This is a genomic window from Streptomyces sp. NPDC028289 (genome assembly GCF_055565975.1).
Genome location: NZ_JBVHTI010000002.1, coordinates 439,184 through 496,854, shown reverse-complemented (window position 1 = coordinate 496,854; position 57,671 = coordinate 439,184). Strand labels below are relative to the sequence as shown.

Below are 57,671 nucleotides of genomic sequence, written 5' to 3'. Positions count from 1 at the left end.
TCCAGACCTCGCCCGGCATCCACCGCGTCGACGGCAACAAGAAGGGCGTGTTCACCCGCGACCGCAAGCCCAAGTCCGCCGCGTCCGCCCTGCGCCGGCGCTGGCACGGACTGGGCGGCCGCAAGCCCGGCGAGGCCACGGCCGGCTGACACCTACGGGGGGCGCGCGGCATCGCGCTTCCGTTGCTCAGCACTGGGCTGCCGCTGCGCCGCGCGACCGAGCAGGCGGCCCATGCCGCGACCCCGGCACCCGTCGGCGTAACGCCACAGCCACCACTGTTCTGCGTTCGCCGCGGCCCCTGCCCTCCCTCACCGGCGTCGCCCGAGCCGGTGTCCCGGCGGTACGGCATCGACCGTGCCGCCGGCTGCCGCCACCCCTCGTGACCATGTGACAAAGGAGTCCTCATGCCTCACGCCGACCGAGACGTCAGCGTGGTGGTGCCCCCTTTGACGGTGTCGCCGCAGGACGCCGCCGGGGCTCCCACCGAGCCGCCCGCCGAGCCCGAGATCGAGGCACCGCCGCTCCAGAAGGTCGGCAGGGACTACCTCCTCTGGCTGATGATCGCCAGTTTCGGCGCTTCCCTGGCCCTGATGGTGCCCCTCTCCTACTCGCTCGCGGTGCGGATCTCCGACCTGGCGCCCGGGCACGAGGAACAGCTCGGCTACGTCACCGGGTCCGCGCAGTTCGTCTACCTGGTCCTCAGCCCGCTGATCGGCCTCTGGAGCGACCGGACCCGTTCCCGGCTCGGCCGCCGGACCCCCTTCATGATCGGCGGCGCCCTGCTCGGCACCGTCGCGCTCGTCGGAGTGGCCCTCGCACCGTCGGTCCTCCTGCTGGGCCTGGCATGGGTCGTCGGCATGATCGGCTGGTCCACGACCGGGCAGGCCGTCCAGAACGTCCAGGCGGACCGGGTGCCCGAGGAGCAGCGCGGCCGGGTCTCGGCGCTGACCAGTGTCATGACCCAGATCGCCCCCGTGATCGGCATCGGTCTCGCGTACGGGGTGGCCTCCAGCACGTTCCTGGTGTTCCTGGTCCCGGGCGTACTGGGCGCCGCCCTGGTGGTCCTGTTCCCGGTGTTCAAGCCCGAGGGCGACTCCCGCGCGCTCGTGCGCACCGGCGGCGTGACGCTGCGGAACGTGGTCGCCAGCTACGGCTTCAACCCGCGCAAGTACCCGGATTTCGGCTGGAACTGGCTCGGCCGCTTCGTCTTCTTCATGGGCCTGTACTTCAACACCACCTTCGGCACCTTCTTCTACGCGCAGCGGCTCGACCTGCCGGTCAAGGAGGTCGCCGGGATCGTGGCGGTCATCGGGACCGTGGGCGTGATGGCCGCCGCCGGCGGTGCCATCGGGGGCGGCTTCCTCTCCGACAAGCTCGGCCGGCGCAAGCTGTTCGCCCTGATCGGCTCCGCGGTGTTCGTCGCCGGGGCGGTCACCGAGGCGTTCGCCCACTCGCTGGCCCAACTGGTCGTCGGCGCGGTGCTGATGCAGTTCGCCATCGCGTTGTTCAGCGCCGTCGACCAGGCGATCGTGTTCGCCGTCCTGCCGGACCGGGCCGAGGCCGGCCGCTATCTCGCCGTCGTCGCCTTCGCGCAGAAGGTCCCCAGCGCCGTCGCCCCGCTGATCGCCCCGCTCGTCATCACCCTCGGCGTCGGCGACGGCGGCGAGAAGAACTACACCCAGCTCTACCTGATCGGCGCGGTCCTGGCCCTGGTCGGCGGCCTCGTCGTCAAGTTCAAGATCAAGTCTGTCCGGTAGCGCCGCCCCTGGGCCGGCCTCCCGAGAGACGTCCTGTTCCACCGAGTTCGGAGAAGGCACAGCATGCACAACGCACCGTACGACCTGGGCATCGACAGCGGCGGTGACAGCTTCCCCGTGTCGGGGCCCGCGCCCCGGCTGTCGTGGAAGCCGCCATCGGACGCGGCACGCCCGGTGGCGTACGAGGTGGAGTGCACCGTCGACGGCGAGGCGCGGCCCGCTGTGACCACTGCTGTGGGCGGGCACCGGTTCCTCGCCTGGCCGTGGGCGGCGCTGGACAGCGGCCGTCGGGTGGCCTGGCGGGTCCGGGCGCTCGGCGCCGACGGCGGTTCGCCGTGGTCGCGGTGGCACACGTTCGAGAGCGGTCTGCTGGCCGCCGACTGGCGGGCGCGCTGGATCAGTCCCGCCGAGTCCGGCGACCGCGGATACGGCAGGCGGCCCGCATACGCGCTGTCGGCCCGGTTCCCGGTGCGCGCCGGGGTGCGCTCGGCACGGCTGTACGCGACGGCACTCGGGCTGTACGAGGCGTACGTCAACGGCGAGCGGGCCGGCACCGCCGAACTCACGCCCGGGGCCACCTCCTACGACCGTACGCTCCACGCCCAGGCCTACGACGTCACGGACGCCGTCGTCACGGGCGACAACCGGATCGAGATCCTGCTGTCCGACGGCTGGTACCGGGGCCAGGTGGGCGCCTTCCGCCAACCGGCCGGCTGGGGCACGGTGCCCGGCGCGCGGGCCGAACTCCACCTCGTGCACGAGGACGGCACACGGCAGGTCGTCCGCACCGACGGGACGTGGACGAGCGCGGAGTCGGCCATCACCCGGGCCGACCTCATGGACGGGCAGGCCACCGACCTCCGCGTCGGGCCCGGCACCGAACGGCCCGTCCTCGTGGACCTGGTCGAGGCACCCGCGATCACCTGGTCGCCGGCACCGCCGGTGCGGGTCGTGGAGTCGCGCCCCGCACAGTCGGTCCAGCGGATCGGGGACGGGCTCTGGATCGCCGACTTCGGTCAGAACGCCTCCGGCCGGATCACTCTGAGCGACCTCGGACCGGCCGGGACCCGTACCGTCATCGACCACGGCGAACACCTCGGCCCCGACGGCGACCTGACGACTGCTCACCTGGACGCCACCCGGCCGGGCCAGGCATCGATCCCCTTCGTCCAGCGCGACGAGGTGGTGTCCGCGGGCGGCGGTGAGACGTTCGAGCCGCGCCACACCGTGCACGGCTTCCGGTACGTCCGGGTCCGCCGCGAGGGCGCCCCGCTCGACCCGGCGAGCCTCGTCATGCGGGTAGTCCACACGGACCTGCGCCGCACCGGCACCTTCGCCTGCGGACACGAGGATCTCAACCGCCTCCACGAGATCGCCGAATGGAGCTTCCGCGGCAACGCCGTCGACGTGCCCACCGACTGTCCGACCCGTGAACGGCTCGCCTGGACCGGCGACTACCAGGTCTTCGTCCCCACCGCGACACGCCTGTACGACGTCCTGGGCTTCAGCCGCAAGTGGCTGCGCTCCGTCCGCGACGACCAGCTGCCCGACGGCCGGATCGCCAACTTCTCGCCCGACGGACGCCGTATCAAACACCACCTCGACGACCAGTTCGCCATGATGACCGGCTCGGCCGGCTGGGGCGACGCCGTCGTCGCCGTCCCGTGGGAGCTGTACGAGTCGTACGGCGACCGGGAGGTGCTGGCGGAGAACTGGGAGGCGATGGTCCGCTGGGTGGAGTGGGCGCTCATGACCGCCCGCACCGCCCGCCACGGGTCCCGGACCGAGCGCTCGGCCGAACCGCTGCCGCACGAGCGGTACTTGTGGGACGGCTCCTTCCACTGGGGTGAGTGGACCGAGCCCCGGGTGAGGGCGGCCGACGGGAGCCGTGTCGACCCGGTCAAGGACGATCCCGTCGCCTGGTTCCTGGCCGACAAGGGCGAGATCGGCACGGCCTTCCTGTACCGCTCGACGGTGACCCTGGCCCAGGTGGCACGGGTGCTGGACCGTACCGAGGACGCGGACCGCTACGCCGAGATCGCCGAGCGGGTACGTGACGCGTGGCGCACCGAGTTCCTCTCCCCCGACGGACGCACCGTCGGCGACACCCAGGCCGGTTACGTGCGCGCACTGTCGCTCGACCTCGTCCCCGGTGCACTGCGCGAGGCCGCCGCCACGCGCCTGGTCGAGCTGATCCGCGCGGCCGGCACGCATCTCGGCACCGGCTTCCTCGCGACCGGCGACCTGCTCCCCGTCCTCGCCGACACCGGACACTCCGACGTCGCCTACGAGCTGCTCCTCCAGCGCACCGCGCCGTCCTGGCTGTACATGCTCGACCGCGGCGCGACGACCATCTGGGAGGACTGGGAGGGCGTCGACGACACCGGCACCGCGCACGAATCCCTCAACCACTACAGCAAGGGCGCGGTGGTCCGCTTCCTGCACACCCACGTCCTGGGCCTGCGGCAGTCGCCGGGGTCGGTCGCCTGGGAGTCCTTCGAGGTCGCGCCCGTCCCGCACCCGTCCGTGCCGTGGGCCCGGGGCACGCACGAGTCCCCGCAGGGCACGATCGCCGTCGAGTGGCGGACGGACGGCGACGAACTCACCGTCACGGTCGACGTCCCCCCGGCCACCACCGCACGCGTCGTCTTCCCCGACGGCACCACGGTGGAACCCCTGCCCTGCGGCAGGTTCAGCGCCTCCCGCCGCGTGGGGAAGGGAGGTTGAGCCGACCGGCGCGCGTTTCCCGCGGACGGCAGCCAAGGAGGGCGTGGCGTCCGGCAGAGCCTCGCGCATCGCCGCCACCCTGGCCTACCACGATTCCCCCATGACGGGACGGTCGGGCGCAACCAGCAGGTCGATCTCTCCGACACGGGTCCACGCCCGCCGCGGCGAGTCAGCCGCCCGTGCTCTCGCCCCCGACGACGGCCCAGCGCGGGTCGATGCCGAGTTCCTCGGCGTGAGTGAGCAGCCATTTGCGGGCCGTGTCAGGGTGCGAGCCGGTAGTCCGGCACGACGACGGGCGCGCGCCCAACTCGGCGGCGAAGGCGGCTCATGAACCATCAGGGGTGAGATGGGGGGCGCTCCGGTACCGCTCGCCGGTCGGCCCCAGTCCGGCACGAGCCTACGCCCGTCGGAGCGGTCGACGATGTCAGGGGACGGTCAGGCCGCCCCCCAGGAGCGCTTGCCGGTTGGCCGTGAGGAGTTCGAAGCGGTCGGCTTCGGTGCGGTCGATCTCCGTGATGTGCCAGCGCAGATGGGTCCCGGCGCGCAACGCGGCCGGGATGTCGACGTCCCCGGTACCGATGGGCGTCTGCGCTGTGTCCAATGTGGCGGGGCCGTCCTTGACGTGGGCGGCCATGGCGCGTTCTCCGAGACGTTCCAGGACCTCGGCCGGGTCCTGGCCGGCCACGGCGGCCCAGTAGACGTCGACCTCGGCGAGGACCTCGGGGTCGAGCAGATCCCACAGCACGTCGAAGGCGTGGGCGCCGCCCGGCAGCCGGGCCCACTCGAAGTGGTGGTTGTGGTAGCCGAGCCGGATCCCCGCCCCTGCCATCTCCCGTGCCGCCTCGTTGAGACGGCCGGCGAAGGCGCGCACTCCGTCGTGGCTCTCCAGGGACCGCTCGTCAAAACCGTCGACGAGCCACGGAATCGGCACGAAGGCGGTGTCCGTGCCGAGGATGCGGCAGATCTCGACCGCGGCTGCCTGGCCGTCGCCCGAGACGGCGATGTGCACCGAGGTGACACCGAGGCCGGCCTCGTCCAGGTCCGCGCGCAACGCACGTGCGGAGGCGGCCAGTTCGTCGGGAGGCGTGTTCCACAGGCCGAGCGCGAACGGCTCGACGTGACGGAAGCCGAGCGCGGCCAGGCGCGCGAGCGTGCCGGGGCGGTCGGCCTCCAGGGCATCGATCACGCTGTACAGCTGGACGGCGAGAGTGCCGGGTCTCATTCTTCGTCCTCTGGCGGTGCGGCCTGCGGGAAGGTCATCCTCATGAAGGCCCGGACCGGGCCGACGATGTCGAGATCCTGGTCGAGCAGCCATTGCAACTGCAGGCCGTTGAGGACGGCTTGGAGCAGGGTGGCGGCGTGTTCGGGGGCGAGCGCCTCATGCAGTTCTCCGCGGTCGGCCTTGCCGCGCATGCCCCGCGCGAACTGATCGCTTCCCCAGGCGTAGCGCTGCACGAAGTAGCCGTGCGCGGGATGCTCCGGACGTGAGGCGGCCGCCGCGAGCTCGATCCACAGGCGCATCAACTCCGGGGCCTTCTGGTGGTGGCGAAGCATGTCACCGAGGTACGGCGCCAGGTGGTCCATGTCCGGGACCTTCGACTCGGCGTACCGCCGCTCCTCGGCGTCGCGTTCGGCGAGCACGGCGGTGAGCAGGTCGTCCTTGGTGCGGAAGTGGTGCAACAGCCCGGCGTGGGTGATGCCGGCCCGCTCGGCGATGTCCCGCAGCGAAGCCTTCGTGAACCCGTGTTCCGCGAAGCTCTCGCGCGCCGCCCGGACGATCTCCGCCCGTCTCGCCGGGGTCTTGGTGTACGGGCCGCGGGCCTTGGCCGGGGTCACAGTGCGCTTCCTCTTCCCGAATCCCGCATCACCATTCCAAAAACCTTCCAACTCTTAACATTTCGCGGCCTGCTCGGAGTGTGGGCGGCGGCGGCCCCGAGCGCAAGGGGCGGGACTCGGCGAGTTCCCGCCGGATAACGCTCTGGTTACGAACGCGGTCCCCACTCTTCCCGCGCTTCCCGCCGGGGCTTACCTTCCGAATGAAATTCGACCACGTGGTAACTGTTCACGTGACAGGGTGCACCGGAGGATCAACGACCGGCGCAACGGGCCCTGTTCACCACCGCATGCCGACGTCACTCAGGGCTCCGCCGCACACCCCCACGCGTGTGTCGCCCCGCTCGTGCACCCGTGCATGACCGCACCGACCTACCGACGCACCGACAAAGGCCTCGGCTCTCCAGGTTCCAGGACGAAGGAATCCACCCATGCGCATCCGCTTCTCGCCTTCCCGGCCCGGGCCACGGCCGCGACAGCGCTCCCAGGCACTGGCCGCCGTCGCCGTCGCCGCCCTGCTGGCCACGGCCACCTCGGCGTGCGACAGCAGCCCGACCTCCGCGTCGGACTCCGGCGCAGGCCAGACCCTCGCGCTGTCCATCCTCGGCACACCCAACTCGTTCGACCCCGCCCAGCTCGTCGAGGGCCAGCAGACCTACGTCTGGGACTCGATCTTCGACACGCTCCTTCTCCAGGACAACAAGGGCGAACTCCACCCCGGCGCCGCGCAGAGCTGGTCGTACTCCAAGGACGGCCGCACGCTGACTCTGAAGATCCGCCCGGGCATGAAGTTCAGTTCGGGCGACCCGGTGGACGCGAACGCGGTGAAGGCCACCCTGGAGCGGATCCGCTCGACGCCGGGGCAGAGCCAGCTGTCGTTGGCCTCCGTCGCCTCGGTCGAGGCCCCCGACGCCTCGACGGTCGTCATCAAGCTCAAGCAGCCCGACGCCTCACTGCTCGCCGCGCTGTCGACGTCGCCCGGCGTGATCGGCGACCCGAAGACGATGGCGAACAAGAGCACCGCCCTGAACCCGGTCGGCTCCGGGCCGTACGCCCTGGACCCGAAGACCACGGTCAACGGCTCGGTGTACGTCCTCAACCGGCGCGACGACTACTGGAACAAGAAGGCGTACCCCTTCAAGACGGTCAAGATCCGGGTGATCACCGACCCGACCGCGTCCGCCAACGCCCTCAAGGCGGGCGAGACCAACGCCGGCACCGCCGACGTCTCCCAACTGCCCGCGCTCAAGGCGGCCGGGTTCCAGATCACGCATGTGCAGGCGACCGCGGGCGCCTTCCTCGTCCTGGCCGATCGTGCGGGCACCAAGCTGAAGCCACTCGGCGATCTGCGCGTCCGCAAGGCCATCAACATGGCCTTCGACCGGCAGAAGATGGTCACGCAGGTGCTGCGCGGCTCCGGCAAGGCCACCGACCAGCTGTTCAACCCGAAGAGCAAGGCGTACGACGAGGCGCTCAACCAGCTGTACCCCTACGACGTCGCCGGGGCCAAGAAGCTGCTCGCCGAGGCCGGCTACCCGAACGGTTTCAAGGTCACCATGCCGAGCCTCGTCTTCACCAAGTCCTTCGAGCCGCTGTTCACCCAGGCGCTCGCCGACATCGGCATCAAGGTGACCTGGGAACCGGTGCCGGCCCAGCAGACCACCACCGCCGTCGCGTCCGGCAAGTACCCCATGTTCCTGCTCGTGGAGGGCCTCGCCTCCGACGCGGTCATGACCCGCAGCTTCTACACCCCGACCGGCTTCCGCAATGTGTTCCACACCACCGACCCGAAGCTGACCGAGCTCCTCGGAAAGGCCGCCCGGGAACTCGACCCGGCCAAGGCCGCCGGGCTCTACCGGGAGATCAACGAGTTCGGCGTCGACAACGCGTGGCTGGCGCCCGTCTTCTACCTCGGCAGCGACTGGGCCACCAAGAAGGGCATCACCTACCTGGGCGACGGCTCCTCCACGATGTCCACCGTCCGGCAGTTCGGCGTCGCCGACTCGTCGCGTTCCAGAGGGTGAGCGGCCACCCATGACGGTCTATGTGCTGCGTCGCCTGACCGCGGGCCTCGTGCTCGCGGTCCTGGTGACCATGATCACCTTCCTGCTGCTCAGCACGTCCTTCGACGACGTGGCGAGCAGTGTCCTCGGCAACGGCGCCACCCCGGGGCAGATCGCCGCCCAGAAGGCTCAGATGGGCCTCGACCGGCCCTTGGCGGTGCAGTACGGCGACTGGCTCTCGCACGCCGTCCGCGGAGATCTCGGCGCCTCGTACTTCACCAGCGAACCGGTCCGCTCCGCGATCACCGCCCGGCTCGGCGTCACCCTGTCGATCGTCGTCGTCGCGCTGCTGGCCACCTCGGTCATCAGCGTCGCCCTGGGGGTGGCCGCAGCCGCACGCGGCGGCGCCGTCGACCGGTTCGCGCAGGGCGCCGCGATGACCGGCTACCTCGTCCCGAGCCTGCTCGTCGCCATCGCGCTGGTCTATGTGTTCGCCGTCAGGCTGCACGTGTTCCCGGCCACCGGATACACGGACTTCAGCGAGAACCCGGCCCGCTGGGCGAGTTCCATCGCCATTCCCGTGGTCGCCCTGATGATGGGCGGGGTCGCCAGTCTGACCTCCCAGATCCGCGGCGCCATGATCGGCGAACTGCGCAAGGACTACGTCCGCACCCTGCGCACCCGGGGCATCCCCACCCGCTCCATCGTGCTGCGGCACGCCCTGCGCAACGCCGCCGGACCGGCCCTCACGGTCCTGTCCCTGGAGTTCATCCAGATGCTCGGCGGGGCCCTGATCATCGAGCAGATCTTCGCCCTGCCGGGCTTCGGTCAGTACGCGTTCAACGCCTCCTTGCAGGGCGACGTACCGATCATCATGGGCATCAGCCTCTTCGGTGTGCTGCTCGTCGTGGCCGTCAACCTCGTCGTCGATCTCCTCAACGGATGGCTCAACCCGAAGGCGAGGATCGTCAGTTGACCACACCCAATGCGGACACGCGGCGCCGCTCCACCCTGCGGCGACTGATCGCCGACCCCCAGGCCGTCGTCAGCGCGAGCCTCCTCGTCGTCATCGTCCTGCTCGGGCTGCTGGCCCCCGTCCTCAGCGACCACGGTGCCAACGAGGCGAACCTGGACGCGGTCAACGCCGGCGTCGGCGACCACGGCTATCTGCTCGGCGGCGACAAGAGCGGCCGCGACATCTTCGCCAGGCTCCTGTTCTCCATCGACACGAGCGTGGTCTCGGCGCTCATCGGCACGAGCATCGCCCTCGCGATCGGGATCACGTCCGGTCTGGTCGGCGGCTACTTCGGGCGGCGTGTACGCGGAGTCGCCGAGTGGCTGTTCAGCCTGATCATGACCTTCCCCGGGCTGCTCCTGCTCATCGTGCTCATGCCGGTGACCAAGGGCGACTACAAGGCCACCATGGTCATCTTCGGCGTACTGCTCTCCCCGGGCATCTACCGGCTCGTACGCAATCTCGTCCTCGGCGTGAAGAACGAGCTGTACGTGGACGCCGCCCGGGTCTCCGGACTCCCAGACCGGCGCATCCTGCGCCGGCATGTCCTCACCGTGGTGCGCGGGCCGGTGATCATCGGCACCGCGTTCCTCGCCGGCTCGTCCATCGCCGTCCAGTCGGGTCTCGCCTTCCTCGGCGTCGGCTCGAACACGGTGCCCAGCTTCGGCGCGATGATCTCCGAGGGGTTCGGCAACCTCTACGAGGAGCCGCTGCAGTTCCTGTGGCCGAGCCTCGGCCTCGGGATCATGACCGCCTCGCTCGTGCTCCTCGGGAACGCGCTGCGGGACGCCCTGGAGGGCGGCCGCCCGAAGCCGGCCCGGATCGTCACCGCCACCGCGTACCGGCCGCCGGCCACCGAGAGCGCCGTCTCCGGACTGCTCACCGTCGACGACCTGGCGATCGCCTACCCGACACCGGCCGGCGACCTGAAGGAGGTCGTCAGCGGCGTCACCCTGAGCGTGACGGCCGGGGAGACCCTCGGTCTGGTCGGCGAGTCCGGCTCCGGCAAGACCCAGACCGCGTTCGCCGCACTCGGCGTGCTGCCCGCGGAGGCGGTCGTCACCCGCGGCTCGATCCGCCTCGACGGCCGCGAACTGCTCGGCCTGAGCGAACGCGAACTGCGGGCGGTACGGGGAACGTCCATCGCCTACGTCCCCCAGGAACCGATGTCCAACCTGGACCCGTCCTGCACGGTCGGCGCCCAGCTCGTCGAGGGCGTGCGCGCGGCGACGCCCATGGCGAGGAGCGAGGCCCGCGACCGGGTCCTGGCACTCCTCGCCCGGGTCGGCATCCCCGACCCCGGACGCACGTTCCGCTCCTATCCGCACCAGATCTCCGGCGGCATGGCACAGCGTGTCCTCATCGCGGGCGCCGTCGCCAGCCGACCGCTGCTGCTCATCGCCGACGAACCGACCACCGCCCTCGACGTCACCGTTCAGGCGGAGATCCTCGACCTGCTGCGCGACCTGCGCAGGGAACTGAACATGGCCGTACTGCTCGTGACGCACAACTTCGGTGTGGTCGCCGACATCTGCGACCGCGTGGCAGTGATGCGGGCTGGGACGGTCGTCGAGACCGGCACGACGGAAGAACTGTTCGGCGCACCGCAGCACCCCTACACGCGCACGCTCCTCGACTCGATCCTCGACGAGACCACGCTTCGCACCGACCCGCCGGCCACCCCGGCGGGCGCGCTCGAAACGGAGAAGCGATGACCACACTGCTGGAGGTGAGCGATCTGCGCGTCACCTACCCCGGGCGGGGCTTCAGAGCCCGCTCCCACGAGGTCCTCCACGGCGTGTCGCTCACCGTGGGGCAGAGCGAGACCCTCGGTGTCGTCGGCGAGTCGGGCTCCGGGAAGACGACCATCGGCCGGGCCGTGCTCGGCCTGATCGCGCCCAGCGGCGGCACGGTCCGCTTCCGGGGCAACGACATCACCCGCGCCGGGCGCGCGGAGCGCCGTGCCCTGGCCCGGGACATCCAGGTCGTCTTCCAGGACCCGTACTCCTCCCTCAACCCGGCCCTCACCATCGGTGACATCCTCGGTGAACCGCTGATCGTGCAGGGCACCGAGACGAGTGAGGCCCGGCGCCGGGTGGCGGAGCTGCTCGACCAGGTGGGGCTGCCGAAGGACGCGTCGCAGCGACTGCCGCGGGAGTTCAGCGGCGGCCAGCGGCAGCGCGTGGCGATAGCCCGCGCCCTCGCACCCGCCCCCCGGCTCATCGTCTGTGACGAACCCGTCTCCGCACTCGACCTCACCACCCAGGCCCGCGTCCTCGACCTGCTCGTCGACATCCAGCGCCGCACCGACGTCGCGTACCTGTTCATCTCGCACGATCTGGCGGTCATCCGGCACGTCAGTCACCGCGTGAGCGTGATCCACCACGGCGACATCGTCGAGACCGGGACGGCGGCCCAGGTCACCACGGCCCCCGAACACCCCTACACAGAAAGGCTCTTGCTCGCGGCGCCGGTCGCGGACCCGGCCGAACAGCGTCGGCGGCGCGAGGCGCGACAACGCCTGTGACCTGTTCGCCGTACCGCATCAGTCGAACACGTCAGAACCCGTTGGCAGGAAGCCGCCTTGGGCCACGGCGCTTTCAGCAGGATTGTGTCGCGGGCCGCAAGGCGGCCTGATGCCGAGTCGTTCCGCGAGTTCGCGGGCGCTGACGCCGTACGTCTCCCGGATGCGTACGCCGTCGGGGCCGACGTCGAAGACGCCGTGGTCGGTGTAGACGCGGCTGACGCAGCCGATGCCGGTGAGCGGGTAGGTGCAGTGCGGCACGAGTTTCGGTTCGCCGGAGCGGGTGAAGAGCGTCATCATCACGTAGACGTCCTTGGCGCCGACGGCGAGGTCCATGGCGCCCCCGACGGCGGGGATGTCCTCGGGCTTGCCGGTGGTCCAGTTGGCGAGGTCGCCGTCGAAGGCGACCTGGTAGGCCCCCAGGACGCAGACATCGAGGTGTCCACCGCGCATCATGGCGAAGGAGTCGGCGTGGTGGAAGTACGCCGCTCCCGGCAGCCCGGTCACCGGGATCTTCCCGGCGTTGGTCAGGTCGGGGTCGACCGCGTCGCCCTCGGCCTTCGGACCCATGCATCCGCCACGAGGTCGGCGAGACCTCGACGCTGGTCACACTCGTGGCCGGCGGCCTCGGCGTCGCAGTCGTGCCCGAGCCCGTGACCGCGTTGGCGCTCGACGGCGTCGCCTACCTACCGCTCGCAGGCGCCGACGCCCGCGTGGAGCTGGCCGTCGCCCACCGCGCGGACCGCTCCGAGCCGCACCTGGCGCGCACCGTGGGGATCATCCAGGCGATGTTCTGAGACGGTCAGCGACGCCGGGCAAGGCCCCTCGGCCGCCGCGACCACCCTGCCCACGAGTCCTGCTCGCGCCGTGACGTGGGCTGTCTGCTCAGAGCCCGCGGCGCGGGTGCGAAGGCTGGGGCAGGTCGTCCCGCCGGACGGCGTCGAGCCAAGGAGTGAACAGGGTTGGCCCTTTCTTGTCCGAGGTCGTGGAAGCGGGCGGCCGTTGCCGCTGGACACTGCGCGGGAGTGCTTTGCACTCCGAGGTGCTGTCGGGTTCTGCGCACTTCTGCCGAACAGGATGCCTCGTCGCCGGATTCGGTCGGTACCCGCACTCCCTCACCAGCAGCCGCAGCGCTGAGAGGCCGGTGGGTCCCGGCCCGGCCGCGAGGAGCCCCCGCCGGACGCTCCGTCCCGGCCGTCGGACGGTGCGGCCCGGCGGCACTCAGGCCGTGGTTCCGGATCCCTCCACGTCGCCGTGGCCGCCGGTGATCCCCGCCAGCCGGAGCAGCAGTTCCTTGACCTCGGTGGCAGCGAACTCCTCGCGTGCCCGGGCAGTGGTCCGACACCGGCTGCGCCTGCCAGCGCTGGAACCTCACCCAGACCGCGCTGCCGAACCTGTCGACCGGCCAGTACCGGCTGGTCAACAAGAACAGCAGGAAGCTCATGGAGATCCCGGGCGCCTCCACCACCGTGGGCAAGCAGGCCGGCCAGTGGGTGAACACCGCCAACAACTGCCAGCTGTGGACGTTCACGTCGGCCGGCAGTGGGGCGTGGACCGTGAAGAACGTCAACAGCGGTCTGTTCCTCGACTCGAACGGCTCGACCTCGTCCGGTGCGGCCATCGTCCAGAAGTCGTCCGCCGGCGTCGCCTCCCAGCAGTGGACGCTGACGGACGCCGGCAACGGCTACTTCAAGCTGGTCAACTCCGGCAGCGGACTGGTCGCGGACGTCGCCTCGGCCTCCACCGCCAACGGCGCGCTGATCGTCCAGTCGACGGACACCGGCGCGAACGACGAACTCTGGCAGATCGTCCGGGTCAACTGACCCGTACCGGGGCCCGGTTCACGGCCGGGCCTCGGCCCCCCTCACGACCGTACAGAAACAACATCACCTTCATTCGAAATCTCGAACAACAATCGGGATATCGAATCGAACGCCGGTCACGCCACCGATCCCCGGGTCGTGGGCCGGGTCGCCGCCTGGAGCCGGGCCGCCGCCGGCCGGCACGCCGCCCGTACGCTGCGGCTGGCCCGCTTCGGCGACAACATGCGCGACGTCGCCGTCACCGAGGGCGACAAGGTCGAGGCGCAACTACGTTTCGGCTACTCGGTCAACACCTACGGCGTGAACGACCTCGTCGCGGTCGTCGACGAGGTCGAGGACAAGGCGGCCGCCGAACTCGCCGCCACATACCTGGAGTCGTACGACGTCGTCCCCGCCCTGCGCCCGGACGGCATCCTCCACGGTTCGCTGATGTACGCGGCCCGCCTGGAACTGGGCCTGCGTGCCTTCCTCACCGAGGGCGGCTTCACCGCCTTCACCACCAACTTCGAGGACCTCGGCGGCCTCCGCCAGCTGCCCGGCCTGGCCGTCCAGCGCCTGATGGCCGACGGGTACGGCTTCGGCGGCGAGGGCGACTGGAAGACCTCCGCCCTGCTGCGCACGATGAAGGTCATGGGCCAGGGGCAGCCCGGGGGCACGTCCTTCATGGAGGACTACACCTACCACCTCGGCCCCGGCGAGCCCCGCATTCTCGGTGCTCACATGCTGGAAGTCTGCCCCTCCATCGCGGCCGACCGCCCCAGCTGCGAGATCCACCCGCTGTCCATAGGCGACCGCGAGGACCCGGTCCGGCTGGTGTTCGACGCCGCTCCCGGGCCCGCCATCGTCGTCGGCCTGTCCGACCTCGGCGACCGCTTCCGCCTCACCGCGAACGCCGTCGACGTCGTCGCACCGAGCCAGCCCCTGCGCCGACTGCCCGTCGCCCGCGCCGTATGGACTCCGCGCCCGTCGTTCGCGGAGTCCGCGGAGAGCTGGTTGCTGGCCGGCGCCCCGCACCACACCGTGCTCAGCACCGCCGTCGACCGGGAGACGCTGAGCGACTTCGCCGCCATGACCGGGGTGGAACTGCTGACGGTCGACGAGAACACCTCCGTCGACCAGCTGGCCAAGGAGATCCGCTGGAACGCGGCCTACCACCGGCTGGCTCAGGCCCTCTGAAACCGTCCGTAAGGGAAAGCACCATGACCACAACCGTCCGGGCCGGCCTTCACCAAGAGGTCCTGGAGGCCAATCTCGCCATCCCGCAGGTCGGACTCGCCACCCTGACCTGGGGAAACGTCAGCGGAGCAGACCGCGAGGCGGGGATCTTCGTCATCAAGCCGTCAGGAGTGCCGTACGAAAGGCTCACGATCGACGACCTGGTGACGGTACGCCTGTCCGACGGCGCGGTGGTGGCGGGCGACCTGCGCCCCTCCACCGACACCGAGACCCACCGCTGCCTCTACCTGGCCTTCCCCTCCGTCGGCGGGGTGACCCACACCCACTCCACCCACGCCGTCGCCTTCGCCCAGGCCCGCCGGGACGTCCCCGTCCTCGGCACCACCCACGCGGACACCTTCAAGGGGCCGATCCCCGTCACCCGCGACCTCACCCCGGCGGAGTGCGCGAAGGACTACGAGTACAACACCGGCCACGTCATCGTCGACCTGCTCGGCGGCGAAGACCGGAAGGCCGTCGAGGTGCCCGCCGCGCTCGTCGCCGGACACGGCCCGTTCACCTGGGGCACGACCGCCCGCAAGTCCCTGGAGCACGCGATCATCTGCGAGGCCGTCGCCGACATCGCCCTCCACACCCTGTCCCTGTCCCCGACCACTCCGCCCCCACCCCACCTGCTCGCCCGCCACTACACCCGCAAACACGGCCCCGACGCCTACTACGGCAATCCGGACACAGCCGCCGTCACCCGCTGACCGGAGGCGGCCACCGCCGCCCCAGAGGACCCGGCCGCCCCCTCCGACCAGAGGCGGCCACCACACCGCCTTTCCCTCTCCAGCCTTCACTCAGGAGACCCAATGACGCGTCTTCGGTTCAGACGAGCCTTCCTGGCGGCCCTGTTCACCGCGATCGTCGCTCTGCTGGTGTCCGTCCTCGCCCAGCCCGCGGGCGCGGCGGGCGGCGCGACCTTCACCAACCCGCTCAAGTCCAGGGCCGGGGCCGACCCCTGGCTCCAGTACTACGACGGCAACTTCTATCTGATCACCACCTCGTTCACGAACGAGATGTTCATGCGCGAGTCCCCGACCCTCGCCGGACTGAACACGGCCCCGAACGTGCTGATCTGGCACGACGACACCGCGGGCCGCAACGCCAACATCTGGGCGCCGGAGATCCACCTCTACAACGGTCACTGGTACCTGTACTACTCCGCCGCCCAGTCCGGCGCCGCCTGCTGCGACACCCAGCGCACCGACGTCCTGGAGAGCGCCGGCACCGACCCCCTGGGCCCCTACACCTTCAAGAACCAGCTCAGCGGCTCCAACCTGACGCCCGGCGGCTGGCTGATCGACGCCAGCGTCCTGGAGTACAACAGCAACCTCTACCTGGTCGGCAGCGGCTTCGTGGGCGGCAGCGCGCAGAGCCTGGTCATCGCCCCGATGTCCAACCCGTACACGCTGTCCAGCTCAACCTTCACGGTCATCTCCAGCCCGACCTACGACTGGGAGAAGGTGGGCAGCCCGGTCAACGAGGGACCCGAGCCGCTTCACCACAACGGCCGCACCTTCCTGACCTACTCGGCCAGCAGCTGCCAGACCGCCGACTACAAGCTGGGCCAGCTGGAACTGACCGGCACGGACCCGCTGGACCCGGCCTCCTGGACGAAATCGGCGACGCCCGTGTTCCAGCGCAACGACGCGAACGGCGTCTACGCGCCCGGCCACAACGGCTTCTTCACCTCGCCCGACGGCACCCAGAACTGGATCGTCTACCACGCCAACAGCGCGGCCAACGGCGGCTGCGGGAACAACCGCACCACCCGCGCCCAGCAGTTCACCTGGAACGCCGACGGCACCCCGGACTTCGGCACCCCGGTCGCCCTCGGCACGTCGCTCGCCGAACCGTCCGGCGAGACCGGGACCACCCCGGCCGCGTACACCCTCGTCAACAAGCACAGCGGCAAGTGCCTGAACGTCTCTCAGTCCGGCACCGCCGACGGCGCCGACGTCAACCAGTGGACGTGCAACGGGGGCGCCAACCAGGAGTGGACCTTCTCCGACCCGGGCAACGAGACCAACCGCGTGACCAACGTGAACAGCGGCAAGGTCCTCGACGTCAGCAGCTGCGGCACCGCCGACGGCACCAACATCCAGCAGTGGAGCTGGCTGAACAACAACTGCCAGAAGTGGAAGCTGGTGTACACCCAGACCGGCTACGTCCGTCTCGTGAACGCCAACAGCGGCAAGGTCGCCGACGTGGCCAACTGCGGCACCGCCGACGGAACCGACGTCCGCCAGTGGACCTGGCTGACCAACGACTGCCAGCTCTGGCAGCTCAAGCCGGTCTCCTGACGGCAGCTTTTCCCGGTGGCCCGGCGGCTTCCGGAGAAACGGAAGCCGCCGGGTCACCGGTTCGGGCGTGCCGTTGCCGAGCAGGACAACCCGGACGAGCTGATCGCCGGCTTCGACAAGGTGCACGCCCCGGCCGACCGGCCAGCCGTCGCCGCCAAACGCGCCAAGCTCACCGGCAGCGCCTCGAATACCGGGGCCGCTGCATGAGTGCGGGGCTGCACGGGCCCGAGTACGCCATCGACGCACTGCTGTGCGCCGGGCATTCCCGCGTCCTGACCGAGAAGGTGTGTTGACGGCCTCAGCGACAAAGCCATCGCCGCCCGCCTTACCCGCGAGGCGTCCCCTGCCCCTCTGCCCACGACCCGGGCCGTAACCCCCACCGCGCTAAGACCGCGTGGCTGCAGGGCGCCGTGCGGGCCATCCTCATCAACCCCCGCTACACCGGCTACGAGGTCTGGAACAAGCAACGCAAGGAAGAACGCCTCCTCGACATCGACGACGTCGCCCTCGGCCACACAACCCGCATGACCCACAACCCCGCCGAGGAGTGAATCCGCTCCAACGAACCCGCCCCCGAAGCGATCATCAGCCCCAACCGGTTCGACACCGTCCAAACCCTCCGCAGACAGCGTGCCCGCAACCGCGCACGGCAGGAACGAGCCGGAAAACAAGGTTGCCGGTGGGCACCGCCCTGGACGGCGTTGTGTGACCTGTGGGGTGTCTCAGCCCCAAGGTGTCTCAGGCGGCGCAGCTCCCATAGACGAGACGTGACGGGTGTCGCGGCCACGTGCCGCAGCGGCCGCTCAGAGGTGGCCGTCCAGGAACTTCCGTACCTCGGCGGTGGTCATGGGCCCCGTGCCGTGCGCCACCGCCTCTCCCTCCTTCAGCAGGACGTAGGACGGGGCTCCGGTGATCCCGTATCGCTCGGTTGCGGCCGGACAACGCGTGATGTCGGCGCGGACGGCCGTCAGGCGGCCCGTGTAGTCGTCGGCGATGCCGTCCACGACGAGGTCCATCACCCGGCAGGGCTCGATTGCCTTGGGCCATGTCCCGGTGAAGTATGCGAGGACCGGAACTCCGCTCATCCCGAGGATGAAATCGAACTCCGCGTCCTCACGGGGTCGGTGAACCCGCTTCGTCATGGATACTCCTGACCTCACGTTCCGTCATTCCATCCCCATCATCCCTCGCGCGGTGTGCCAGGCCGGCACGGTCGGTCGTCCGGTTGACCTGCCGGAAGGGAGGCACGGGGCCGTCGCAGAACCACGGTGGTCCCCGGCGGGAGCGGCCCGGCCCCCGCCCCTGGTGACCCGGCCTGGCCGCCCCGCCGGTCACCCAGCTGCAGCCCGCCGCGCGCCCGTGGGTCGGCTCGTGCCAGGACAGCACCCTCCACGACGACATGAAAGCCGTCTTCCAGGGCGTAGCGGCCCAGCTCATCGACCAGATGCTCGACGAGCGGGCCGGAGCGCATCGTCCACCGGATCCAGTCGAGCCGTATCTGTCACCGCGCTTCTCAGAGACCCCCCCGACGGGCTTCCCGAGGCCTTGTCCGGTCTTCACGTCAACCCCCGGTCTCAGCTGGCTGATACCGATCTTCCCGCGCCGCATGGGCCGGCTGATGGCACCGAGAACGAGGCACGATTCCTGGACCGCTCGCGGATGCGGTCGTGGACGGTCGAAGTACGCGTCAGCTGACCCGGAGACCGACCGCCAGCGTCAGTTCAAGGACCCGGTGTGGCGATGCGAGATCCGGAAACAGCTCCCGCAGCTGCGACATCCGGTACCGGACTGTCTGGGGATGGACGAACAACGCCGCCGCCGCCTCGTCCCGTCTGCCCTGGTGCAGCAGCCATGCCCGCAACGTATCCTCCAGCCGCCGTGCGGTCGCGACGGGCAGGGTCCGCAACGGTGCGAGGGCTCGGGCACGCAGGTCTGCGAACGCGTCCGCGTCGGCGCTCAGCACCAGCTCGGGCAGGTGGTCCTCGGTGTCGCGAATATCAGAGGAGAGGGAGCGCGCGCGTAGGGCTCGTGCGTACGAGGATGACGCACGAGTCCATGGCCGGGCCGGGCCGACCACGGCGGTGCGCTCGGTGAGCTGCCGCAGGAGATGTGGTCGGTCGGCATCGGGGACGAGCAGCACACCGGTGGCGTCCGGCAGATCGTCGAGGACGAGGGTGCTCGGGTCGAGCGTGCGGTAGGCAGGCCGGGCCTGGGCGGCGGGCAGCAGGACCGCGGTCAGCGAAACCGGAGGCTGCCACCCGGCCCGTTGAACAGAAGCCAGCAGCACGTCCGGGCTCGCGCCGGCGAGGAGGTCGCGGGCCAGGTGTTCCAGGTGGCGCTCGTGGGCCCTGCCCCGGGCGGCCAGTTCGTCGGCGTGGCCCGCGGCGCTCGCGGCGGAGAGCTCGTCGATGTAGGCGAAGGTCAGTTCGGCGAACTTGGCGACCTCGGCGGCGGGCAGACCTGCGGGTACGGCACCCGCTGCCAGGCATCGCCAGGCCACGCGGGCGCCGACGCGGTAGGCGCTGAGCAGGGCGTCCATCGAACGGCCGTCCCGGACCTCGCCGCGGCCGAGCTCGTAGGCAGCGTCACCGCCGTCGCCGCCCGTGGCGTTCCCGCTCGCGAGGTCCAGATAGTGCCCCAGGGCGGTGCGGACGGCTCGGCGGATGGTGGCGCCCATGTGGCCCGTAAGGGCGTTGGCGTAGGGAGGGACCTCATCGATGATCGCCTGGACGACCTCGTCGGCGGTGGCCTTCAGCCCAGCCCGAAGTACGGTGACCGTCGTCTCATCCAGGGCCAGTTCGCTGGCCCTCCGGATCACATGGTTCACTTCTTATTCCCTGCGAACAATTCTGCCGTCCAGATTTACGCCCTGCGGTTAGGACCTTACGCCCTGAGGCACAGCAAGCTGGAGCCATGACGAGTACAGCCCTCCGCAGCAGGGCGTGGAAACTGCTGGAGATGGTCACGACGCCGCTGCTGCCGTCGGACTACCTCGACCTGGTCAGCCCGCTGCGTGCGGGCGCCGACCTGCGCGGGCGCATCGAGGCCGTGCACCCCGAGACGGGTGACGCCGCGACCATCGTGATCAGACCGGGACGGGGATGGCGCGGCCACACAGCCGGTCAGTACGTGCGGATCGGGGTTGACGTCGACGGGGTGCGCCTGTGGCGTGCCTACTCCATCACCTCGCCGACAAACCGTCAGGACGGCCGCGTCACGATCACCGTGAAGGCGATCCCGGACGGCAAGGTCAGCAACCACCTGGTCCGCAGGGCGACTCCGGGCACGCTGATCCAGCTCGACCAGGCGACCGGTGACTTCGTGCTGCCGCAGACCAAGCCGGCCAAGGTGCTCTATCTGACGGCCGGCAGCGGCATCACGCCCGTGATGGGCATGCTGCGCGACACCGAGTTCGACGACGTCGTCATGGTCCACTGCGCGCCACAGCCGCAAGACGTGATCTTCCGCAACGAACTGCACGGCCTGGTCGCGGACAAGAAGCTGCGGCTCGCCGAGGTGCACACCGACACAGACGGCATGCTCGACATCGCCCGTCTCGACGAACTCGTGCCCGACTGGGCAGAGCGCGAGACCTGGGCTTGCGGGCCCGCGGGCCTGCTCGACGCCGCCGAAGAACACTGGACCGAGCACGGCGTGCAAGAGCACCTGCACACCGAACGCTTCCGCCCCAGCATCGTCGTCGCCGGCGACGGCGGCGAGGTCACGTTCAGCGCCACCGGCAAGACCGTCGACGCGGACGGCGCCACGCCGTTGCTGGACATCGGCGAGGAGGCCGGCGTGCTCATGCCCTCCGGGTGCCGCATGGGCATCTGTTTCGGCTGTGTCACGCCGCTCAAGGCGGGCGCCGTCCGCGACCTGCGCACCGGCGAGATCACCGAGGCCGAGCCGGGCGTCCTCATCCAGACCTGCGTGTCCGCCGCGGCGGGCCCCTGCGACATCGAACGGTAGGAACACCTTGACCGCCATCGACCCCACCGCCCACCTGACCGCGGAGCAGATCGAGGAGCTTGGCCGCGAGCTGGACGCGATCCGCGACGAGGTGATCGCCGGCCGCGGCGAGAAAGACGCTGCCTACATCCGTAAGGTCATCTCGGCGCAGCGCAAGCTCGAGTTGGTCAGCAGGGGCGTGCTGCTGTTCTCGATCTTCCCGCCCGCGTGGCTGCTCGGCACCGCCGGGCTGTCCGTGGCGAAGATCATGGACAACATGGAGATCGGCCACAACGTCCTGCACGGCCAGTGGGACTGGATGCGAGACCCGAAGATTCACTCCACCACCTGGGAGTGGGATCACGTCTCGCCGTCCGAGCAGTGGAAGCACTCGCACAACGAGCTGCACCACACATACACCAACGTGATCGGCAAGGACAACGACCTCGGCTACGGCATCATGCGCGTCGACGAGGACCAGAAGTGGCACCCGTTCCACCTCGGCCAGCCGCTGTGGAACTTCATCAACGCCTGCTTCTTCGAGTACGGCATCGCAGCGTACGACCTGGAGCTCGGCAAGAACCTGCACAAGCGCCGCCGCAAGAACCCGGAGTTCCGCGCGCGGGCCAGGGCCGTGGGCCGCAAGATCCGCAAGCAGGTGCTCAAGGACTACGTGATCCACCCGCTGCTGTCGGGCCCGTCGTTCCTCCCCACGCTCGCGGCCACGTTCACCGCGAACCTGGTCCGCAACCTCTGGTCCCACTCGGTGATCATGTGCGGGCATTTCCCCGAGGGCGTGCAGGTCTTCGAGCGCCGGTCGATCAAGGACGAGACACGCGGCCAGTGGTACCTGCGCCAGATGATGGGCTCGGCGAACATCAGCGGCAGCAGGGCCATGCACTTCATGACCGGCAACCTGTCGCACCAGATCGAGCACCACCTGTTCCCGGACCTGCCGAGCAACCGGTACGCCGAGGTCGCGGTGAAGGTGCGCGCGCTGTTCGAAAAGTACGAGCTGGAGTACGTCACCGGGCCGCTGCCCAAGCAGGTGTTCTCCGCGTGGCGCAAGGTCTTCCGGCTCTCGCTGCCGAACAAGAAGCCCGAGGTCAAGACGCCGGAGCGCGAGCAGGAGCTCGTCGCGGCCTGATTCCCGGTATTGGTTCAGATCTTTCGGCCGTACCGGCGGCACCACCGGGTTCGGTGAGATCCGTTGCGGACGGTGGGCGGCCGCGACACCAGACCGTACGCCACGGGATCCGGGCAGCCCGGTGTCCGGCTGCGCTGCCTGGACGTGCGCCAGGAGCTCAGCACACAGCCCCCGGCGAGGTGTTGTAGTGCGCTGACCTGCCGTGGTCGGGCCGGTAGTCGGGTGCGTACGCGCACTCGGACTGCCGACGGGCGGGCTGGGTGGAAGGCATGGGCGCGGGCTTGAAGCTGCTGCGCTGCAGGACGGCCAGTTGCTGCTCCCGCAGGCGAGCGGAGAGGAAGCGCGGGCAGAACCGGACACATCCAGCCCGGACGGATGGACAAGCACGCGAAGCCTCTGGTGAGCACGGGTTCCCTTGTTCGAAAACCCACCTGCCAGGGGCTTCGCTCGTCTGTCAGCTCAACACCCGTGTAATGCGGCAAGTCGGGAAAGAAATCACGGAACTCAACCACGATCACCCCGTAGGGTCGACGGTCATGGTTGATCTCTACCCTCCGACTCATCCCTACGACCATGGATTTCTCGACGCCGGAGACGGCAACCGCATCTACTACGAACAATACGGCAACCCTCAAGGCAAGCCTGCGCTCAACGTCCACGGCGGCCCAGGGTCCGGCGCGCCCCAGCGGCCGACAAGGGCCTGGGATCCCGAGCGCTACCGCGTCATCCGCTTCGACCAGCGCAACTGCGGTCGCAGCACCCCGCACGCCAGCGACCCGGCGGCGGACATGAGTCTGAACACCACACAGCACCTGATCGACGACATGGAGCGGCTCCGCGAGCACCTCGGCATCGAAAGGTGGTTGCTGAACGGTGGCTCCTGGGGCGCGACACTCATCCTGGCCTATGCGCAGCAGCACCCCGCGCGTGTCACTGAAATGGTCATCCCAGCCGTCACGACGACCCGCCGCACCGAGATCGACTGGCTCTACCGGGGTGCCGGACGGTTTTACCCCGAGGCGTGGGACCGGTTCCGCGACGCCGTCCCCGAGGAGGAGCGAGACGGCGACCTGCTGGCGGCTTACGCGCGACTGATGGAGAACCCTGACCGGGCGATCCGGGAAAAGGCCGCTGCCGACTGGCTCGCCTGGGAGGACGCGGTCATCTCGAACGAGCCCAACGGCATGCCCGGCATGTACAGCGATCGCGAAGTCGACGCGCAGATCGCATTCGTACGGATCTGCGCCCACTTCTTCAGCAACGGCGCGTGGCTGGACGAGGACCAACTGCTGCGCAACGCTCACAAGCTGGCCGGGATCCCCGCAGTGTTGGTCCACGGCCGACACGACATGGGCAGCCCGGTACAGACGGCCTGGGAGCTGGCGAAGGCGTGGCCGGACGCGCGGCTCCACATCATCGAGGACTCCGGACACGCCGGAAGCGACGCGATGCAGGAGACGGTCCGGACGGCCATCGAGGAGTTCAAGAACCGGTGATCCTCAGGGCACGTAGAGGACGTCGAACTTGGCCTTCGGATTCCGCGCCGCGCAGTCGGCGCGTCTGGCCGCCGGCACCCGGTCCGAGACGTTGACCCGGACCGGGGCACGGTCGGCCCGCGGCTTCCACTTCTGCGCCCGCCGGTTCGCCCCAGGCCGAACCGATCGCATTGCACTGGGCAGGTCGCCGACCTCTACCGGGCGCACGGAAAGGGCTCAATCCTTGCGGATGTGGCTTGTCAGGAGGATCGACAACGCTGTCGCCGCGCCGGTTCCCCCTTTATAGTGAGGCCCGTGAACTCCACCAGCACGGCTGTTGTCACGGTACGCATCGACGCCCATAGCCGTCGCATCGTGCGCCGCTGTTGTAGCTGCTGTCGTTGAGGATGCCTGGGGCCTGACCCGGACATCGGTTCACTTTCCTCGAGTCCCTGCGTGACCGCCGTGCAAGCACTGGCACGCGCGGGAGCATCGTTTCCGGCCGAGCATGGACCACGTACGCCACGGGTAGGCCCATGGAGTCGTGATTGGCATGAGCATGCTGTTACGGGTGGGGTTGATTCGGACGTGGCGTCGTCAGAGCAGAGAGGTGAGGACCCGCATGCGCACTATCCATCGACTGAGAGCCGCCGTGGGCGCGTTAACCCTGGCGATGGTTGCCGTCGCATGCACCGGAGGCGGCAACGGAGCGATCACCGACGGCGCGAGCGCCCATCCCGCCAAAAAACCCGTCAAGCGAGGCGGAACGGTCACCATCGCGGAGCTGGGCGCGGTGCCCGACTTCATCTTTCCGCTGCCACCCGCGACGAACCAGAACGGCTACAACGCCAACCTCACCCAGGCCATGTGGCCCTACCTGGTGTACGCAGGAGACGGCGCCAAGTCGGTGGTGAACAAGGAGAAGAGCCTGTTCACCTCCCTCGACTACTCGAACGGCGACAAACGGCTCACCATCCGCCTCAAGAGCTGGAACTGGTCGGACGGCCGACCGATCACGAGCCGTGACTTCACCTTCGTCTACAACCTGCTGAAGGCGAACGCCTCGAACTGGAACGCCCATCTCGTCGGGCTCTTCCCCGAGGACGTCTCGAAGGTGACCACACCGGACGCCCACACCGTGGTGCTGGACCTCACCAAGGCGTACAACCCGGACTTCTACACCGACGATGTGCTCAGCACCATCCCGCTGCTCCCGCAGCACGCCTGGGACAAGACCTCCGCGACGGGCGCGGTCGGCGACCACGACACGACCACCGCGGGCGCGAAGGCCGTGTACGCCTACCTGCAGAAGGAAGGCGCCAAGACGACCTCCTTCGCGACCAATCCCCTGTGGCAGGTCGTGGACGGGCCGTGGAAGCTGGCGGAATTCCGCACCAACGGCTACTACAGCTACGTACCCAACACCGCGTACTCCGGCTCCGCCAAGCCGGTCCTCGACAAGGTCGTCCAAACGCCCTTCACCACCGACACCCCCGAGATCAACGCCCTGCGTTCGGGCAGCTCCCTCGACGTCGCCTCGCTGCCGCTGAACGACATCAAGCAGGCGGAGGCCCTCAAGTCGAGCGGGTACTCGATCGCGAGCGTGCCCATCCCGGGCGTGTCCGGGATCCTGCCCAACCTGTACAACTCTTCGGTCGGCCCGGTGCTGCGCCAGTTGTACGTGCGCCAGGCCTTCGAGTACCTGATCAACCGCACGCAGATCGTCTCCAAGGTCTACAGCGGCTATGCGGATCCGGGTAACGGACCCGTACCGGTCAAGGCCGGCGGGCCGTGGGTGTCGGCCCTGGAGAAGGCCGGCGGGCCGTATCCGTACTCCCCCGACAAGGCGAAGGCGCTCCTGCAGGCACACGGTTGGAAGGTGGTGCCGGGCGGGACGACGACGTGTGAGAACCCCGGGACCGGCTCCTCGCAGTGCGGAGCCGGCATCAAGGCAGGCCAGGCGCTGACCTTCGACCTGGTCTACTCCTCGGGCCGGGCCACCACGGACGAGCAGAACGCCGCCATCAAGTCCTCGGAGGCCCAGGCCGGGATCACCGTCAACCTCAGGTCCGAGCCGTTCAACACGCTGATCAGCAAGATCGGCACGTGCACTGCGCGGTCCCACCCTTCGTCGACCTGCGGCTGGCAGCTGGCGGAGTTCGGCTACGACCCGTATCCGCTCTATCCCAACGGCACCGGTTTCTTCGACACCGGCGGCTACAACAACGCCGGCGGCTACTCCGACCCCAAGATGGACAAACTGGTCAAGGCCACCGAATACGGTTCCTCGGCCCAGGCGTTCACCGCCTACGAGGACTACACGGCCCGTCAACTGCCCTGGCTGTGGCTGCCGTTGCGTGAAGGCCTGCTGGTGTACCGGACGAAGCTGCAGGGCGTCGTCCCGCTGAACCCGTTCTCCAGCGCGAACACCTTCGAAGACTGGGGCTACTCCAAGTGACGAGCGCTCTGTGACCGCTTACCTCATCCGCCGGACCGGGCAGGCGATCGTGGTGGTGTTCGGCGTCGTGCTCCTGACGTTCATCATGATCCACCTGGTGCCGGGCAGCGCCGCCCGGGCCACCCTCGGGACCCGGGCCACCGCCGAGCGGATCTCCGTCTTCAACGCTGCCAACGGCCTGGACCGGCCATTGGCGGCGCAGTTCGTGACCTTCGTGAAGCAGGCCGCCGTGGGCGACTTCGGAACGTCGTACTCCCTGCACCAGCCCGTGTCCACGTTGATCGCGCAGCGGCTGCCGCGTGACGCCGTGCTGCTGGGGCTGTCCACGCTGCTCACCCTCGCGGTCGCCCTGCCGATGGGGATCTTCCAGGCGGTGCGGCGGGACCGCGTCACGGACCACGTCCTCACCGTCGTCTCCTTCGTGCTGTACTCGATGCCGGACTTCTTCTTCGCGCTGCTGCTGGTCGCGGTCTTCTCGGTGCAGTGGCACCTGCTGCCGCCCCAGGCCCCGCAGGCCGAGTCCGTCGGCGGCATCCTGGCCGACCCGCAGGCCCTGGTCCTGCCGGTGGTCACCCTGAGCCTGGTCAGCGTGGCCGGGTTCAGCCGGTACATGCGGTCGTCGGCCATCACCACCCTGGCGCAGGACTACGTACGCGTCTCCCGCGCCAAGGGACTGCCGGAGCGGCTGGTCCTGCTCCGGCACGTCCTGCGCAACTCCCTGCTGCCGGTCATCACCGTCCTGGGGCTGGCGGCCCCGAACATCGTCGCCGGCGCGGTGATCGCCGAGTCGGTGTTCAACTACCCGGGCATGGGGCTGCTGTTCTACCAGGCCGCCACCAGCAAGGACTACCCGATCCTGCTCGGCTCGACCCTGGTGGTCGGTGTGGCCACCGTCGTCGGCAGCCTCCTCGCCGACATCGCCTACGGCCTCCTCGACCCCCGGATCCGCTATGTCGACGCTTGAACCCGTGGATCTGCCCGAACCCGAGCCTGCGCCTGAATCGCCGGGCGCGCCCGAACCCGCGGCCCCGGCGACCGCTGCGCGCGGCTCCCGCCCGCTGCTGACAGCGTTCGTGCGCAACCGGCGGGCCCTGGTCGGACTGGGCATGGTCGCGGTGATCGCCGCCTTCTGCTTCATCGGGCCGCTGCTGTACCGGACCGACCAGGCCACCGTCCGGCTGGACCTGAACGATCTCGCGCCCGGCGCCGGGCATCCGCTGGGCACGGACGCCTCCGGATACGACGTGCTGGGGCGGCTGATGACGGGCGGGCAGTCGTCGCTCGAACTCGGTTTTGCGGTGGCCCTCGCCACGACCGTCATCGGCACGCTGTACGGTGCCGCAGCCGGCTATGCCGGCGGAGTCGTCGACGCGGTCATGATGCGGGTCATCGACACGTTCCTGGCCGTCCCCGGCATCGTCCTGCTGCTGATCATGGTCAGCCTGTTCACGCCGAGCCTGTGGCTGATCGTCGTGCTGCTGTCGCTGCTGTCCTGGCTCGGGGCCGCACGCCTGGTCAGGGGCGAGGTACTCAGCCTGCGGTCGCGGGAGTTCGTCCAGGCGGCACGGATGATGGGCGGCACCTCAGGGCGCATCGTCGTACGCCACCTGGTGCCGAACGCCGCCGGCGTCATCATCGTCAGCGGCACCTTCACCATCGCCGACTCGATCCTCACCCTGTCGGCCCTGAGCTTCCTCGGACTCGGGCTGCCCCCGCCGCACGCCGACTGGGGTTCGATGCTCTCCGCCGGGCTCAACTCCCTTTACGACGGCTACTGGTGGCTGGTCTACCCGCCCGCGGCGATCCTGATCGCCACCGTGGTGGCGTTCAACCTGATCGGCGACGCCGTCCACGACGCCCTGGACGTCCGACTGCAACGCCCGTGACCGCTGTGACGATGCGAGGACTACACGCATGCCGCCCCTCCTCGAGGTCAGGAACCTCACCACGCACATCAGCAGCCGCCGTGGCGTGGTGCGCGCCGTGGACGACGTGTCCTTCACCCTGGAAGCCGGCCAAACCCTGGGTCTGGTCGGCGAATCCGGCTGCGGCAAGTCCATGACCGGTCTGTCCCTCATGGGCCTGCTGCCACCCGGTGGCGCACTGGTCGGCGACTCCTCGGTGGCGCTGGACGGGCGCGAGCTGGTCGGGCTGCCCGAACGCGAACTGCGCCGGGTGCGCGGCAACGACATCGCGATGGTCTTCCAGGACCCGATGACCTCCCTGAACCCCACCAGGACCATCGGTCACCAGGTCGCCGAAGCCGTCCTGGTGCACCGTGGCTGCACCCAGGGCCAGGCAGCCGACCGAGCAGCCGAGGTCCTCGGCCTGGTCGGTCTCCCGCACCCCCGCGAGCGCCTGAAGGACTACCCCCATCAGCTGTCCGGCGGCTTGCGCCAGCGGGTGCTGATCGCCATGGCGCTGGCCAACGAGCCCCGGGTGCTGATCGCCGACGAGCCCACCACCGCCCTGGACGTCACCATCCAGGCGCAGATCCTCACCCTGCTGGCCGACCTGCGCGACCGGCTCGGCATGGCGATGATCCTCATCACCCACGACATGGGTGTCACCGCAGGCCACGCCGACCGGATCAACGTCATGTACGCCGGCCGCATCGCCGAGAGCGCCGGCACCGACCGGCTGTTCCGCGGCATGCGGCACCCCTACACCCAGCGTCTGCTGGCCTCGGTGCCACGCCTGGACCAGGACCCGGCCAGGCAGCTACCCAGCATCCCCGGCCTGCCCCCGGATCTCACCGACCCGCCGGGCGGCTGCCGGTTCGCCGACCGCTGCTCGTACGCCACCGAGCGCTGCCGTGCCGAGGAGCCGGAGCTCACCGGCCCGGACGGTTCCGACGGTCACCGGTACGCCTGCTGGCATCCGACCAGCGGCCCCCTGCCGCCGCATGCCGTCGCCGTCGCGCCGTACCCGGACGTCGTACCGGCTGCGGCCCCTGCCCGGCCGTTGCTCGAAGCGCGCGGCCTGGTCCGGGAGTTCCCGGTCCGCGGGAACCGGCTGCTCGTCCGTGGCCGGCGCGTCGTGCACGCCGTCTCCGGCGTCTCCCTCGCCCTCGGCCCCGGCGAGACCTTCGGCCTGGTCGGCGAGTCCGGCTGCGGCAAGACCACGCTCGGGCGCCTGCTGGTCGGCCTCGACCGGCCCGACGCCGGCACCGTCACCCTGGACGGCACCGACCTCGGGCACCTGCGCGGCCGTGAGCTGCGGCGACGCCGCCGCGACCTGCAGATGATGTTCCAGGACCCGTTCTCCTCCCTCGACCCTCGCATGCGGGTCGGCAGCATCCTGCGCGAACCCCTCCGGATCCAGGGCATCGGCACCGCCCGCCAGCAGAAGGCACGCATCGCCGAACTGCTCGCCGAGGTCGGCCTGCCCGAGCGGGGACTGGAGCTGTACCCGCACGAGTTCTCCGGCGGCCAGCGTCAGCGCATCGGCCTTGCCCGAGCGCTGGCGCTCACCCCGAAGCTGATCGTCGCCGACGAGCCGGTCTCGGCGCTGGACGTGTCCGTACGGGCCCAGGTGCTCAACCTGATGAAGCGGCTCCAGGCGTCCCACGGACTGTCTTACATCGTCATCTCGCACGACCTTGCGGTGGTCCGCTACCTCGCGGACCGGATCGGCGTGATGTACCTGGGCCGTCTGGTCGAAGTCGGCAGTGCCGACGACATCCATCTGCGCGCCGCCCACCCCTACACCGCCGGGCTCCTCAAGGCGGTTCCGATACCGGACCCGGCAGTGGAACGGGCCAAACACGGCACCGGCATCAGCGGCGAACTGCCCAGCCCCGTCGACCCACCCTCGGGGTGTCGCTTCCGGACGCGGTGCCCGCTGGCCCGTGAGCGCTGCACGCACGAAGAACCCGCCCTGCGCCTGTTCGGCCCCGGCCACACCGCGGCCTGCCACTTCCCACTCCTGCCGGCGCTCTCGAACACCCCGGCAAACGCCGCCACGGACACCTCCGGACACTGATGGCTGGAGCATCCCGTGGCTGTGTGCGCCTCGCCCCGGGCCCACCAGGTCGCACACGTACCGACGGCCGAGGAGGCGTCATGAGGACAGAGATCCTGCAGGCACAGGATCGCGAAAGCCTTCGCCCCCGCCCGGCTCACCGCCACCCTCACCGCCCTCGCCCAAGCCAGCGCGGCAGCGCACGCGGCCGAGACGCTCACTCCTCAGCACGCACAGGCCCGCAAAGTCGTCAAGGGGTACGAGCGGCGTCTCACCCGCTACCAGGCCGCCCTCGAAGCCGGCGCCGACCCCGCCGTCGTCGCCCAATGGATCAACGAGGCGCAAGCGGACAAGGAGACAGCACGCAAGAAGCTCGACACGCCACCTGCCGCCACTCGAAAGAAGGAAACTCCCCTCAGCGCCGACCAGATCCGGGAGATCACTGAGAGACTCGGAGACATCGCACAACGCGTACAGGTCGTCGACACAGAGAAGAAGAGCCCACTCTGCGAAGCCCTCGGGATCACGATCAGTTACAAACATGCAGGTAGGGCCGCGACCGTTAGGTCGAGGCCCTCATCCGCGTATCGCTATAACGAGTGTCCGAGGGGCGAGTTGACCACCGACGATCCGGTCGTGGTCGCGCAAGGACGGCTCAGGGGACAAGGGTCACCCGGCTGGCCGGGCGGCGCGAGGCACGGTGAATGCCCCTGACGGGATTACTCGTCAGGGTGGCAGGGAGTCCGTCGATCCAGCGTGGCGGGACCGGGGCTGCGGACCAGCCGGCGCGAGCGGCTGGACCACACCCTCTGATTGGGGACCAGCGTATACAGGGTGCTCGCCGTGGCCCGGTCCGCCAGGAACTCCCCATGCCGCGAGGGGATTGGCACTCTCATCCCCCTGCCACCGTGATCTTCACGCTCATCGCGGTCGGCGTGCTCCTCTTCGTCGTCCGCGTCGTACCGGTTGTTTCCCGCCCGGTGCGGCTGGATGCGTCCTTCGTATAGGCGCCGCCCGCTGCAGCGAGCGGTGCGGACGGTCGCAGACAAGCAACGCGAGACCCCGGACGGCCGGGATCATCCATGACGTCGGTGACCCGCTCGGCATTCATCCCGCAGCCTTACGGCACTGGGTGAAGAGGCACGATGCTCAGGCTGCCCCGCAGGCTGCTGCCGCCCGTGACGAGTCCGCGCGGATTCGGCAGCTGGAAAACCATCTCCGCGACGGCGTGCGGCAGGCCATCGAGCGTCAGATCCAGGGCATGGAACTGCTGCGCCCCGAGGACATCGCCGACACCGTGTCCCACATCGTCACCCGGGACCGCCGGGTCACCGTCAACGAGGTCCTCGTACGAGCCAGCGAGCAGACCTGGTAGCAGTCGACGGACGGCCTGCATAACCGCCCGCTCCTGCATTACCGCTTCATGGGTTCCCGGGCCGACGGTCGCCGCCCCCGGGATCCGCTTACACCCTGGAAAGCCATGCGGAACAAGAAGCCGGCACCGCGGAGCGACACGCCCGCCTGCTGCCCCGCGTCGCGGGGCCGGTCAACGAGTGGGCCGCGTGAGGGATGGCTCTGACGCGTTGGCAGACGCGCAGCGTCGCCTCGAGGGCCGAGGCCTGTGCGGGCCTCGGCATCAGCTACGCCTCCAACATCAGCTTCACGACGTCGCACTGTGGTACCACCACACCATGTACGACCGTCACTTCTGGAACGCTCCCCAGTCCCCGTAATGCCATGCGCCTCGGCACATGCCGGCGAGGCCTCGCGGCCGCCGCACGAAGCGTCATGTCAGAGGTAGTCCCCGTCCCTCGCGCAATGCTGCAAGCCGGGCCATTTGCTCACCCATGCCGCGTGCACCGGCCAACGGCGTGTGGACGTGCGGCCAGACGGAGCGCACGAGGCGGATATGTCGTGCACCGCCGAGGGCCACCACGGGGTCAAGGCCCACGATGTCACGCACGGTTGCCTGTTCCAGCAGGACCTGGCTCGTTACTGCGTCGGCTGCGCCATGAGGTGTGTCGTACGGCTCGATGACGTCGTCGAGGCCGAGGAGCCCGTGGCGTGCGGAGAGAATGAGCAGCAGGTCAGGTTGCAGTGCGTCGGCCGCCTTGCGGCATGCCCGGTGGTAGGAGCCTACGTACATGTCTGCCGAGCGCGCGGGCGAGCCCAGTTTGCGGCTGCCGCACGGGATGACGACGAGTTGTGGCTTGAAGTAGTCGAGATAGTCGTTTGCGGTCATGCCTGTCGTCCTGCCTGTGCGTGTGATGCGAGCAGTGCTGGTCGGGTGCGCGCCCGGCGTGTGCTGGTGGAGACCCGCCTGCCGGGCGGTCGAGCCGGGGGATGGCGATGGCGGAGCGGAAGTTCGAGAAGAACAGGGTCATGCCGGGTGACGGGCCTGAGGCGTCCACGGGAGAGAGCAGGGGAGGCAACGATCGGAGCTCAGACCCGGCAATGCCGCCGTCGCACGAACAGCTGGTTCACACTCGGCCTCTTCGAGCGGGGCCCACTATGTCGCCTGACACGCAGCGGCAGCATCATTCCGCCCGGCCCGCCGCGGCCGCAGACTCTCGCTTTCGCCGCCGGCGGCACGTCAGACCATTCGCTGCCTGGCGTTGGCCCTCACCGTCGGAGTCCCGGCCGGCGTCGGGTGGATCCCGACGAAGCCGAGGAACGCACCGAAGGCCGTCATGCCGGCAGCGATGGTGAAGCTGAAGGCGTAACCGTGCGCGGCAGCGGTCACCTGGTCGGCGCCCGCACGCCGCAGCACGGCGGCGTGGCCGGTGCCCAGTGAGACCAGGGCAGCCAGACCGATGGCGCTGCCGATCTGCATGGACGCATTGTTCATGCTGCTGGCGATGCCCGCGTCCTCACCGGTGGCGCCGTCCACTCCGGCGACAGTGGATCCGACGAGGACGAGGCCGCCTCCCAGCGGCACGAGGATCAGTCCGGGCAGTACGTCGGCCGCGTAGGTGCCGTGGCTGTTCAGCCCGGCAAGGAGGAGGTAGCCGACCGTGGTGACCGCAAGCCCTCCTCCGTTCAGGGCTCGCAGACCGAACCGGGGAAGGAGTCGTGGTGCCATCACGGTGGCGCTGAAGAGAATGACCAACCCGAACGGTACAAAGGCGAATCCGGTCGCCAGCGCGGAAAAGTGCAGTATGCGCTGGACATACAGGCTCAGCGAGAAGAAGAGGGTGGCGAAGCCGACGTAGTAGCAGATGCGAACGATGTTGGCGATGCTCCGGTTACGTGAGCGCAGGAATGCGAGGGGCACCAGGGGCTGGGCCACATGGGCCTCCACCAGCACGAAACCGATCAAGCAGAGGACACCGATCCCGACGCAGCCCAGGACGGAAAACGAGAGCCATGCGTGGCTGTCCTTCTCCAGGAGGCCGAACACGACCAGGAGCAGACCGAGGGTGACCGTCACGGCGCCGAGGACGTCAGGCCGACCGCGCCTGGTGGCTCGGCTTTCGGAGACGAGCTTGAAGGTGGCGAGAAAGGCGAACGCGGCGATGGGTAGATTGATGAAGAATATCCAACGCCAGGAGGCGATGGTGGTCAGGACGCCCGAGAGCACGACGCCCAGGGCCACACCGACTCCCGCCAGGCCGCTCCAGATGGCCATGGCCCGTGCCCTTTCCTGCCGCTGTGTGAACAGCAGCGTCACCAGGGACAGGGCCGCCGGGCTGACGAGTGCCGCACCGACGCCCTGTACGAAGCGGCCGGCGATCAGTACGCCGGCTTGCTGGGCCACTCCGGCGCTCGCCGACGACAGCGCGAAGATCGCCAGGCCGGTCAGGAAGAGGCGTCTGCGGCCGAGCAGATCACCCAGGCGCCCGCCAAGCATCAGCAGCCCACCGTAGGTGACGGTGTAGCCGTTGACGACCCATGCCAGGCCTGTGGTCGTGAGGCCCAGATCGTGCTGGATGGGGGGCAGCGCGACATTGACCACGGTCGCATCGAGGAGCAGCATCACCTGCACGAGGCAGATGATCCCGAGCGCGCGCCACCTGCGCGGATCCGGTTCGGGAGTGGGACTGGTCGGAGTCATCACTGATCGCCTTCTGTTCGGTCGGGCCGCCGCCGTACCCCCGGACGCCGCCTCAGGCGGAGAGGTGGCAAGCCGGCCCGGCCCACGGACATTTCCTGAGGTGTTCAACTCGCAGACGCCGGGTGTGCGTGGCCGCGGATAAGGACGGAGAAGGCGCACATTCGGTCTTCGCTGCGGGCTTGTCGCCGATCCCGGTGCCGGTACTGGGGCGAGCCTGAAACACCTTCGGGTGCCGCCGCCTCCGGGGAGGGGCGCCGGCACTCGTGGTGTCCCGTGCGGGCGCAGAGGTCAGCCCTCCGCCCGCCTCCGTTGGCGCGACCCCGGGTGCGCCCGACAGGGGCTGACGCTCGACTCGCCCAGCATCCAGAAGCGCCACGGGTACGAAGCAGCAGGACCGCCCACCCCCGTCCGCAGCCCTCGGCCAACCCGCGCGGACGAGACGCCCCCGGCGGGCTCCGCGAGAAACAACTCCGCTGCCCCATCGCATGCCGACTGCCCGTCATGATGCAGATCGGCGATGCCCAACGCCCGGGCGAGGCTGGCCGGGCCGCGCGCCAGATCGCGCGCCCGCACCCCAGGCCCCGGCATTCTTGCGCGACGTCCGCTCCCTCCACGACGGTGCCGGCGCGGAGCAGCACCGAAGCGGGACGCCGCCCGGGTCCGCAGACGGCGTTCAGGCACCGATGCACCGCGTGCGTCCGGTACACATAGAAGGTCCCCGGGGCCCCGGACTCCGCTCGATTGGTCCGGTTCGGGCCCCGGAACGCGTGCGAGGCCGGATCGTCCGGACCCTCGTACGCCTCCACCTCGGTGATACGCACCGCCGTCACGCCGCGCTGCGAGCGCGAGACCACGAGAACCCCGAGGAGTTCGGGAGCCGCCTCGAGGGCGGGCCGGTCGAAGAAGTGGTCGCAACGCCCACCGCGAGCAGCGGCGCCAGACGGCTGTCACGGTGCGTGTCATGGAGAACGGTGGCAATGACAGCTACGGCGGTTTACCCCCAGGCCGAGGAGCGGATGGACCTGGTAGCCGCCTGGCGGCGGTTGCCGGTCGCCGACCAGGAAGTACTGGCGCTCCATGTATGGGAGGGACTCACGGACCGGGACGCGGCCACCGTGCTCGGCTGCTCAACGCGTGAGTCAGGCCGCGGGCCGCGACTGGTCGATGAACTCGCGGACGCGTGGGCGAGCAGCGGCGAGGAAACGTGGGAATCGCGGTGGCTTCCGTGATCCCGTTCGGCGGGTCGGCCGCGGCCGTGGACGCTCGAAAGCGGGCATGAAGTCAAGCGCGCATCAGCCGATCGGTGGCGCACGCCGGAGGGGCTTCCTGCCGTCAGCTCGCTGCCCCGAGATGCGGTGTCCGTGCATGCTGCCGCTCGGCATGCCGAGCGGTCATGCCCAGCATCTTGAGCGGAGCACCCAGCAGTTTCCCGGTCTGCCGGTGGTACGCGCCTAACCTGCCGTTGAACTGCGGAAATGAGTGCACTTCAGGCCCGTTGCGCCGGGTGGTCCGGGAATGGTCCGGATCCTGGTCGCAGCCCGGCCGGCTACCTGGTCGGGCAGGACCGAAGACGCACAGCTGTGGACCTCAGTTGTTCTCGAGGGCGTCCGTCACGTCGAACCCCCAAGCCAACCGCTGCCGCGCGATTCCGTTTCGATTCCCGGTCGCCCCGAAGGGGGTCCGCCACGCTGCAGCGCCTGTGGTCGGCGCCGCAGCGTGGCGGACGATGCGATCCTCGGCCGTCCCGAAGGACGACCGGGACGCGGGGACCACGGGTGATGGAGCGGCTCGGCACTGCCACCCGACGCGACCAGCGCGTGCGGGCCTGCGGCGGTCAGTGGGACGCGGGGAAGCCCAGGTCCACACCGGCCGCCGTCACAGCCGGGTCCGGCCAGCGGGTCGTGATGACCTTGCCGCGCGTGTAGAAGTGCACGGCTTCGCTGCCGTACATGCGGTGGTCGCCGAAGGCCGAGTCCTTCCAGCCGCCGAAGGAGTGGTAGCCCACCGGCACCGGCATCGGCACGTTCACGCCGACCATGCCGGCCTCGACCTCCAGCTGGAACCGGCGAGCCGCGCCGCCGTCCCGGGTGAAGATCGAGCTGGCGTTGCCGTACGGGGAACCGTTGATGATGGCCATGGCCTCCTCGTAGGTCTCCGCACGGAGCACGCACAGGACGGGACCGAAGATCTCGTTCCGGTAGGCGTCCGAGTCCGTGCTGACCTTGTCGAGGAGCGAGACACCGATCCAGTGCCCGTTCTCCAGGCCCTCGACGGTGAAGTCCCTGCCATCGAGCACCACGTCGGCTCCCTGGGCGGCCGCGCCCGCGATGTAGTCCGCGACCTCGTCGCGGTGCGCCTTGGTGATGAGGGGACCCATCTCGGACGTCGGGTCGTTGCCCGGGCCGATCTTGATCTTCGTGGCCCGCTCGGCGATCCGGGACACCAGCGCGTCCCCCGCCGAGCCGACCGCGACCACCACGGAGACCGCCATGCAGCGCTGGCCCGCGGAGCCGTAGGCGGCGGTCACGGCGGCGTCGGCCGCCGCGTCGAGGTCGGCGTCGGGCAGTACCAGCATGTGGTTCTTCGCTTCGCCGAGGGCCTGGACACGCTTGCCGCCGGCGGACGCCCTGGTGTAGACGTGGCGGGCGACCGGCGTGGAGCCCACGAACGACACGGCCGCCACGTCCGGGTGGTCGAGCAGCGCGTTCACCGCGACCGCGTCGCCGTGCAGGATGTTGAGCACCCCGTCGGGCACGCCCGCCTCGGCCGCGAGTTCCGCGAGGAGCATGGACGCGGACGGGGCCTTGCTGCTCGGCTTGTGGACGAAGGTGTTTCCGCAGGCGATCGCCATGGGGAACATCCACATGCTGATCATCGCGGGGAAGTTGAACGGCGAGATGCCGACGATCACACCGAGCGGCTGGCGGACCGACGCCACGTCGATCTGGCTCGACACCCCTGTGGACGTCTCGCCCTTGAGCGCCATGCCGAGCCCGCAGGCCAGTTCGACGATCTCCAGGCCCCGGGCCACCTCGCCCAGCGCGTCCGCATGGACCTTGCCCTGCTCAGCGGTGATCAGCGCGGCGAGGTCGTCGCGGCGCGCGTTCAGCAGCTCGCGGTAGCGGAAGAGGATCGCGATCCGCTGCGCGAGCGAGGACGTGCGCCAGCCGGCGTAGGCCTCCTTCGCCGCGGCGACCGCGGCGTCGGCCTCGTCGGCGCCGGCCATCGCGACCTGTCCGGTGACCTCTCCGGTCGCGGGGTCGGTGACGGGGCCCCAGGTGCCGAAGGCGCCTGAAGCGTCTCCGAACGGCTTGCCACCGATCCAGTGGGTGACGGTCTTCATCGGCGGAACTCCTTCAAAGAGGGACGGCGGCGGGCTGCGCGGCTCTTGTCGCACACCACACGGGCCTCGACTGCGGTCGGCCGGGCCGGAGCCGCGGCCACGCGGACGCCCCACCACGCCCGTGCGGGTAGGGCTGCTGAGATCGAAACTACCGAGCCGATTTGCACGTGCAGGCGCTGCGGAGCCTCCCGGCCCGAAGTGCCTCCCTCAGGTCCCGTACGGTCGTGGCGTGGGTCACTCGCCTGCCGAGCGCCGCCGTGTTCGCCACATGCTCGAATACGGCCTGGGGACGCGGCGTGACGACGTCGCGGCGGACTGGGAGGATTCACCTCCCAGCAGGGAGCAAGCCGGTCGTGGTCCAGGTTCTGGTCGAAGGCGCAGAATGAACGCACGGAAACCCTGCGAACGGGGTCCGGGCCGGCGGTGATCGGCTCCCTGATCCCCCCTGGAACACTCGCCGACCCCCACAGGTCGCCCGTGTCCGCACCGCGCCCGGCCCGGAGGCATCCGATGAACCACAAGCGCCCAGGAACGGGCCCGCTCACCGTGATCGTGTTCGTCTTCCCGGGCGTTCGGCTACTCGATGTGACCGGTCCCATCGAGGTGTTCGCGTCGGCCAACGAGTTCGGCGGGTGCTATGAGGTGCAGATCGCGTCCGAGGACGGGGCGGAGGTGGTCACCTCCGCCGGGACCCGCCTCATCGCTGACCTGCGTGTCGATGAGGTACGTGAGCCGTGCGACGTTCTGGTGATCCCGGGCGGTCCGGAATGGGAGACGCTGATCAAGGACGACGCCCTACTGGATGTCGTCCGACAGCTGAATGAGAAGGCCCTTTGTACGGCATCGGTGTGCACGGGAGCGTTTCTGCTGGCCGCGGCCGGACTTCTGGACGGCCGTCGTGCCGTGACGCACTGGCAGAACTCGCAGCAACTGGCTCTGCGGTTCCCGTCCGTGGAGGTCCAGCCGGACGCCATCTTCGTGCGGGACGGGCGGATGATGACATCGGCGGGTGTCAGCGCCGGTATCGACCTGTCCCTGGCGCTCGTCGAAGATCACTACGGCGCGGAGGTCGCTCGGGCGGTCGCCAAGGACATGGTCGTCTTCATGCAACGACCGGGTGGCCAGTCCCAGTTCAGCGTCCGCTCCCGGGCCCCGCACAGCCGCCAGGAGATTCTCCGCCGGGTCCTGGACGCGGTCGCCGAGAAGCCCGGGGCCAACCACACAGTGTCGGCGATGGCCCGCGGGGCGGGCCTCAGCGTCCGTCATCTGACCCGGCTCTTCCACGAAGAGGTGGGAACCACTCCGGCCAGGTATGTGGAGCAGATCAGGTTGGAAGCGGCCCAGGTGCTGCTGGAGACCGGTGATGACCCCATGGCCGTGGTGGCGCGACGCACCGGGTTCGGCTCGCCCGAGTCGCTGCGCAGAGCCTTTGTGCGGCAGCTGGGTGTGACACCTGGTGCGTTCCGGACCAGTTTCCGGACGACCGGCGTGGGCACGTCCGAGGCGGGCTCGGCGTAGTCCGTGACCGTTGTGCTGGTCGCCGGTGGAAGACCGCGGAAGCGGGAGGGCCCTGATCGACGGCGGCCCGAGAACGACGGTGCGACCCTTTCCAGGAGAAGCCGGGCTGTTGTCGCACCGGCCGTACCAGGGGTGTCGTACGGCTCGATGACATGGTCGAGGTCCAGGAGGCCGTAGCGCGCGGAGAGGGCGAGCAGACGCTCGGGCTGCAGCGCTTCGGCTCCTTGCGGCACGCACGGTGGTAACAGCCGAGGTACATGTCTGCCGCTCGCGCGGGCCATCCCGGTTTGCGGCTACCGCAGGGGATGACAACGAGTTCCGGTCGGAAACAGTCGACATGGCCGTTTGCGGCGATGGCTGCTCTCCTGGCTGTTTGCAGGTGGTGCTGCCGGCGGTCGCGGCGACAGCGGCGACCAAGCCGGGTACAAGGTGTCGGCGCACGGCCGGTTGTCGAGCGGCCCGTGAGAGGGGCGGGGTGCGCCTTGCGTTTCTCACAACCAGGCTTCACACAGCAGCGCTCTCAGGCCGAGTGGACTTGAAGCCCTCGGATCAGGACACGACATGACCCTGCGCTTCGGCTGTGCGGCGGCAGCATTCCACGCGGACACCGGCCGCCCGGCCAGATGTCCCGATATGAGGCAGTTGTGGCCCGTCTGGCTCTCTGGCTCAGCTCTCCCGGCACCCTAGCGTCGTCACTAGGACGTGGGCGAACGGGTTGACCTCCGCAACGGATGCGAAGTCCTTGGACACGTAGGCGGATGACAACTCGACCGCGTCCGGCACCGACGGCTCCGAATGAGGAAGAAGGCGTTCCAGCTGTGACGTCGCAATCACGCACCGATCGAACGATGGCCCACCGACTGGAATTCGGGCTCAATGAATGGGTCGTGGACGAGCAACGACAGCGGTACCTGCACGACCCGGGCTCGGTCGATCAGACGTGGAGGGACTTCTTCGCCTCCCCGGCCTCCTTGACAGGCCGACAGAGACGTACCGCCATGGCCACGGGGGGTGGTGACGGGGATGAGGCGGCGTTCAAAGCGGTCCGGGTTGCGGCGCTGATCCACGGGTATCGAGTGCGCGGCCACTTGATGGCCGCCACCGACCCACTCATGTCCTCACTCACGTCGCAGCCGGCCGCCGGACATCCAGAGCTCGACATCGCCGCCTTCGGACTCCACGACGTGGACCGGGAAGAGAAGTTCGTCGTGGACGGGTTCGCCGGGCACGTCGCGATGGCTCTTCAGGACGTGCTGGACGGCCTGCAGGAGCTCTATTGCCGCACCGTCGGCTTTCAGTACATGCACATCCAGGACGCCCACGAACGTCACTGGCTCCAGCAGCGGATCGAGGGACCGCAGCGCCGGCCCGACCGCGCCGAACAGTTGCAGATCCTCTACCGGTTGGGTGCGGCAGAGGCCTTCGAGACGTTTCTGCAGACCAAGTACGTGGGCCATAAGCGGTATTCGCTCGAAGGCGGCGAGTCGGCGATCGTACTGCTCGATGCCCTGTTGCTCCGCGCCATCGAGGAAGGCGTGGGGGAAGCCGTCATCGGGATGGCCCACCGCGGCCGGCTCAATGTCCTGGCCAACATCATCGGCAAGTCCTACACGCAGATCTTCCACGAGTTCGAGGACGCGGTGGACATCCGTTCGGTCCAGGGATCCGGGGATGTGAAGTACCACCTCGGCGCGGAGGGCACCTACCGTGCCCTGCAAGGCGGCACGATCGCCGTCTCGGTCGTGGCGAACCCGTCGCATCTGGAGATCGTGGGGCCGGTGGCGCAGGGAGTGGTGCGCGCAAAGCAGGACCTGGCCGGGGACCGCGGCCAGCGTTTCCCGGTACTGCCGGTCGTCATGCACGGCGACGCGGCGTTCGCCGGCCAGGGCGTGGTCGCCGAGACCCTGAACATGTCGCAGCTGCCCGGCTACCGCACGGGTGGGACGGTCCACGTGATCATCAACAACCAGGTCGGCTTCACCACCGCACCTGCCAACGGCCGTTCGAGCACGTACGCCACCGATGTCGCAAGGACGGTGGAGGCCCCGATCTTCCACGTCAACGGTGACGACCCGGAGGCCGTCGCCCGGGTCGCGCAGCTGGCCTTCGACTACCGCCAGGCGTTCCACAAGGACGTCGTGATCGATCTCGTCTGCTACCGGCGGCACGGACACAGCGAGGTCGACGACCCGTCCATCACACAGCCGATGATGTACGACCGCATCGACGCCAAGGCTTCGGTGCGCCGGCTGTACGCCGAGGCGCTGGTCTGTCGAGGGGACATCGGCGAGCAGCAGGTGGAAGGCGCGCACCGGAACTACCAGGAGCATCTTGAGCGGGCCTTCGCCGAGACCCGAGCCCTGCCCGCCTCCGACGCCGTCGAGGACCTCCGTTCCGGCGACGCCGAGGAGCGGGCAGCCCACCATCAGGCCGTGACCGCGATCGACGAAGCGACCGCCCGGCACGTCATCGCTTCGCAGACCGACCTGCCACGAGACTTCACCGTGCACCCGCGTGTCCTGCCACAGCTCCAGAGGCGTGCGGCCATGCTCGACACCGGGGCGATCGACTGGGCCACCGCGGAGACACTGGCGATGGGCTCCCTGCTGCTGGAGGGGGTTCCGGTGCGACTGGCAGGGCAGGACTCGCGTCGCGGCACGTTCGGCCAACGCCACGCCGTACTCACCGACCGGCGCACCGGCGCGGAGCACACGCCGCTGAACACCCTCGGCCCGCGGGCCCAGGGCTTCGCACCGTACGACTCGATGTTGTCCGAACTGGCGGCGCTGGGGTTCGAGTACGGATACTCGCTGGCGCGCCCCGATGCTCTGGTGCTGTGGGAGGCCCAGTTCGGGGACTTCGCCAATGGCGCTCAGACGGTCGTCGACGAGTACATCTCGTCATCCGAACAGAAGTGGGGACAGCGCTCCGCGGTGACGCTGTTGCTGCCGCACGGCCTGGAGGGGCAGGGGCCGGACCATTCCTCCGCCAGAATCGAACGCTTCCTTCAGCTGTGTGCACAGGACAACATGACCGTCGCCCTGCCCTCCCTGCCGAGCAACTATTTTCATCTCCTCAGGCAGCAGGGGCTGCGCGACCACACCAGGCCGCTGATTGTCTTCACACCGAAGTCGATGCTGCGGACGAAGGCCGCGACCTCCACGCTGGCCGAGTTCACACATGGCGGCTTTCGTCCGGTGATACCGGATCACACGGTGGACCCGGCCCGGATCAGGCGTGTGCTGTTGTGCTCGGGCAAGGTCTTCTACGACCTCGACGCCCACCGGCACAGCTCGGGCCTCTCGGACACGGCGATCGTCCGCGTGGAGCGCCTCTACCCGTTCCCCGAGGAAGAGCTCGCGGCGGAACTCAGCCGCTTTCCTGCCGGTGTGGACGTACGTTGGGTGCAGGAGGAGCCCGAAAACCAAGGAGCGTGGTTCTTCGTCGGGCCGCGCCTGCACCGGCTGGGAGACCGCGTCCTTGGGTGTGTCAGCCGACCGGAGGCACCTGCCCCCGCCGTCGGCTCCGCCCGTCGGCATGCCATGGAGCAGAAGGCCCTGGTGACATCGGCCTTCCACTGAGCATCCACCGACGGCAAAGGGACGGGGCGCCTCCGCATGTGAGCGCGCCCCGTCCGGCTATGCGTCCTCGACGGCTGTCATCAGCGAGGCCGGTTGTGCGGCCTGAGACGCAGTGACGGCTTCGCGAGCCGCGTCGGGTTCTTCCAGTTCCTTCGGGCTGTCCGGGTCCCCCGGGCCTTCCGGTCCACCCGTGTTGCCGGCGGCGTGGCGTAGTGAGTGCCAGACCACCACCGCCCACGCGGCGACGAGCACGGCGTAGAGGAAGACGGCGGTCCAGACGAACAGCTGTGAGCCGGTCCGGGTGGCGAGGACGCCAGTCGCGGTGACGCAGGCTCCGAGGGGAAAGATGAAGGACCACCAAGTGGGTGTGAAGGGCAGTCCCGTTCGGATCTCTCGTACGGTCAGCGCCGTGGCGAGTACCAGCCACAGTATGGCGAAGCCCCACACACCGAGCCCGCCCAGGAGCGCCACGACTGCGGCGCCCCGCGCGTACAACGCCGGCAGCGCGCCTGGCGCGGCCGTGGCCAGCGTACCCAGCGCGGTCACCGACTGGGCCAACGCCCCCACCCCGATCCACACGGTGGGCACCACCGCGCCGGTGGGCGCCTCATGGTGTACCAGGCGGCTGTACACCATGGCCAGCACCAGAAGCACGGCCACCGACCCAAGCCCGAGCATGGCGTAGCAGCCCAGCAGCATCGCCATCCGCGGCTGCCCGGCGGGTGTCCGAGGGATGAGCAGCGCGCCCGTCGCGGCTGAGACCAGCGGCGGCACCACGGGCAGCAACCAGCCGCCGAACGCCGCGTCGGGTGCGAAGCGGTGCCGCGTGACCATGAGGTACGGCACCGTGCAGGTTGTGGCAAGACCGAGCACGGTACCGAGCGACCACAGCACCCGGTCCACATCCAGCGCCGCCGACGCTCCGATCACCCGTCGGCCGAGCAGCAGCGCCCCGGCGCCCACCGTGAGCAGCGCTATCGGCGGCGCCCCGAAGAACTGGGCCTGTATCGGATCGGCGACGTGCACCCGCAGCGTCCTTTGCCGGACGTAGCCGACGGTCAGTACGACCAGCAGCAGTGCAGCCGCCGACCAGACCACCGTGGCGGCGTCCCGCAGGCCGGGGAAGGTTCGCGGCAGGGTGGCTGCCGCGTTGGCGACGATCCCGGTGCCCATGACGGCCGCGAACCAGCTCGGACCGAGCGGCGGACGTGCCCTCTTGCTCGCCTTCGCCTTCAGCTGCCGGGCACGGGCATGTCTGGGGCACCTCAGGCCCGAGTCGCCCTTGGACGGGACCGCTCGGGTACTGCTGGAGTGGGGTGTCACGGCGTAGAACGCCTTCTTTCCTCGTCTCGGGTCATCACCATCGGTGATCGGCCGGCCGGCCGGCCCACGCCCAGCAGCTCGCGGGTCGCGGCCGAGACCGTCGGCCCGTTCGGCACGAAGGTATGGCGGCTTCCCACTCCCGCCACAGAACAGCGTGTGCCACAACGGCCTCACACCGGGACATGGCGGGCAGTGCCGTACTTCTGCTCCAGCGGTCCGGCCTGCGGCGTGCACGGCCACGTGCGTCCGTCCGGGCGCAGGGAACTGCTTCGATGTCCTTCTCCGAGCGTCGTGTGGCCGTTTGTGCGGCCATGACGAGGCGGTGGGCCACCGCTGAGGTGGGGTGAGGCGCCGAGGTCCGGCGGCCTGGTCCTTGGACGGGAGGCGGCAATGGCACACAGTCGGTCGGTGGGGAGCACGAACGGCACCGGTCACACGCAACTGGAGGTGTTCGAAGAGCCGTTGGGCGCCACGGCGTTGCCGCCTGTGTTGTCCAGGGAGTTCTTCGATCGGCCGGCCGTGGAGGTGGCTCCCGAACTGCTGGGGGCCTTGGTGGTGTCCCGTTCCGAGGGCGGTGTGACGGCGGTGCGCATCACTGAGGTAGAGGCGTACGAGGGGCCCGACGACCCCGCCTCGCATGCGTTCCGAGGTCCGAATGCGACCAACCGTGCCGAGTTCGGGGAGCCGGGGACCTTCTATGTCTACCGGACGCACGCGGTCCATCGATGCCTGAACGCGGTGTGCGGCCCGGGGCGGCGCCCCGCTTCGGTGCTGCTCCGGGCGGGCGCGGTCGAGGCCGGTGCGGCGCTGGCGTGGCAGCGTCGGCATCCTGGTCTACGGGCGCGGGACCTGGCGCGTGGCCCTGCCAACCTCGCCCAGGCGCTGGGCGTCGTCGATCTGCGCCATGACGGGCAGTCGGCGTGCGACGTCACAGCCGACCTGTTCCTCGCGGGGCCGACGGGGGGACTGTGCCGGGAGCGTGTCGGTTCGGGGCCGCGGACCGGCGTCGGCGGCCCGGCCGCTGGGTGTCCGTGGCGCTTTTGGACCCTGGGCGAGCCGAGCGTCAGCCCTTACCGGGCGCACCCCAGCGCCCGGCATCGACTCGGGGCGGACAGCTGAGGTTCAACGAAGCCCGCTTGACAAGCCGTGGTCACTGCCGGTTCATGAGGCCGGATTCCCATGCCCAGGCGGCGATCTCCACGCGGTTTCGGGCGGACAACTTGGTCTCACGCTGCCGAGGTGGGGTCTTGACCGTGCCCACCGGGATGGACAGTTCGGTGGTGGCTTCCGCATTGTTGGACTGCACAGCAGCAGTCGCCACCGTGCGAGGGCACGATGGACGTAATCGTCGTCGGGTAGTGGGCAGCACAAGATCTACCTTCGCGACGGTCCCGTCCACGAGATCCACTCCCTGAGGCGGCCATGGCCAAGGCCACACAACCTGTTCCGATTCCCCCTGTCCTGGTCCGCATGCTGCGCGAACCCATAGAGCACTTCGGGGTGGCGCCGGATGGGCGCGTCTTTCGAAAGGCGGCCGGGAACCAAATCGACGCCTCGGCGTATGGCATAACTTGGCGCTGAACACGTGAGGCAGCGCTCACTCTGGATGAGCTTGAATGCCCGGCGGCTGAACGCGACGTGAGGGGGTCTGTGTCAGCCACCAAGTGGCCGCGCACTCGGTACGCGTGGACGAGCGACGCAACGCGCACCGCCTCGCCTCCGTCGTCACGCCTCACGGCCGTGGCGGCACAGAAGTCGTCCACGTCTGATCGACCGAGGCAGGGTCGTGCAGGTATCTCTGTCGCTGCTCTTCCACGACCCATTCGTTGAGCCCGAATTCCAAGACCTGGGGCACCGGTCGACTGGTGCGCGACGGCGACTCCGCAGCGAAGAACGCCTTCTTTCCTCATTCGGAGTTGTCGGTGCCGGACGCGGTCGGACCGTCATCCGACTACGAGTTGAGCGACCACATCCCTTGTGGCGTGACTCGTTCGACCGTGTCGCACCGACAACGCCAGGGCGCCGGGAGAGCTCCGATGGATAGGATCACGTGCCACAACTGCCGCGCAGGCGCCGTCGACGTCGTCCCACAGGTTCTGATGCCTAGGCTGTGGTGGCCGCGGTGCGGTAGAACTCGGCCGCGGTGACGGTGGGGACGCCGAGTTCGGCGGCGACCGCGGTGATCGCCTTGCCGCCGACAGCGACCTCGCGCCAGCGCCGTCGGGGTACCAGCGTGGACAGCACGGCGAACCAGAACCGGTCGGCGGGCTCGTAGCGGACCGGACCGGCCAGCTGCCGGCGCAGCACCGCATTCTCGTGCCGCAACACCAGCAGTTCCGCGTCCTTCGTCACCTCACTGCGGAGCAGTACCGACGGTACGCACAGCGACTTCCGGGCCACCTTGTATAGCAAGGACACGATCACGCGGACATGGTCCCAGTGGACCCACCGCACCCCGCTCACCTGCGGTGACGACTTTTCGAGCGGCACGCCCTGGACCGCCTGGAGGACCTGGGGCCACTGCCCGATGACATCACCGCGCACCTCGACGCCGGCTACGACTCGGACAAGACCCGCACCGAACCTGGCTACCGGCCACACCAGCGCTACCCGGGCCGACCCCGGTCGCACTCCCAACGCCTACCTGCGCGAAGACCAGGTACTGCCGCACCTGCCGGCCCTGCACCGGCCCAGGCAATCGCCCACTTGCGCAGCGAGGAGATCACCCTGACCTACGAGCCCACGACCAGAACCCTGACCGCGGACACACCCCAGGCAGAAAGGACCACCATCAGGTGACCGAAGCCCACCGAACCGCTGACGAAGGGGGAAAACCAGGCCGCAGGCGCCGCAACGACGAACACCCGCCCCAGCCAGGAGCCGGAAGCGGGTGCCAATGCCCCCTGCCCAGAAACAGGACTTCGTGGGGCAACTCTGTGTCCGAGGGGGGACTTGAACCCCCACGCCCGATAAAGGGCACTAGCACCTCAAGCTAGCGCGTCTGCCATTCCGCCACCCGGACTAGGTGTCTGCCGCCTGACCGGGGGTGTTCCCCGCGGCGACATGGACAACAATACCAAGCTTTCGGAGTGCCTTTCACCTGCGTTTCCGTCGGTGTAGGCGCAGGTGGGCGCGGGTCACGGCGCGTGGCCGGGCCGTCACCGGGCGGGCAGCAGCGCGCGCAGGGCGCGGACGAGTGTCGCGGCCGTCTCGTCGTCCAGCGGTGCGAGGAAGCGCCGCTCGGCGGCCCGTCGCGCCTCCTCCGCCCGGCCCATCCGCTCACGCCCGGTGTCCGTCAGTTCGACGATGTTGCGCCTCCGGTCCTGCGGGCTGCGCCGGCGTTCGACCAGACCTCGCCGCTCCAGGCCGTCGAGCAGGGCCACCATCGTCGTGCGGTCCACCCCGAGCCGTCCCGCCACCTCGATCTGCGACAGCGGTTCGGCCCCGGCCAGCACCACCAGCACCGCCAGGTCGTGTCCGTCCATGCCGTACGGGGCGAGGGCCTCGGCCGAACTCCGCGCCAGGTCGGCCTGGACATGCTTGAGCAGGTACCCGAGCCGGGATTCGAGGGGATCACTGACCATGTCGTAGACGATATCGAAATCTGATCGTCAGTATGGCTGATGATTGACTAGGCTGACGGCCATGACGACCGTGACGGCTGTGCGCTTCGGCATCAAGACCACCCCCATGCACGTCCCCTACGAGGACATCCGCCGTGTCTGGCAGGAGGCGGACGCGATACCGCAGATCGCGGACGCCTGGCTCTGGGACCATCTGCTGCCGGTGGCCGGTCCCAAGGACGGCGCCGTCCACGAGGGCTGGACGCTGCTCTCCGCCCTGGCCGCGCAGACCGAGCGGCTGCGGCTCGGTCTGCTGGTGACCAGCAACCGGATCCGGCCGCCCGCCCTCCTGGGCAAGATGGCCTCCACCGTGGACGTGATCTCGGGCGGGCGGCTGGTCCTGGGGCTGGGCGTCGGCGGGACGCATCAGCCGCCGGGGGCGGGCGGGATCGCCGGGGAGAATCCTGCGGTCGACGAGTACGACGCGTACGGCCTCACGCTCGTGCCGCCCGCCGAAGGCATCGCCCGGCTCGACGAGACGGTACGGATCCTGAAGCTGATGTGGACCCGGGACGTCTTCGGCTTCGAGGGCGAGTACTACCGGCTGAGGGGGACCCGGAACGAGCCCAAGCCGGTGCAGCGCCCGGGGCCCCCGCTGCTGATCGGCGGCTGGGGCACCCGACTGCTGCGGCTGGTCGCCGAGCACGCGGACGTCTGGAACGTGCCCGGGCCGCCGCACAACACCGTCGAGTTCGTCGCCGAGCGCGCCCGGGTGCTGGACGCGCACTGCGCCGAACTGGGCCGGGATCCGGCGGAGATCGTCCGCTCGGTCCAGGTCCTGGTGTCGTACGACGACCCGGCGGCGACCCGTGCCACGGTCGCCGCCCTCGTCCGGGCCGGGATGAACCACATCGTGCTGAGCCTGCCCCGTCCTTATCCCGACGGCGTGGCGCGCCGGCTGGCGGACGAGGTGATCCGGCCGGTGCGCGACGCCACGGAATGAGAGACGCGCGCGGTCAGGGCATCAGCTGGTACTCCGGGAAGTTCCCGGGCAGCCGCTCCCCCGCCGGGCCCTGGGTCACCGCCCGCACCAGCAGCTCCCCGCCGACGAAGGCGCCCCGCCAGGACGCGCCGAAGCCGCCGAAGAGCTCGTCCCGGTCGCCTCGGGACCGCGCCTTGCCGTGGCCGATCTTGAAGGCGCGGATCTGCGGGGCCAGGCGCGCGAACGTGGCCTCGTCGTCGGTGGAGAGCGTGGCGACCAGCGCGCCGTTGGAGGCGTTCATGGCGGCCAGCAGTTCGGCCTCGGTGTCGACCAGGACGATCGTGTCGACCGGGCCGAAGGGTTCCGCGTGGTGCAGCGGTGAGGACGGGGGCGGGTTGAGGAGGGTGACCGGGTGGACGTACGCCTCGGTGTCCTGGCCGGGCAGGAAGCGGGCGTCGGCCGGGCTGCCGCGGTGCAGCGGGACGGCGCCGCGGTCGACGGCCTCGGCCACCTGGTCGGTCAGGTCCTTGGCCTTCGCCGCGTTGATCAACGGGCCGAAGTCCAGCTCGGGGAGCGGGTCGGCGGGGTCGGCGACCGCGAGGGGGTGGCCGATCCGGAGCCGGCGCACCGCCGGGAGGTAGGCGGTGAGGAACTCGTCGAACAGCTCGCGCTGGACGACGAAGCGGGGGTAGGCGGTGCAGCGCTGCTTGCCGTAGTCGAAGAGTTTGGGGACGACGGCGGTGAAGGCGGCCCAGTCGGTGAAGTTCCAGATGCCCCAGGTGTTGAGTCCCTCCTGTTCGAGTACGTGCCGCTTGCCGAGGTCGGTGACGGCCGTGGCCACCGCCGCCCCCGTGTCGCGACCGCCGACGAAGGAGACGCAGCCGATCTCGGGCGCCCGCACCAGCGCCTCCGACAGCTCGCCCCCGCTGCCGCTGAGCAGCGTCACCGGCAGGCCCTCGCGGGCGGCCAGCGCGCAGGCCAGGGTGAGGCAGGCGACCCCGCCGTCGGTCGGGGTCTTGGCCACCACCGCGTTGCCCGCCAGAGCCTGGACCAGTACCGCGTGGACGAGCACGCTCATCGGGTAGTTCCAGCTGGCGATGTTGGACACCGGCCCGTCCAGCGGGCTCCGCCCGGCGAGCATCGGCCCGATGCCGTCGACGTACCAGCGCACCCCGTCGATCGCCCGGTCCACGTCCGCCTGGGCCAGCCGCCAGGGCTTGCCGATCTCCCAGACGAGCAGCAGGGCGAGGAGTTCGCGGTGTTCGGTGAGGGCGTCCAGGGTGGCGGCCACCCTGGCCCGGCGCTCCTCCAGCGGTATGTGCCGCCAGGCCCGGTGCTGGTCGAGGCAGGCGCGGACGGCCCGGTGCGCGGTGGCGCGGTCGAGGCGGGGGGCGCCGGCGATCGGGCTGCCGTCGACGGGGCTGGTGGCGGGCAGCGGGCGGCCGTCGGGCTGCCAGCCGGCGGCCCAGAGGTTGAGGACGCGGTCGTCGCGGAAGGCTTCCGGGGCGAGGGCGAGGCAGCGCGCCCAGGCGTCGTCCCAGCCGGTGCCGGGCTTGCGGACGAGGTCCATGGTCAGCACCCCGCTTCCAGCAGCTCCAGGACCAGCCGGGCGGTCTCGGTCGGCGTGCTCCCCACCCGCACACCGACCGCCTCCAGCGCCTCCTGCTTGGCCCGGGCGGTGCCGGCCGAACCGGAGACGATGGCGCCCGCGTGGCCCATGGTGCGGCCCTCGGGTGCGGTGAACCCGGCGATGTAGCCGACGACCGGCTTGGTGACGTGCTCCCGGATGTAGGCGGCGGCCCGCTCCTCCGCGTCGCCGCCGATCTCCCCGATGAGGACGACGAGTTCGGTGTCGGGGTCGTCCTGGAAGGCGGCCAGGCAGTCGATGTGGCTCGTCCCGACGACCGGGTCGCCGCCGATGCCCACGCAGGTGGAGAAGCCGATGTCCCGCAGCTCGTACATGAGTTGGTACGTCAGCGTGCCGGACTTGGAGACGAGACCGATGCGGCCGGGCTTGGTGATGTCGGCCGGAATGATCCCCGCGTCGGACTGGCCGGGCGTGATCAGCCCGGGGCAGTTGGGCCCGATGATCCGGGTGCCGTTCCGCCTGGCGTACGACGTGAAGGCCACCGAGTCGTGGACCGGTATGCCCTCGGTGATCACCACCGCGAGGCCGATGCCGGCGTCGGCCGCCTCCAGGACCGCGGCCCTGGCGAAGGCGGGCGGCACGAAGACGACGGTGACCTCGGCGCCGGTCGCCGCCATGCCCTCGGCGACGGTGCCGAAGACCGGGACGGCGATGGGGGCACCTCCCAGGCCGTTCAGGCACTGGGGGACGTCGAAGTCGACGGTCTGCCCGGCCTTGCGCGGGTTGACCCCGCCGACGACGTCGGTCCCGGCGGCGAGCATCCGCCGGGTGTGCTTCATGCCCTCGCCGCCGGTCATGCCCTGGACGAGGACCTTGCTCTCCTTGGTGAGGTAGATCGCCATGACAGAACTCCTCAGGCGGTGGTGGCGAGTTCGGCGGCGCGGCGGGCGGCGCCGTCCATGGTGGTGGCCTGTTCGACCAGCGGGTGCGCGCGGGAGTCGAGGATCGCCCGGCCGCGGGCCGCGTTGTTGCCGTCGAGGCGGACCACCAGCGGTCTGGTCAGCCGGACGGTCTCCAGGGCCTGGACGATGCCGTCGGCGACCGCGTCGCACGCCGTGATCCCACCGAAGACGTTGACGAAGACCGACTTCACCGACGGGTCGGAGAGGATCACCGAGAGGCCGTCGGCCATGATCTGGGCGGATGCCCCGCCGCCGATGTCCAGGAAGTTCGCGGGCCGTGCGCCGCAGCCGGCCACCACGTCCAGGGTGGACATCACCAGGCCCGCGCCGTTGCCGATGATGCCGACCTCGCCGTCGAGCTTGACGTAGTTGAGCCCCTTCGCGGCGGCCGCCGCCTCCAGCGGGTCGTGGTGCTCACCTTCCTCCGCGCCCCAACGGGCCTGCCGGAAGCGGGCGTTGTGGTCGAGGGTGACCTTGCCGTCGAGGGCCAGGATCCGGCCCTCTTCGGTGCGCACGAGCGGGTTCACCTCGACGAGCAGCGCGTCCTCGCGGACCAGTACCTGCCAGAGCCGTACCAGGACGTCGACGGTCTGTGGCGGCAGTCCGGCGGCTGCGGCGATCTCCTGGGCCTTGGCGGAGGTGACGCCGACCGCGGGGTCGACGGGGACCCGGGCCACCGCCTCCGGCCGGGTCGCGGCCACCTCCTCGATCTCCATGCCGCCGTCGGCCGAGGCGATGGCCAGGAAGCCGCCGGCCGCCCGGTCGAGGACGTAGGAGACGTAGAACTCGCTGTCGATGTCGACGGGTTGGGCCAACATCACCTTGCCGACCGTGTGCCCCCTGATGTCCATGCCGAGAATCTGACGTGCCGTGAGCTCCGCCGCGGCCGGGTCGGCGGCGAGCTTCACACCGCCCGCCTTGCCCCGGCCGCCGGTCTTGACCTGCGCCTTCACGACGACCCTGCCGCCGAGCCGGCGGGCGATCTGCCGGGCCTCCTTGGGCGAGTCGGTGACCTCGGCCCTCGGCACCACGATGCCGTGTTCCTCGAAGAGTTCCCTTGCCTGGTGTTCGTACAGGTCCATTTCGGCTCCTGTCTTGAAAGTGCCGCACGCCCCCTGGACACCACCCACCGGATGCGGGATAACAAGGTTCATACAGTATTCGTCGACTGTATGCAATGTACCGCGAGAGCGTTCCAACCCCCTACGAAGGGACAGGACTTCGCCATGCCCGACGACACCCAGGACGTGATTTCCGGTGGTCATCTCGTTGCCAAGGCGCTGAAGGCCGAGGGGGTCGACCGCATCTACACGCTGTGCGGCGGCCACATCATCGACATCTACGACGGCTGCGTCGACGAGGGCATAGAAGTCGTCGACGTCCGCCACGAGCAGGTGGCCGCCCACGCCGCCGACGGCTACGCACGCATCACCGGCAGGCCCGGGTGCGCGGTCGTCACCGCCGGGCCCGGTACGACCGACGCCGTCACCGGGGTCGCCAACGCCTTCCGCGCGGAGTCCCCGATGCTGCTGATCGGCGGCCAGGGGGCGCTCACCCAGCACAAGATGGGGTCCCTGCAGGACCTGCCGCACGTCGACATGATGACGCCGATCACCAAGTTCGCGGCGGCCGTCCCGGACACCGCGCGCGCCGCCGACATGGTCTCCATGGCGTTCCGCGAGTGCTACCACGGCGCGCCCGGCCCCTCCTTCCTGGAGATACCCCGCGACGTCCTCGACGCCAAGGTCCCGGCCGCGAAGGCCCGCGTACCCAAGGCGGGCGCCTACCGGGCCTCGACCCGCTCGGCCGGCGACCCCGAGGCCGTCGAGAAGCTCGCCGACCTGCTCGTGCACGCCGAGAAGCCGGCCATCCTGCTCGGCAGCCAGGTCTGGACGACCCGCGGCACCGCGGACGCCATCGAGCTGGTACGGACCCTCAACATCCCGGCGTACATGAACGGCGCGGGCCGCGGCACCCTGCCGCCCGGCGACCCGCACCACTTCCAGCTCTCCCGCCGGTACGCCTTCTCCAACGCCGACGTCATCGTGATCGTCGGCACCCCCTTCGACTTCCGCATGGGCTACGGCAAGCGGCTCTCTCCGGAAGCGACGGTCGTGCAGATCGACCTCGACTACCGCACGGTCGGCAAGAACCGCGACATCGACCTCGGGATCGTCGGCGACGCGGGCCTGGTCCTGAAGTCGGTGACCGAGGCGGCCTCGGGGCGCGTCAACGGGGGTGCCTCCCGGCGCAAGGAGTGGCTCGACGAACTGCGCGCCGCCGAACAGACAGCGATCGAGAAGCGGTTGCCGCAGCTGAGGTCGGACGCCTCGCCCATCCACCCGTACCGCCTGGTCAGCGAGATCAACGACTTCCTCACCGAGGACTCGATCTACATCGGCGACGGCGGCGACATCGTCACCTTCTCCGGGCAGGTCGTGCAGCCCAAGTCTCCCGGCCACTGGATGGACCCGGGCCCGCTCGGCACCCTCGGCGTCGGTGTCCCCTTCGTGCTCGCCGCCAAGCAGGCCCGCCCCGACAAGGAGGTGGTCGCCCTCTTCGGCGACGGCGCCTTCTCGCTCACCGGCTGGGACTTCGAGACCCTGGTCCGCTACGACCTCCCCTTCGTCGGGATCGTCGGCAACAACTCCTCGATGAACCAGATCCGTTACGGCCAGGCCGCCAAGTACGGCAAGGAGCGCGAGCGGGTCGGCAACACCCTCGGCGACGTCCACTACGACAAGTTCGCCCAGATGCTGGGCGGTTACGGCGAGGAGGTCCGCGACCCCGCCGACATCGGCCCCGCCCTTCACCGAGCCCGGGAGTCGGGCAAGCCGTCGCTGATCAACGTCTGGGTCGACCCGGACGCGTACGCCCCCGGAACCATGAACCAGACCATGTACAAGTGAGGTGGAACGCCGATGACCGCCAAGGCACTTGAGGGCATTCGTGTCCTCGACATGACCCACGTCCAGTCGGGCCCCTCCGCCACCCAGCTGCTCGCCTGGCTCGGCGCGGACGTGGTCAAGCTGGAGGCGCCGTCCGGTGACATCACGCGCAAGCAGCTGCGCGACCTCCCGGACGTCGACTCCCTCTACTTCACGATGCTCAACTGCAACAAGCGGAGCATTACCCTGAACACCAAGACCGAACGCGGCAAGGAACTGCTGACCGAGCTGATCCGGCGCTCGGACGTGATGGTGGAGAACTTCGGTCCCGGCGCGGTCGACCGGATGGGGTTCACCTGGGACCGCATCAAGGAGATCAATCCGCGGATCGTCTACGCCTCCATCAAGGGGTTCGGAGACGGCCCGTACACCGATTTCAAGGCGTACGAGGTGGTCGCCCAGGCGATGGGCGGGTCGATGGCCACCACCGGCTTCGAGGACGGCCCGCCGCTGGCCACGGGCGCGCAGATCGGTGACTCCGGCACCGGAGTGCATACAGTAGCCGGAATACTGGCGGCACTCTTCCAGCGCGAGCACACCGGCCGCGGCCAGCGCGTCAACGTCGCCATGCAGCACGCCGTGCTCAACCTCTGCCGGGTCAAGCTCCGCGACCAGCAGCGGCTCACCCACGGCCGGCTCGCCGAGTACCCGAACGAGGACTTCGGCGACGAGGTGCCCCGCTCCGGCAACGCCTCCGGCGGCGGCCAGCCCGGCTGGGCGGTCAAGTGCGCGCCGGGCGGCCCGAACGACTACGTGTACGTCATCGTGCAGCCCGTCGGCTGGCAGCCGATCACCCGGCTGATCGGCCGGCCGGAGCTCGCGGACGACCCCGAGTGGGCGACCCCGGAGTCCCGCCTGCCCAAGCTCAACAAGATGTTCCAGCTGATCGAGGAATGGTCCTCGACGCTCCCCAAGTGGGAGGTGCTGGAGAAGCTCAACGCCCACAACATCCCGTGCGGGCCGATCCTCTCCACCAAGGAGATCATCGAGGACGAGTCGCTGGTCGCCAACGAGATGGTGGTCACCGTCCCGCACCCCGAGCGCGGCGAGTTCGTCACCGTCGGCAGCCCGCTCAAGCTCTCCGACTCCCCTGTCGACGTCACCGGCTCGCCGCTGCTCGGCGAGCACAACGAAGCGGTCTACATCGGCGAACTCGGCCTCGGCGACGAAGAGTTGCGCCGGCTCAAGTCGAACGGAGTGATCTGACGTGATGGCAGAGGACCGGGAGCTGCGGGTCCGCGAGCTCCTCGACTCCGTGCGCGCGGAGGGCCGTACGGCACTCACCGCGCCGGAGGGCAAGCTGGTCGCCGACGCGTACGGGATCGCCGTACCGGGCGAGGAGCTGGCCACCGACGTCGACGAGGCGGTGGCGTACGCGGCACGCTTCGCCGGACCGGTCGTCATGAAGATCGTCTCGCCGGACATCCTGCACAAGACCGACGCGGGCGGGGTCGTCGTCGGGGTGGAGGGCGCGGCGGACGTACGGGCGGCCTTCCACCGAATCGTCGAGAACGCGAGGGCCTACGACGCCGATGCGCGCATCGAGGGCGTCCAGGTACAGGAGTTGCTGCCGAAGGGCACGGAGGTGATCGTCGGCGCGGTCACGGACCCGACCTTCGGGAAGGTCGTCGCCTTCGGGCTCGGCGGGGTACTGGTCGAGGTACTGAAGGACGTGACCTTCCGGCTCGCGCCGGTCACCGCCGACGAGGCGCTGTCGATGCTCGACTCCATCGAGGCGGCCGAGGTGCTGCGCGGGGTGCGCGGGCAGGCCGGGGTGGACCGGTGGGCGGTCGCCGAGCAGATCCGCCGGGTCTCCCAACTGGTCACGGATTTCCCGGAGATCGCCGAGGTGGACCTCAACCCGGTGATCGCGACCGCGGAGGGCGCGGTCGCCGCGGACATCAGGATCATCCTCGCGGAGCGACAGCCGCCACCGCGCAGGAAGTACACCCGCGACGAGATCCTGGAGACCATGCGCCGGCTGATGCAGCCCCGCTCGGTCGCCGTGATCGGTGCGTCCAACGAGGCGGGCAAGATCGGCAACTCGGTGATGCGCAACCTCGTGGACGGCGGCTTCGCCGGGGAGATCCACCCGGTGAACCCCAAGGCCGATGACATTCTGGGCCGCAAGGCGTACAAGAGTGTCACGGACGTTCCCGGTGAGGTGGATGTGGCCGTCTTCGCCATTCCCGCCAATTTCGTGGCAGCGGCGCTGGAGGAGGTGGGCCGGAAGAAGATCCCCAACGCCGTCCTGATCCCGTCCGGTTTCGCGGAGACCGGCGAACACGAGCTCCAAGAAGAGATCGTCGCGATCGGCGAGCGCCACGGCATCCGCCTCCTCGGCCCGAACATCTACGGCTACTACTCCACCTGGCAGGACCTGTGCGCCACGTTCTGCACGCCGTACGACGTGAAGGGCGGGGTTGCGCTGACGTCCCAGTCGGGTGGGATCGGCATGGCGATCCTGGGGTTCGCCCGCACCACCAAGACGGGTGTGTCGGCGATCGTCGGGCTCGGCAACAAGTCGGACCTGGACGAGGACGACCTGCTGACCTGGTTCGGCGAGGACCCGCACACCGAGTGCATCGCGATGCACCTGGAGGACCTGAAGGACGGCCGCGCCTTCGTCGAGGCCGCGCGGGCGACCGTACCGAAGAAGCCGGTCGTGGTCCTCAAGGCGGGCCGTACCGCGGCCGGTGCCAAGGCCGCCGGTTCGCACACCGGCGCGCTCGCGGGCGACGACGCGGTGTACGACGACATCCTGCGGCAGGCGGGCGTCATCCGCGCCCCCGGCCTGAACGACATGTTGGAGTACGCGCGCGGCCTGCCGGTGCTGCCGACCCCTCGGGGCGACAACGTCGTGATCATCACCGGCGCGGGCGGCAGCGGTGTCCTCCTGTCCGACGCGATCACCGACAACGGGCTGACCCTGATGGAGATCCCGCCGGACCTGGACGAGGCGTTCCGCCGCTTCATCCCGCCGTTCGGCGCCGCCGGCAACCCGGTGGACATCACGGGCGGCGAGCCGCCGTCGACGTACGAGGCGACGATCCGGCTCGGGTTGGAGGACCCGCGGATCCACGCGCTGGTCCTCGGCTACTGGCACACCATCGTCACCCCGCCGATGGTGTTCGCGGAGCTGACCGCGCGGGTGGTCGCGGAGTTCCGGGAGCGGGGCGTCGAGAAGCCGGTCGTCGCCTCGCTCGCGGGGGACGTCGAGGTCGAGGAGGCCTGCCAGTACCTGTACGAGCGGGGGGTCGTGGCGTACCCGTACACGACCGAACGGCCGGTGGCCGTGCTCGGCGCCAAGTACCGCTGGGCGCGGGCGGCCGGACTTCTGGGGGGCGCGTCATGACGTAGCAGAGGAAGGGGCCGGCCGGCGGAGCGCGTCCCCGGCCGGCCCCGGGACCCGTGCGCGCACGAAAGGCATTGGGCAGGGGGCGCTGGCCAGAACTTTCGACGCAAGGGGTGCTGAGCAGACATGTCATCCATCGATCTGTCGACGTCCGTCCCTTTCAGGGAGGTGACGGACCGCAACGGCCGCAGGTACCGCATCGGCGAACGCGATGTCGATCTCATGGGCCGGACACGCACATGGATGGTCATCCTGCC

43 protein-coding genes, 1 tRNA gene and 4 pseudogenes (2 of these 48 running past the window's edge) are annotated in these 57,671 nt (G+C 69.7%); 31 read left to right on the top strand and 17 right to left on the bottom strand.

Annotated features, from left to right (window positions below; all coding sequences use genetic code 11):
* From uidA to ACZ4UV_RS10135, 3 genes are all read left to right on the top strand, one after another.
* Nucleotides 1–149, top strand: partial view of a beta-glucuronidase gene (uidA, locus tag ACZ4UV_RS10145; RefSeq protein ID WP_467837267.1) — the 3' portion only. Its footprint begins 1,663 nt before the window's first position; 149 of the gene's 1,812 nt are visible here — the last part of the coding sequence; the start codon falls outside the window, past its left edge; the stop codon is at nt 147–149.
* Between the two features lie 255 nt (nt 150–404).
* Nucleotides 405–1,757, top strand: a complete 1,353-nt coding sequence (locus ACZ4UV_RS10140; protein WP_451016287.1) for an MFS transporter — start codon at nt 405–407, stop codon at nt 1,755–1,757.
* Between the two features lie 63 nt (nt 1,758–1,820).
* A complete protein-coding gene (locus tag ACZ4UV_RS10135) occupies nt 1,821–4,484 on the top strand; it encodes a family 78 glycoside hydrolase catalytic domain (protein WP_467837264.1) in 2,664 nt (887 codons plus the stop codon).
* A gap of 424 nt (nt 4,485–4,908) precedes the next feature.
* On the opposite strand, the gene ACZ4UV_RS10130 is transcribed toward ACZ4UV_RS10135, so the two are convergent.
* Together ACZ4UV_RS10130 and ACZ4UV_RS10125 are read right to left on the bottom strand one after the other, a co-directional pair.
* Entirely contained in the window at nt 4,909–5,706 is a 798-nt protein-coding gene (locus tag ACZ4UV_RS10130) for a sugar phosphate isomerase/epimerase family protein (protein WP_451016285.1), read from the bottom strand.
* A complete protein-coding gene (locus ACZ4UV_RS10125; RefSeq protein WP_467837261.1) occupies nt 5,703–6,320 on the bottom strand; it encodes a TetR/AcrR family transcriptional regulator in 618 nt (205 codons plus the stop codon). Before ACZ4UV_RS10125 ends, ACZ4UV_RS10130 begins: the two co-directional genes overlap by 4 nt.
* Nucleotides 6,321–6,748: 428 nt before the next feature.
* Between ACZ4UV_RS10125 and ACZ4UV_RS10120 the strand changes: the two genes are divergently transcribed.
* Genes ACZ4UV_RS10120 through ACZ4UV_RS10105 form a run of 4 tightly spaced genes read left to right on the top strand, consistent with a single transcriptional unit; the run spans nt 6,749 to nt 11,862 of the window.
* On the top strand, nt 6,749–8,341 hold the full coding sequence (locus tag ACZ4UV_RS10120) for an ABC transporter substrate-binding protein (protein WP_467837259.1): 1,593 nt from the start codon (nt 6,749–6,751) through the stop codon (nt 8,339–8,341).
* A 10-nt stretch (nt 8,342–8,351) separates the two neighbouring features.
* Nucleotides 8,352–9,296 (top strand): ABC transporter permease, encoded by a 945-nt coding sequence (locus tag ACZ4UV_RS10115; protein WP_316769289.1) that lies wholly within the window; start codon nt 8,352–8,354, stop codon nt 9,294–9,296.
* On the top strand, nt 9,293–11,050 hold the full coding sequence (locus ACZ4UV_RS10110; protein ID WP_467837256.1) for an ATP-binding cassette domain-containing protein: 1,758 nt from the start codon (nt 9,293–9,295) through the stop codon (nt 11,048–11,050). The genes ACZ4UV_RS10115 and ACZ4UV_RS10110 overlap by 4 nt, the downstream gene beginning before the upstream one ends.
* On the top strand, nt 11,047–11,862 hold the full coding sequence (locus ACZ4UV_RS10105; RefSeq protein ID WP_467837254.1) for an ATP-binding cassette domain-containing protein: 816 nt from the start codon (nt 11,047–11,049) through the stop codon (nt 11,860–11,862). Before ACZ4UV_RS10110 ends, ACZ4UV_RS10105 begins: the two co-directional genes overlap by 4 nt.
* 108 nt (nt 11,863–11,970) lie before the next feature.
* On the opposite strand, the pseudogene ACZ4UV_RS10100 reads toward ACZ4UV_RS10105, so the two are convergent.
* Nucleotides 11,971–12,429: pseudogene (locus tag ACZ4UV_RS10100) on the bottom strand (CoA-transferase); the annotation flags it as partial.
* Nucleotides 12,430–12,473: 44 nt separating this feature from the next.
* On the opposite strand from ACZ4UV_RS10100, the gene ACZ4UV_RS10095 reads away from it, so the two are divergent.
* The 7 genes and pseudogenes from ACZ4UV_RS10095 to ACZ4UV_RS10065 form a co-directional block, all read left to right on the top strand.
* A complete protein-coding gene (locus ACZ4UV_RS10095; protein WP_467837252.1) occupies nt 12,474–12,656 on the top strand; it encodes a hypothetical protein in 183 nt (60 codons plus the stop codon).
* A gap of 525 nt (nt 12,657–13,181) precedes the next feature.
* On the top strand, nt 13,182–13,682 hold the full coding sequence (locus tag ACZ4UV_RS10090) for an RICIN domain-containing protein (RefSeq protein ID WP_467837250.1): 501 nt from the start codon (nt 13,182–13,184) through the stop codon (nt 13,680–13,682).
* A gap of 111 nt (nt 13,683–13,793) precedes the next feature.
* Nucleotides 13,794–14,858, top strand: a pseudogene (locus ACZ4UV_RS10085) (L-arabinose isomerase family protein); the annotation flags it as partial.
* A gap of 23 nt (nt 14,859–14,881) precedes the next feature.
* Nucleotides 14,882–15,610 carry an L-ribulose-5-phosphate 4-epimerase AraD gene (araD, locus tag ACZ4UV_RS10080; RefSeq protein ID WP_467837248.1) on the top strand — a complete coding sequence of 243 codons (729 nt, stop codon included), beginning with the start codon at nt 14,882–14,884 and terminating at the stop codon, nt 15,608–15,610.
* A gap of 102 nt (nt 15,611–15,712) precedes the next feature.
* On the top strand, nt 15,713–17,206 hold the full coding sequence (locus tag ACZ4UV_RS10075) for a family 43 glycosylhydrolase (protein ID WP_451020144.1): 1,494 nt from the start codon (nt 15,713–15,715) through the stop codon (nt 17,204–17,206).
* Nucleotides 17,207–17,221: 15 nt separating this feature from the next.
* A complete protein-coding gene (locus tag ACZ4UV_RS10070; RefSeq protein WP_467837244.1) occupies nt 17,222–17,413 on the top strand; it encodes a hypothetical protein in 192 nt (63 codons plus the stop codon).
* Between the two features lie 185 nt (nt 17,414–17,598).
* A pseudogene (locus tag ACZ4UV_RS10065) lies at nt 17,599–17,757 on the top strand (recombinase family protein); the annotation flags it as partial.
* 252 nt (nt 17,758–18,009) lie between these two features.
* On the opposite strand, the gene ACZ4UV_RS10060 reads toward ACZ4UV_RS10065, so the two are convergent.
* Together ACZ4UV_RS10060 and ACZ4UV_RS10055 are read right to left on the bottom strand one after the other, a co-directional pair.
* A complete protein-coding gene (locus ACZ4UV_RS10060) occupies nt 18,010–18,348 on the bottom strand; it encodes a thioredoxin family protein (RefSeq protein ID WP_390049164.1) in 339 nt (112 codons plus the stop codon).
* Between the two features lie 545 nt (nt 18,349–18,893).
* Nucleotides 18,894–20,033 (bottom strand): PucR family transcriptional regulator, encoded by a 1,140-nt coding sequence (locus ACZ4UV_RS10055; RefSeq protein ID WP_467837241.1) that lies wholly within the window; start codon nt 20,031–20,033, stop codon nt 18,894–18,896.
* Between the two features lie 86 nt (nt 20,034–20,119).
* On the opposite strand from ACZ4UV_RS10055, the gene ACZ4UV_RS10050 reads away from it, so the two are divergent.
* The 8 genes from ACZ4UV_RS10050 to ACZ4UV_RS10015 all read left to right on the top strand — a co-directional run bounded on the left by ACZ4UV_RS10050 (nt 20,120) and on the right by ACZ4UV_RS10015 (nt 31,572).
* Nucleotides 20,120–21,175, top strand: coding sequence for a ferredoxin reductase (locus tag ACZ4UV_RS10050; protein WP_451020363.1), 1,056 nt, complete (start codon nt 20,120–20,122; stop codon nt 21,173–21,175).
* A 7-nt stretch (nt 21,176–21,182) separates the two neighbouring features.
* Nucleotides 21,183–22,301 carry a fatty acid desaturase family protein gene (locus ACZ4UV_RS10045; protein WP_451020362.1) on the top strand — a complete coding sequence of 373 codons (1,119 nt, stop codon included), beginning with the start codon at nt 21,183–21,185 and terminating at the stop codon, nt 22,299–22,301.
* A gap of 536 nt (nt 22,302–22,837) precedes the next feature.
* Nucleotides 22,838–23,797, top strand: a complete 960-nt coding sequence (pip, locus tag ACZ4UV_RS10040) for a prolyl aminopeptidase (RefSeq protein ID WP_451020365.1) — start codon at nt 22,838–22,840, stop codon at nt 23,795–23,797.
* Between the two features lie 652 nt (nt 23,798–24,449).
* Nucleotides 24,450–26,234: a peptide ABC transporter substrate-binding protein gene (locus ACZ4UV_RS10035; RefSeq protein WP_451020361.1), complete on the top strand. Its 1,785-nt coding sequence runs from the start codon at nt 24,450–24,452 to the stop codon at nt 26,232–26,234.
* Between the two features lie 10 nt (nt 26,235–26,244).
* Nucleotides 26,245–27,198, top strand: a complete 954-nt coding sequence (locus ACZ4UV_RS10030; protein WP_451020360.1) for an ABC transporter permease — start codon at nt 26,245–26,247, stop codon at nt 27,196–27,198.
* 4 nt (nt 27,199–27,202) lie between these two features.
* Nucleotides 27,203–28,120, top strand: coding sequence for an ABC transporter permease (locus ACZ4UV_RS10025; protein WP_451020359.1), 918 nt, complete (start codon nt 27,203–27,205; stop codon nt 28,118–28,120).
* Between the two features lie 28 nt (nt 28,121–28,148).
* Nucleotides 28,149–30,218 (top strand): ABC transporter ATP-binding protein, encoded by a 2,070-nt coding sequence (locus ACZ4UV_RS10020; protein ID WP_451020358.1) that lies wholly within the window; start codon nt 28,149–28,151, stop codon nt 30,216–30,218.
* A 982-nt stretch (nt 30,219–31,200) separates the two neighbouring features.
* Nucleotides 31,201–31,572, top strand: coding sequence for a transposase (locus ACZ4UV_RS10015; protein WP_467837922.1), 372 nt, complete (start codon nt 31,201–31,203; stop codon nt 31,570–31,572).
* A 411-nt stretch (nt 31,573–31,983) separates the two neighbouring features.
* Here ACZ4UV_RS10015 and ACZ4UV_RS10010 read toward each other — a convergent pair whose 3' ends face one another.
* From ACZ4UV_RS10010 to ACZ4UV_RS10000, 3 genes and pseudogenes are all read right to left on the bottom strand, one after another.
* Nucleotides 31,984–32,439 carry a DUF6884 domain-containing protein gene (locus ACZ4UV_RS10010; RefSeq protein ID WP_451020357.1) on the bottom strand — a complete coding sequence of 152 codons (456 nt, stop codon included), beginning with the start codon at nt 32,437–32,439 and terminating at the stop codon, nt 31,984–31,986.
* A 351-nt stretch (nt 32,440–32,790) separates the two neighbouring features.
* A complete protein-coding gene (locus tag ACZ4UV_RS10005) occupies nt 32,791–34,182 on the bottom strand; it encodes an MFS transporter (RefSeq protein WP_467837233.1) in 1,392 nt (463 codons plus the stop codon).
* Nucleotides 34,183–34,539: 357 nt separating this feature from the next.
* A pseudogene (locus tag ACZ4UV_RS10000) lies at nt 34,540–35,144 on the bottom strand (DNA-3-methyladenine glycosylase); the annotation flags it as partial.
* Nucleotides 35,145–35,228: 84 nt separating this feature from the next.
* Here ACZ4UV_RS10000 and ACZ4UV_RS09995 point away from each other — a divergent pair.
* Complete coding sequence (locus ACZ4UV_RS09995; RefSeq protein ID WP_451021273.1) at nt 35,229–35,480, top strand: RNA polymerase sigma factor; 252 nt, start codon at nt 35,229–35,231, stop codon at nt 35,478–35,480.
* A gap of 605 nt (nt 35,481–36,085) precedes the next feature.
* Here the strand turns inward: ACZ4UV_RS09995 and ACZ4UV_RS09990 are convergent.
* Nucleotides 36,086–37,594, bottom strand: a complete 1,509-nt coding sequence (locus ACZ4UV_RS09990) for a CoA-acylating methylmalonate-semialdehyde dehydrogenase (protein ID WP_451021272.1) — start codon at nt 37,592–37,594, stop codon at nt 36,086–36,088.
* A 510-nt stretch (nt 37,595–38,104) separates the two neighbouring features.
* Between ACZ4UV_RS09990 and ACZ4UV_RS09985 the strand changes: the two genes are divergently transcribed.
* On the top strand, nt 38,105–39,112 hold the full coding sequence (locus tag ACZ4UV_RS09985; protein ID WP_451021271.1) for a GlxA family transcriptional regulator: 1,008 nt from the start codon (nt 38,105–38,107) through the stop codon (nt 39,110–39,112).
* Nucleotides 39,113–39,843: 731 nt separating this feature from the next.
* Nucleotides 39,844–42,693, top strand: coding sequence for a multifunctional oxoglutarate decarboxylase/oxoglutarate dehydrogenase thiamine pyrophosphate-binding subunit/dihydrolipoyllysine-residue succinyltransferase subunit (locus ACZ4UV_RS09980; RefSeq protein WP_467837224.1), 2,850 nt, complete (start codon nt 39,844–39,846; stop codon nt 42,691–42,693).
* A 57-nt stretch (nt 42,694–42,750) separates the two neighbouring features.
* Here the strand turns inward: ACZ4UV_RS09980 and ACZ4UV_RS09975 are convergent, their stop codons facing one another.
* Nucleotides 42,751–44,016 (bottom strand): TDT family transporter, encoded by a 1,266-nt coding sequence (locus ACZ4UV_RS09975; RefSeq protein ID WP_451021269.1) that lies wholly within the window; start codon nt 44,014–44,016, stop codon nt 42,751–42,753.
* A gap of 462 nt (nt 44,017–44,478) precedes the next feature.
* On the opposite strand from ACZ4UV_RS09975, the gene ACZ4UV_RS09970 reads away from it, so the two are divergent.
* Entirely contained in the window at nt 44,479–45,135 is a 657-nt protein-coding gene (locus ACZ4UV_RS09970) for a DNA-3-methyladenine glycosylase (RefSeq protein WP_451021274.1), read from the top strand.
* A 31-nt stretch (nt 45,136–45,166) separates the two neighbouring features.
* Here ACZ4UV_RS09970 and ACZ4UV_RS09965 read toward each other — a convergent pair whose 3' ends face one another.
* The 4 genes from ACZ4UV_RS09965 to ACZ4UV_RS09950 form a co-directional block, all read right to left on the bottom strand.
* Nucleotides 45,167–45,337, bottom strand: a complete 171-nt coding sequence (locus tag ACZ4UV_RS09965) for a LuxR family transcriptional regulator (RefSeq protein WP_467837222.1) — start codon at nt 45,335–45,337, stop codon at nt 45,167–45,169.
* A gap of 782 nt (nt 45,338–46,119) precedes the next feature.
* The gene (locus ACZ4UV_RS09960) at nt 46,120–46,560 is read right to left on the bottom strand and encodes a hypothetical protein (protein WP_467837220.1); all 441 of its coding nucleotides are present in this window, start codon (nt 46,558–46,560) and stop codon (nt 46,120–46,122) included.
* A gap of 393 nt (nt 46,561–46,953) precedes the next feature.
* Nucleotides 46,954–47,038, bottom strand: a tRNA-Leu gene (locus ACZ4UV_RS09955).
* Nucleotides 47,039–47,174: 136 nt separating this feature from the next.
* Nucleotides 47,175–47,600, bottom strand: a complete 426-nt coding sequence (locus tag ACZ4UV_RS09950; protein WP_390034346.1) for a MarR family winged helix-turn-helix transcriptional regulator — start codon at nt 47,598–47,600, stop codon at nt 47,175–47,177.
* A 61-nt stretch (nt 47,601–47,661) separates the two neighbouring features.
* Here ACZ4UV_RS09950 and ACZ4UV_RS09945 point away from each other — a divergent pair, with 61 nt between their 5' ends.
* Nucleotides 47,662–48,582 carry an LLM class flavin-dependent oxidoreductase gene (locus ACZ4UV_RS09945; RefSeq protein ID WP_390034347.1) on the top strand — a complete coding sequence of 307 codons (921 nt, stop codon included), beginning with the start codon at nt 47,662–47,664 and terminating at the stop codon, nt 48,580–48,582.
* Between the two features lie 13 nt (nt 48,583–48,595).
* Here ACZ4UV_RS09945 and ACZ4UV_RS09940 read toward each other — a convergent pair whose 3' ends face one another.
* From ACZ4UV_RS09940 to sucC, 3 genes are read right to left on the bottom strand one after another with little or no spacing between them, the layout of a single operon-like run.
* Nucleotides 48,596–50,131 carry an aldehyde dehydrogenase family protein gene (locus ACZ4UV_RS09940; protein ID WP_467837216.1) on the bottom strand — a complete coding sequence of 512 codons (1,536 nt, stop codon included), beginning with the start codon at nt 50,129–50,131 and terminating at the stop codon, nt 48,596–48,598.
* Nucleotides 50,132–50,133: 2 nt separating this feature from the next.
* A complete protein-coding gene (gene sucD, locus ACZ4UV_RS09935) occupies nt 50,134–51,051 on the bottom strand; it encodes a succinate--CoA ligase subunit alpha (RefSeq protein WP_467837214.1) in 918 nt (305 codons plus the stop codon).
* 11 nt (nt 51,052–51,062) lie between these two features.
* A complete protein-coding gene (sucC, locus tag ACZ4UV_RS09930; RefSeq protein WP_451019533.1) occupies nt 51,063–52,193 on the bottom strand; it encodes an ADP-forming succinate--CoA ligase subunit beta in 1,131 nt (376 codons plus the stop codon).
* 144 nt (nt 52,194–52,337) lie between these two features.
* On the opposite strand from sucC, the gene ACZ4UV_RS09925 reads away from it, so the two are divergent.
* The 4 genes from ACZ4UV_RS09925 to ACZ4UV_RS09910 form a co-directional block, all read left to right on the top strand.
* Nucleotides 52,338–54,020 carry a thiamine pyrophosphate-binding protein gene (locus tag ACZ4UV_RS09925; RefSeq protein ID WP_467837210.1) on the top strand — a complete coding sequence of 561 codons (1,683 nt, stop codon included), beginning with the start codon at nt 52,338–52,340 and terminating at the stop codon, nt 54,018–54,020.
* Nucleotides 54,021–54,032: 12 nt separating this feature from the next.
* Nucleotides 54,033–55,265 carry a formyl-CoA transferase gene (frc, locus tag ACZ4UV_RS09920; RefSeq protein ID WP_467837208.1) on the top strand — a complete coding sequence of 411 codons (1,233 nt, stop codon included), beginning with the start codon at nt 54,033–54,035 and terminating at the stop codon, nt 55,263–55,265.
* Between the two features lie 4 nt (nt 55,266–55,269).
* A complete protein-coding gene (locus ACZ4UV_RS09915) occupies nt 55,270–57,414 on the top strand; it encodes an acetate--CoA ligase family protein (protein WP_467837207.1) in 2,145 nt (714 codons plus the stop codon).
* Nucleotides 57,415–57,540: 126 nt separating this feature from the next.
* Nucleotides 57,541–57,671, top strand: the 5' portion of a protein-coding gene (locus ACZ4UV_RS09910) for an OFA family MFS transporter (RefSeq protein WP_467837204.1). Its footprint extends 1,258 nt past the window's final position; only the first 131 of its 1,389 coding nucleotides appear in the window; it begins with the start codon at nt 57,541–57,543; the stop codon falls past the right edge of the window.

Excerpts from the sequence above, each read along its gene's own strand:
- ACZ4UV_RS10140 (WP_451016287.1), top strand. The coding sequence starts at position 405 with ATGCCTCACGCCGACCGAGACGTCAGCGTGGTGGTGCCCCCTTTGACG.
- ACZ4UV_RS10135 (WP_467837264.1), top strand. The coding sequence starts at position 1,821 with ATGCACAACGCACCGTACGACCTGGGCATCGACAGCGGCGGTGACAGC.
- ACZ4UV_RS10130 (WP_451016285.1), bottom strand. The coding sequence starts at position 5,706 with ATGAGACCCGGCACTCTCGCCGTCCAGCTGTACAGCGTGATCGATGCC.
- ACZ4UV_RS10120 (WP_467837259.1), top strand. The coding sequence starts at position 6,749 with ATGCGCATCCGCTTCTCGCCTTCCCGGCCCGGGCCACGGCCGCGACAG.
- ACZ4UV_RS10115 (WP_316769289.1), top strand. The coding sequence starts at position 8,352 with ATGACGGTCTATGTGCTGCGTCGCCTGACCGCGGGCCTCGTGCTCGCG.
- ACZ4UV_RS10105 (WP_467837254.1), top strand. The coding sequence starts at position 11,047 with ATGACCACACTGCTGGAGGTGAGCGATCTGCGCGTCACCTACCCCGGG.
- araD (WP_467837248.1), top strand. The coding sequence starts at position 14,882 with ATGACCACAACCGTCCGGGCCGGCCTTCACCAAGAGGTCCTGGAGGCC.
- ACZ4UV_RS10075 (WP_451020144.1), top strand. The coding sequence starts at position 15,713 with ATGACGCGTCTTCGGTTCAGACGAGCCTTCCTGGCGGCCCTGTTCACC.
- ACZ4UV_RS10060 (WP_390049164.1), bottom strand. The coding sequence starts at position 18,348 with ATGACGAAGCGGGTTCACCGACCCCGTGAGGACGCGGAGTTCGATTTC.
- ACZ4UV_RS10050 (WP_451020363.1), top strand. The coding sequence starts at position 20,120 with ATGACGAGTACAGCCCTCCGCAGCAGGGCGTGGAAACTGCTGGAGATG.
- pip (WP_451020365.1), top strand. The coding sequence starts at position 22,838 with ATGGTTGATCTCTACCCTCCGACTCATCCCTACGACCATGGATTTCTC.
- ACZ4UV_RS10035 (WP_451020361.1), top strand. The coding sequence starts at position 24,450 with ATGGTTGCCGTCGCATGCACCGGAGGCGGCAACGGAGCGATCACCGAC.
- ACZ4UV_RS10020 (WP_451020358.1), top strand. The coding sequence starts at position 28,149 with ATGCCGCCCCTCCTCGAGGTCAGGAACCTCACCACGCACATCAGCAGC.
- ACZ4UV_RS10010 (WP_451020357.1), bottom strand. The coding sequence starts at position 32,439 with ATGACCGCAAACGACTATCTCGACTACTTCAAGCCACAACTCGTCGTC.
- ACZ4UV_RS09995 (WP_451021273.1), top strand. The coding sequence starts at position 35,229 with ATGACAGCTACGGCGGTTTACCCCCAGGCCGAGGAGCGGATGGACCTG.
- ACZ4UV_RS09990 (WP_451021272.1), bottom strand. The coding sequence starts at position 37,594 with ATGAAGACCGTCACCCACTGGATCGGTGGCAAGCCGTTCGGAGACGCT.
- ACZ4UV_RS09985 (WP_451021271.1), top strand. The coding sequence starts at position 38,105 with ATGAACCACAAGCGCCCAGGAACGGGCCCGCTCACCGTGATCGTGTTC.
- ACZ4UV_RS09980 (WP_467837224.1), top strand. The coding sequence starts at position 39,844 with ATGCGAAGTCCTTGGACACGTAGGCGGATGACAACTCGACCGCGTCCG.
- ACZ4UV_RS09950 (WP_390034346.1), bottom strand. The coding sequence starts at position 47,600 with ATGGTCAGTGATCCCCTCGAATCCCGGCTCGGGTACCTGCTCAAGCAT.
- ACZ4UV_RS09945 (WP_390034347.1), top strand. The coding sequence starts at position 47,662 with ATGACGACCGTGACGGCTGTGCGCTTCGGCATCAAGACCACCCCCATG.
- ACZ4UV_RS09940 (WP_467837216.1), bottom strand. The coding sequence starts at position 50,131 with ATGGACCTCGTCCGCAAGCCCGGCACCGGCTGGGACGACGCCTGGGCG.
- sucD (WP_467837214.1), bottom strand. The coding sequence starts at position 51,051 with ATGGCGATCTACCTCACCAAGGAGAGCAAGGTCCTCGTCCAGGGCATG.
- sucC (WP_451019533.1), bottom strand. The coding sequence starts at position 52,193 with ATGGACCTGTACGAACACCAGGCAAGGGAACTCTTCGAGGAACACGGC.
- ACZ4UV_RS09925 (WP_467837210.1), top strand. The coding sequence starts at position 52,338 with ATGCCCGACGACACCCAGGACGTGATTTCCGGTGGTCATCTCGTTGCC.
- frc (WP_467837208.1), top strand. The coding sequence starts at position 54,033 with ATGACCGCCAAGGCACTTGAGGGCATTCGTGTCCTCGACATGACCCAC.
- ACZ4UV_RS09915 (WP_467837207.1), top strand. The coding sequence starts at position 55,270 with ATGGCAGAGGACCGGGAGCTGCGGGTCCGCGAGCTCCTCGACTCCGTG.